At 61.0% G+C, this 56,310-nt stretch carries 52 protein-coding genes, 1 tRNA gene and 1 riboswitch (1 of these 54 only partly in view); of the genes, 21 read left to right on the forward strand and 32 right to left on the reverse strand.

The annotated features are described in order from the left end of the window. The 4 genes in view from OU694_RS08410 to OU694_RS08425 are tightly spaced (at most 11 nt apart) and all read left to right on the forward strand, a layout consistent with a single transcriptional unit that may run on beyond the window. On the forward strand, positions 1–301 hold the 3' end of the coding sequence (locus OU694_RS08410; protein ID WP_308910536.1) for a glycoside hydrolase family 172 protein. 782 nt of this gene lie to the left of the window's left edge; the window shows 301 of its 1,083 coding nt (coding positions 783–1,083); its start codon lies beyond the left edge, outside the window; its stop codon occupies positions 299–301. An 11-nt stretch (positions 302–312) separates the two neighbouring features. Continuing rightward, positions 313–1,821, forward strand: coding sequence for a hypothetical protein (locus OU694_RS08415; protein ID WP_308910537.1), 1,509 nt, complete (start codon positions 313–315; stop codon positions 1,819–1,821). Positions 1,822–1,825: 4 nt separating this feature from the next. Next, a complete protein-coding gene (locus OU694_RS08420; protein WP_308910538.1) occupies positions 1,826–3,331 on the forward strand; it encodes an FGGY-family carbohydrate kinase in 1,506 nt (501 codons plus the stop codon). Beyond that, entirely contained in the window at positions 3,331–4,251 is a 921-nt protein-coding gene (locus OU694_RS08425) for an alpha/beta hydrolase fold domain-containing protein (RefSeq protein ID WP_308910539.1), read from the forward strand. The genes OU694_RS08420 and OU694_RS08425 overlap by 1 nt, the downstream gene beginning before the upstream one ends. 396 nt (positions 4,252–4,647) lie before the next feature. Here OU694_RS08425 and OU694_RS08430 read toward each other — a convergent pair whose 3' ends face one another. The 5 genes from OU694_RS08430 to OU694_RS08450 all read right to left on the reverse strand — a co-directional run bounded on the left by OU694_RS08430 (position 4,648) and on the right by OU694_RS08450 (position 12,140). Then, on the reverse strand, positions 4,648–7,086 hold the full coding sequence (locus tag OU694_RS08430; protein WP_308910540.1) for a TonB-dependent receptor: 2,439 nt from the start codon (positions 7,084–7,086) through the stop codon (positions 4,648–4,650). A gap of 158 nt (positions 7,087–7,244) precedes the next feature. Beyond that, on the reverse strand, positions 7,245–8,234 hold the full coding sequence (locus OU694_RS08435) for a HupE/UreJ family protein (RefSeq protein ID WP_308910541.1): 990 nt from the start codon (positions 8,232–8,234) through the stop codon (positions 7,245–7,247). Next, positions 8,231–9,112 carry a peptidylprolyl isomerase gene (locus tag OU694_RS08440; protein ID WP_308910542.1) on the reverse strand — a complete coding sequence of 294 codons (882 nt, stop codon included), beginning with the start codon at positions 9,110–9,112 and terminating at the stop codon, positions 8,231–8,233. Before OU694_RS08440 ends, OU694_RS08435 begins: the two co-directional genes overlap by 4 nt. A gap of 9 nt (positions 9,113–9,121) precedes the next feature. After that, positions 9,122–10,966, reverse strand: a complete 1,845-nt coding sequence (locus OU694_RS08445) for a DUF3604 domain-containing protein (protein ID WP_308910543.1) — start codon at positions 10,964–10,966, stop codon at positions 9,122–9,124. A gap of 115 nt (positions 10,967–11,081) precedes the next feature. Continuing rightward, on the reverse strand, positions 11,082–12,140 hold the full coding sequence (locus OU694_RS08450; protein ID WP_308910544.1) for an AraC family transcriptional regulator: 1,059 nt from the start codon (positions 12,138–12,140) through the stop codon (positions 11,082–11,084). A 119-nt stretch (positions 12,141–12,259) separates the two neighbouring features. Between OU694_RS08450 and OU694_RS08455 the strand changes: the two genes are divergently transcribed. Genes OU694_RS08455 through OU694_RS08480 form a run of 6 tightly spaced genes read left to right on the forward strand, consistent with a single transcriptional unit; the run spans position 12,260 to position 17,548 of the window. Continuing rightward, the gene (locus tag OU694_RS08455; RefSeq protein WP_308910545.1) at positions 12,260–13,921 is read left to right on the forward strand and encodes a long-chain-fatty-acid--CoA ligase; all 1,662 of its coding nucleotides are present in this window, start codon (positions 12,260–12,262) and stop codon (positions 13,919–13,921) included. Next, positions 13,921–14,397: a 2,4'-dihydroxyacetophenone dioxygenase family protein gene (locus tag OU694_RS08460; RefSeq protein ID WP_373460282.1), complete on the forward strand. Its 477-nt coding sequence runs from the start codon at positions 13,921–13,923 to the stop codon at positions 14,395–14,397. The genes OU694_RS08455 and OU694_RS08460 overlap by 1 nt, the downstream gene beginning before the upstream one ends. A gap of 22 nt (positions 14,398–14,419) precedes the next feature. Further along, the gene (locus OU694_RS08465) at positions 14,420–15,274 is read left to right on the forward strand and encodes a phytanoyl-CoA dioxygenase family protein (protein WP_308910547.1); all 855 of its coding nucleotides are present in this window, start codon (positions 14,420–14,422) and stop codon (positions 15,272–15,274) included. Positions 15,275–15,285: 11 nt separating this feature from the next. After that, positions 15,286–16,095: an SDR family NAD(P)-dependent oxidoreductase gene (locus OU694_RS08470; RefSeq protein ID WP_308910548.1), complete on the forward strand. Its 810-nt coding sequence runs from the start codon at positions 15,286–15,288 to the stop codon at positions 16,093–16,095. Positions 16,096–16,113: 18 nt separating this feature from the next. Continuing rightward, positions 16,114–17,166, forward strand: coding sequence for a saccharopine dehydrogenase family protein (locus OU694_RS08475; protein ID WP_308910549.1), 1,053 nt, complete (start codon positions 16,114–16,116; stop codon positions 17,164–17,166). 10 nt (positions 17,167–17,176) lie between these two features. After that, entirely contained in the window at positions 17,177–17,548 is a 372-nt protein-coding gene (locus OU694_RS08480) for a hypothetical protein (protein ID WP_308910550.1), read from the forward strand. Positions 17,549–17,551: 3 nt separating this feature from the next. On the opposite strand, the gene OU694_RS08485 is transcribed toward OU694_RS08480, so the two are convergent. The 4 genes from OU694_RS08485 to OU694_RS08500 form a co-directional block, all read right to left on the reverse strand. Continuing rightward, positions 17,552–18,187 carry a hypothetical protein gene (locus OU694_RS08485; protein ID WP_308910551.1) on the reverse strand — a complete coding sequence of 212 codons (636 nt, stop codon included), beginning with the start codon at positions 18,185–18,187 and terminating at the stop codon, positions 17,552–17,554. A gap of 10 nt (positions 18,188–18,197) precedes the next feature. After that, positions 18,198–19,040 carry an alpha/beta fold hydrolase gene (locus OU694_RS08490; RefSeq protein WP_308910552.1) on the reverse strand — a complete coding sequence of 281 codons (843 nt, stop codon included), beginning with the start codon at positions 19,038–19,040 and terminating at the stop codon, positions 18,198–18,200. Beyond that, complete coding sequence (locus tag OU694_RS08495) at positions 19,003–20,151, reverse strand: zinc-binding dehydrogenase (protein WP_308910553.1); 1,149 nt, start codon at positions 20,149–20,151, stop codon at positions 19,003–19,005. The genes OU694_RS08490 and OU694_RS08495 overlap by 38 nt, the downstream gene beginning before the upstream one ends. 323 nt (positions 20,152–20,474) lie before the next feature. After that, positions 20,475–20,561: transfer RNA gene (locus OU694_RS08500), tRNA-Leu, on the reverse strand. Positions 20,562–20,727: 166 nt separating this feature from the next. Here OU694_RS08500 and purU point away from each other — a divergent pair. Beyond that, entirely contained in the window at positions 20,728–21,588 is an 861-nt protein-coding gene (gene purU, locus OU694_RS08505; RefSeq protein ID WP_308910554.1) for a formyltetrahydrofolate deformylase, read from the forward strand. Positions 21,589–21,633: 45 nt separating this feature from the next. Here purU and OU694_RS08510 read toward each other — a convergent pair whose 3' ends face one another. From OU694_RS08510 to OU694_RS08525, 4 genes are all read right to left on the reverse strand, one after another. Continuing rightward, a complete protein-coding gene (locus tag OU694_RS08510) occupies positions 21,634–22,221 on the reverse strand; it encodes a PAS domain-containing protein (RefSeq protein ID WP_308910555.1) in 588 nt (195 codons plus the stop codon). Positions 22,222–22,296: 75 nt separating this feature from the next. Then, on the reverse strand, positions 22,297–22,851 hold the full coding sequence (locus tag OU694_RS08515) for a PAS domain-containing protein (RefSeq protein ID WP_308910556.1): 555 nt from the start codon (positions 22,849–22,851) through the stop codon (positions 22,297–22,299). Between the two features lie 303 nt (positions 22,852–23,154). Continuing rightward, on the reverse strand, positions 23,155–23,904 hold the full coding sequence (locus OU694_RS08520) for a competence/damage-inducible protein A (protein ID WP_308910557.1): 750 nt from the start codon (positions 23,902–23,904) through the stop codon (positions 23,155–23,157). Between the two features lie 4 nt (positions 23,905–23,908). Next, positions 23,909–24,427, reverse strand: a complete 519-nt coding sequence (locus OU694_RS08525; RefSeq protein ID WP_308910558.1) for a GGDEF domain-containing protein — start codon at positions 24,425–24,427, stop codon at positions 23,909–23,911. A 148-nt stretch (positions 24,428–24,575) separates the two neighbouring features. On the opposite strand from OU694_RS08525, the gene OU694_RS08530 reads away from it, so the two are divergent. Then, the gene (locus OU694_RS08530) at positions 24,576–24,920 is read left to right on the forward strand and encodes a carboxymuconolactone decarboxylase family protein (RefSeq protein WP_308910559.1); all 345 of its coding nucleotides are present in this window, start codon (positions 24,576–24,578) and stop codon (positions 24,918–24,920) included. Between the two features lie 35 nt (positions 24,921–24,955). Here the strand turns inward: OU694_RS08530 and purB are convergent, their stop codons facing one another. Then, entirely contained in the window at positions 24,956–26,257 is a 1,302-nt protein-coding gene (gene purB / locus OU694_RS08535) for an adenylosuccinate lyase (protein WP_289503016.1), read from the reverse strand. 142 nt (positions 26,258–26,399) lie between these two features. On the opposite strand from purB, the gene OU694_RS08540 reads away from it, so the two are divergent. Continuing rightward, positions 26,400–27,683, forward strand: a complete 1,284-nt coding sequence (locus tag OU694_RS08540; RefSeq protein WP_308910560.1) for an amidohydrolase family protein — start codon at positions 26,400–26,402, stop codon at positions 27,681–27,683. Here the strand turns inward: OU694_RS08540 and OU694_RS08545 are convergent. The 4 genes from OU694_RS08545 to sfsA are packed head-to-tail and all read right to left on the reverse strand — an operon-like array spanning position 27,673 to position 30,404. Further along, a complete protein-coding gene (locus tag OU694_RS08545) occupies positions 27,673–28,125 on the reverse strand; it encodes an NUDIX domain-containing protein (protein WP_308910561.1) in 453 nt (150 codons plus the stop codon). The genes OU694_RS08540 and OU694_RS08545 overlap by 11 nt on opposite strands. Continuing rightward, the gene (gene radC, locus OU694_RS08550) at positions 28,125–28,826 is read right to left on the reverse strand and encodes a RadC family protein (RefSeq protein WP_308910562.1); all 702 of its coding nucleotides are present in this window, start codon (positions 28,824–28,826) and stop codon (positions 28,125–28,127) included. The genes OU694_RS08545 and radC overlap by 1 nt, the downstream gene beginning before the upstream one ends. A gap of 6 nt (positions 28,827–28,832) precedes the next feature. Beyond that, complete coding sequence (gene map / locus OU694_RS08555) at positions 28,833–29,657, reverse strand: type I methionyl aminopeptidase (RefSeq protein ID WP_308910563.1); 825 nt, start codon at positions 29,655–29,657, stop codon at positions 28,833–28,835. 15 nt (positions 29,658–29,672) lie between these two features. Further along, positions 29,673–30,404, reverse strand: a complete 732-nt coding sequence (gene sfsA / locus OU694_RS08560; RefSeq protein ID WP_373460283.1) for a DNA/RNA nuclease SfsA — start codon at positions 30,402–30,404, stop codon at positions 29,673–29,675. 232 nt (positions 30,405–30,636) lie between these two features. On the opposite strand from sfsA, the gene OU694_RS08565 reads away from it, so the two are divergent. After that, entirely contained in the window at positions 30,637–32,817 is a 2,181-nt protein-coding gene (locus tag OU694_RS08565) for a TonB-dependent receptor (protein ID WP_308910565.1), read from the forward strand. Between the two features lie 77 nt (positions 32,818–32,894). On the opposite strand, the gene OU694_RS08570 is transcribed toward OU694_RS08565, so the two are convergent. The 4 genes from OU694_RS08570 to pcaF all read right to left on the reverse strand — a co-directional run bounded on the left by OU694_RS08570 (position 32,895) and on the right by pcaF (position 37,300). Further along, complete coding sequence (locus OU694_RS08570; RefSeq protein WP_308910566.1) at positions 32,895–33,677, reverse strand: SDR family NAD(P)-dependent oxidoreductase; 783 nt, start codon at positions 33,675–33,677, stop codon at positions 32,895–32,897. Positions 33,678–33,696: 19 nt separating this feature from the next. Then, positions 33,697–34,893, reverse strand: a complete 1,197-nt coding sequence (locus tag OU694_RS08575; protein WP_308910567.1) for an acyl-CoA dehydrogenase — start codon at positions 34,891–34,893, stop codon at positions 33,697–33,699. 149 nt (positions 34,894–35,042) lie between these two features. Beyond that, the gene (locus tag OU694_RS08580; protein ID WP_308910568.1) at positions 35,043–36,014 is read right to left on the reverse strand and encodes a CorA family divalent cation transporter; all 972 of its coding nucleotides are present in this window, start codon (positions 36,012–36,014) and stop codon (positions 35,043–35,045) included. 80 nt (positions 36,015–36,094) lie between these two features. Further along, on the reverse strand, positions 36,095–37,300 hold the full coding sequence (gene pcaF / locus OU694_RS08585) for a 3-oxoadipyl-CoA thiolase (protein WP_308910569.1): 1,206 nt from the start codon (positions 37,298–37,300) through the stop codon (positions 36,095–36,097). A 151-nt stretch (positions 37,301–37,451) separates the two neighbouring features. Here pcaF and OU694_RS08590 point away from each other — a divergent pair, with 151 nt between their 5' ends. Then, a complete protein-coding gene (locus OU694_RS08590) occupies positions 37,452–37,898 on the forward strand; it encodes a MarR family winged helix-turn-helix transcriptional regulator (RefSeq protein ID WP_308910570.1) in 447 nt (148 codons plus the stop codon). Between the two features lie 53 nt (positions 37,899–37,951). On the opposite strand, the gene OU694_RS08595 is transcribed toward OU694_RS08590, so the two are convergent. Continuing rightward, positions 37,952–39,064 (reverse strand): acyl-CoA dehydrogenase family protein, encoded by a 1,113-nt coding sequence (locus OU694_RS08595; RefSeq protein WP_308910571.1) that lies wholly within the window; start codon positions 39,062–39,064, stop codon positions 37,952–37,954. A 17-nt stretch (positions 39,065–39,081) separates the two neighbouring features. Next, positions 39,082–40,278, reverse strand: coding sequence for an acyl-CoA dehydrogenase family protein (locus tag OU694_RS08600; protein ID WP_308910572.1), 1,197 nt, complete (start codon positions 40,276–40,278; stop codon positions 39,082–39,084). Between the two features lie 234 nt (positions 40,279–40,512). On the opposite strand from OU694_RS08600, the gene OU694_RS08605 reads away from it, so the two are divergent. Further along, positions 40,513–41,823, forward strand: coding sequence for an MFS transporter (locus OU694_RS08605; RefSeq protein ID WP_308910573.1), 1,311 nt, complete (start codon positions 40,513–40,515; stop codon positions 41,821–41,823). On the opposite strand, the gene OU694_RS08610 is transcribed toward OU694_RS08605, so the two are convergent. After that, positions 41,824–43,902: a 3-hydroxyacyl-CoA dehydrogenase NAD-binding domain-containing protein gene (locus OU694_RS08610; protein WP_373460284.1), complete on the reverse strand. Its 2,079-nt coding sequence runs from the start codon at positions 43,900–43,902 to the stop codon at positions 41,824–41,826. A gap of 70 nt (positions 43,903–43,972) precedes the next feature. Then, positions 43,973–45,238 (reverse strand): ATP-binding protein, encoded by a 1,266-nt coding sequence (locus OU694_RS08615; RefSeq protein WP_308910575.1) that lies wholly within the window; start codon positions 45,236–45,238, stop codon positions 43,973–43,975. A 210-nt stretch (positions 45,239–45,448) separates the two neighbouring features. Between OU694_RS08615 and OU694_RS08620 the strand changes: the two genes are divergently transcribed. Then, complete coding sequence (locus OU694_RS08620; protein WP_308910576.1) at positions 45,449–46,258, forward strand: thioesterase family protein; 810 nt, start codon at positions 45,449–45,451, stop codon at positions 46,256–46,258. Here the strand turns inward: OU694_RS08620 and OU694_RS08625 are convergent, their stop codons facing one another. From OU694_RS08625 to OU694_RS08645, 5 genes are all read right to left on the reverse strand, one after another. Next, positions 46,259–46,948: a fumarylacetoacetate hydrolase family protein gene (locus OU694_RS08625; RefSeq protein ID WP_308910577.1), complete on the reverse strand. Its 690-nt coding sequence runs from the start codon at positions 46,946–46,948 to the stop codon at positions 46,259–46,261. Positions 46,949–46,966: 18 nt separating this feature from the next. Further along, a complete protein-coding gene (locus tag OU694_RS08630; RefSeq protein WP_308910578.1) occupies positions 46,967–47,734 on the reverse strand; it encodes an ABC transporter ATP-binding protein in 768 nt (255 codons plus the stop codon). Further along, the gene (locus tag OU694_RS08635; protein WP_308910579.1) at positions 47,731–48,723 is read right to left on the reverse strand and encodes a FecCD family ABC transporter permease; all 993 of its coding nucleotides are present in this window, start codon (positions 48,721–48,723) and stop codon (positions 47,731–47,733) included. Before OU694_RS08635 ends, OU694_RS08630 begins: the two co-directional genes overlap by 4 nt. Beyond that, the gene (locus OU694_RS08640; RefSeq protein WP_308910580.1) at positions 48,720–49,556 is read right to left on the reverse strand and encodes an ABC transporter substrate-binding protein; all 837 of its coding nucleotides are present in this window, start codon (positions 49,554–49,556) and stop codon (positions 48,720–48,722) included. The genes OU694_RS08635 and OU694_RS08640 overlap by 4 nt, the downstream gene beginning before the upstream one ends. Positions 49,557–49,628: 72 nt before the next feature. Then, positions 49,629–49,771: riboswitch (cobalamin riboswitch) on the reverse strand. 73 nt (positions 49,772–49,844) lie between these two features. Then, positions 49,845–50,270, reverse strand: coding sequence for an organic hydroperoxide resistance protein (locus OU694_RS08645; protein WP_308910581.1), 426 nt, complete (start codon positions 50,268–50,270; stop codon positions 49,845–49,847). Between the two features lie 155 nt (positions 50,271–50,425). On the opposite strand from OU694_RS08645, the gene OU694_RS08650 reads away from it, so the two are divergent. The 4 genes from OU694_RS08650 (at position 50,426) to rsgA (ending at position 54,997) form a co-directional block, all read left to right on the forward strand. Further along, complete coding sequence (locus OU694_RS08650; RefSeq protein ID WP_308910582.1) at positions 50,426–50,884, forward strand: MarR family winged helix-turn-helix transcriptional regulator; 459 nt, start codon at positions 50,426–50,428, stop codon at positions 50,882–50,884. 134 nt (positions 50,885–51,018) lie between these two features. Then, a complete protein-coding gene (locus OU694_RS08655; protein WP_308910583.1) occupies positions 51,019–51,486 on the forward strand; it encodes a (2Fe-2S)-binding protein in 468 nt (155 codons plus the stop codon). A gap of 13 nt (positions 51,487–51,499) precedes the next feature. After that, on the forward strand, positions 51,500–53,698 hold the full coding sequence (locus tag OU694_RS08660) for a xanthine dehydrogenase family protein molybdopterin-binding subunit (protein ID WP_308910584.1): 2,199 nt from the start codon (positions 51,500–51,502) through the stop codon (positions 53,696–53,698). Between the two features lie 240 nt (positions 53,699–53,938). Next, the gene (rsgA, locus tag OU694_RS08665) at positions 53,939–54,997 is read left to right on the forward strand and encodes a ribosome small subunit-dependent GTPase A (RefSeq protein WP_308910585.1); all 1,059 of its coding nucleotides are present in this window, start codon (positions 53,939–53,941) and stop codon (positions 54,995–54,997) included. Between the two features lie 81 nt (positions 54,998–55,078). Here the strand turns inward: rsgA and OU694_RS08670 are convergent, their stop codons facing one another. Continuing rightward, positions 55,079–56,080, reverse strand: a complete 1,002-nt coding sequence (locus tag OU694_RS08670) for a hypothetical protein (RefSeq protein ID WP_308910586.1) — start codon at positions 56,078–56,080, stop codon at positions 55,079–55,081. Positions 56,081–56,310 lie beyond the last annotated feature (230 nt).

Consider the following 56,310-nt stretch of genomic DNA (forward strand, 5'->3'; position numbering starts at 1 on the left):
CAGTTGGCGCGAGAAGGACGACATGGCCGATACAGGGGCCGTGTCCATGTATCGCTGGCATTTCCCGGACCCTATCTACTGGCAATCCGACATCCGTCTGACCATCCAGCAGATGGGCCATTCACCAGGTGCCGGGGCCAACTCCATCGCCGAGTATCAGGCCGAGCTTTATGAGCGGCAGGACGACTGGAGTATCGCCACCTTCTGGTACGAAACGCTGCCAAGTGCGCCACTCCCGCCGCTACCGGATGTGGCCGCACGCCTTGCTGGTCTCGACACCCTTGCTTCTATTGACGCCTGAGGACATGCATCATGCCTGAAACCATCCATCTTTTCTGGCCCGGCGACTATCGCCCGCATCCTAACAATCTCGCCATGCCAATGATCGAAGCCACAACGGCACGCATGGAAGCAGCGCTTGACCGGCTGAACGTACGGCATACGCGCGTGCCTCATGTGCTCTCCAAGCCGAATGCAGCCATCACCCACCTTGGCCCCATTGATGCGCCAATGATCGGCATCTATTCCCACTGGGTCTATGGCCCCCACACGGTGGACGGTGTGGTCGGCAAGGACAGCCCCCTGCTCCTCGCCAGCAATTTCGATGGCACATGGCCGGGCCTTGTCGGCCTTCTCAATACCGCTGCCTGCCTTGAAATGGTTGACCGCAAAGCCAGCCGCATCTGGACCGATGCCGACGACTGGACCGCCGATGATCGTTTCATGAACCAGCTTGAGGAATGGGTAAAGACCGGTGCAATCGCGCATGACCGTTCTGCCATCCGGCCAGCCCCTGCGGTTTCGGCATCGGCAAGTGCAACGGCTGATGCCGTGCTCGCGGAGTTCAGGATGCGGCGGCCTCTTGCCCTCATGCTCGGCGACACATCGATGGGCATGACAAACGGCTATTTCGGCCCGCGCATGCTATCAAAGGTCGGCTTCTCCGAGCACAAGGTCGATCAGGCCTGGATCATCGAGCGGGGCAGGAAGGTCACCGATGAACGCATCGACGCTGCCTACAGGTTCGTCTGTGAGAAGGGCGTCACCTTCCATTATGGTGGTGACTTTACGCCTGATGCCACCAGGGAGCAGCTTCGCGACTATCTTGCCGTCCTCGACATGATCGAGGAGTTCGAAGCCGACTGTCTCGGCTGGCAGTATCAGCTTGGCCTGATCGGGTCGCGCCCACCGTCAGACTTCAATGAAGGTCTCTTCAATTCGACCTGCCGCCCGGAATCGAACGGCGACGTCATCACCACAGCGACGGAAGCTGATCAGGGCAACCTGTTGCCACAGGAAATGATGAAGCGACTGCTGAAGCGGAAAGGCCTGCATCAGGCGGTGTTCTTCCACGATATCCGCTGGGGGGCCGAACATGATGGTCAGTTCCTGTGGGTACTGCTCAACTCGGGATCTTCAGGCGCTTATGCCTTCAACCACAATCCCGACACGCTTGAAGGCGTTCACTCCTATCGTCAGCCTGCGGCCTATTTCCCGATCCCCGGTGGCACGTTCGCAGGTGTTTCCAAGGCAGGAGCCATCACATGGGCCCGCGCCTATGTGCAAGACGGCGAACTATGGATGGATATCGGCACCGGCCACGTAGTCGAACTCCCCGATGACGTCCGTGAAGTCTGGTGGCAGGGTACGACCCGCGAATGGCCCTTCATGGCAGCCGATCTTGGCATAGGCCGCGACACGCTGATGGCCCATTATATGAGCAATCATATCGCCGTCGCGTATGGCGACATTTTCGAAGAAATGGTGGCGCTTTCCCGGGCCATGAACTTCAAGGTCCGTATCCTGAAGGACGGGAACTGACGCCATGGCCGGTCCCTACTTCATCGGAATCGATGGCGGCACCGAAGGCATCCGTGCTGGCATTTTCGATGCCCGCGGGCGCCCCCTCGCGTTTGCGGCCACGCCCTACACAACCCGTTTCCCCGCGCCAGCCCATGCAGAACAGGACCCGGTCGACTGGTGGGCCGGGTGTGGCCAGTCGGTCCGCAAGGCAATGGCGGCGGCAGGCATCCCTGCGGATCAGGTAAAAGGCCTTGCCGTCGACACCACCAACTGCTCGGTCGTCTTGCTCGACACGGAAGGTGAGCCGGTAAGGCCGGCAATGATCTGGATGGATGTCCGCGCCTCCAAAGAAGCCGATGAGGTTGCAGCAAGTGGTGACAAGGCTCTTCGGGTGAACAGCGGTGGGCGCGGACCCGTTTCCGCCGAGTGGATGATTCCGAAGGCGCTATGGCTGAAACGGAACGAACCTGATGCCTTTGCCCGCGCCGCCTATGTCTGCGAATATCAGGACTATCTGAACCTCAAGCTGACCGGACGACTGGTTGCCAGCGTCTACAACGTGAGCGCACGATGGCATCATGACGTCACCAACGGCAGCCAACCAACCAGCCTGATCGACAGCCTCGGCATCGGTGAGCTAGCGACAAAGTGGCCCGGGGAAATCGTGCGCCTCGGAGAGGTGGTCGCCCCACTCAGTGCCGAAGCTGCCAACCATCTTGGCCTGAAGGCCGGCCTGCCAGTCTCGCAGGGCGGGGCGGACGCCGGCATCGGCATGATCGGCCTCGGGGTCATCCGGCCGGGCAGCCTTGCTTTCATCACCGGCTCGTCTCACCTGCATCTTGGCCTGTCTGAGAAGCCATTTGCCGGAGAAGGCATCTGGGGCACCTATGCAAATGCACTCCTGCCCGGCCTTCATCTGGTCGAGGGCGGGCAAGCCTCAACCGGATCCGCGATCAACTGGTTCAAACGCACCCTCGCAGCAGAGACAAGCTACAAAACACTTGATGAGGAAGCTGCTGCCGTTCCAGCAGGTGCAAACGGACTCACGGCGCTCGATCATTTTCAGGGCAATCGTACCCCTTTCACTGACCCGCATTCGCGCGGGGCCTTCGCTGGCCTCTCACTGGGGCACGGTCGAGGTCATCTGTTCCGGGCGCTTCTGGAAAGTGTGGCGATGGGTTCACGTCTCATCCTCGACACTTTCGAAAAGGGAGGATTTACGCTGAATGATATCGTCCTCGCCGGAGGAGTCACCAACTCGCCCCTCTGGCTGCAGATCCATGCTGACATCATCGGCAAGCCGATTGCGCTGACCGAAGTTCCCGACGCTCCGGCGCTCGGCAGCGCCATCCTTGCCGCCGTTGGCAGTGGCCATTATGCGAACATCACCGAAGCGGTTTCTGCCATGGTACGCCGGTCCCGCACCATTGAGCCGAATATGGCGGTTCACGGTGACTATGCCGAACCATATGCACGCTACAAGGCGCTTTACATTACACAGAAGGACTTTCGAAAGGCTGTCGCCTGATGCCCTCTGCTGCCGCCGAGGCCTGGATTGCCGCACTTCCTGCGTTCAGTGAACGCCCATTTCCGCCGGCTGCCGCAGACCTTGAGGCCTGGCAGGCATGGCAGGCGCGCGCTGAAAAGCAGGGACAGCTTCGGTCTGCGGCGGTAATCAAGGCGCTCGCAGCAACAAATGCGGTCACCGTCGAACCGATGGATGAAGCAGGAGCGGCGATCAGGATTATCCCGGCCATTCACGACATGAACGGCCTGCAGCTGGCTTTCCTGCATGGTGGCGGCTTTACGGCCTTTTCCGCCGCCTCGACCCTGTTTGCGGCAGCTCCTCTCGCCAGCCGCTTGGGCGTCGATGTCATTTCCATCGACTATCCCAAGGCGCCTTTCAGCACGTGTCTTGAGATTGTCGAGACGACATGCGCACGCCTCCTGCCGCATCTCAACAACAGGACCATCCTTGTCGGCGATTCCGCAGGCGGCGGGCTGGCGCTTGCCACGATACAGCGTCTGAAGACGCAGGGGAGCCAGCTTCCCGCTGCACTGATATTGTGGTCACCATGGGTCGATATGACGGCCAATGACCCTTCAGCGGATGATCCGGTCCTGCGCTACAAAGATGATCTCGAGATATGTGCTGCCTGTTACGCGGGCACATTGCCTCATGACGATCCGATTGCCTCGCCGCTGATGGGCACCTTCGGGCCGTGGCACCCGCCGACCCTCATACAGGCAGGTGAGCGGGAGATATTCCTGCCCTCTTTACGCCGCCTGATGACAAAAATGACCGCCGCTGGCGCCGATTGCAGTTTGCAGGTCACCGAAGGTCTTTTTCACTCCTTCGTTGCCCTCGCCCACGAACTCCCTGAAAGCGGAAAGGCCATCGCCAACATGCGCCGCTTCATTGACGATGTAATCAGATCACATGGCTGACGAGCCAAAAGCCCGCATATCAGCTTGCCATTTCCGCATGCCAACGCCAATCCCAGCGGCGATACGCGAAGACGCGCCCACGCGAAATTTTAAAATAATCAAATAAAATCAATGACTTAAAGTCATTGGTGCCCGCTGCCGGCACCAGAGTTATAATTATATCAACCAGTTACAAGACCTTGGCGCAAATTTGGCGCAGGGAAATTGGGTGCAGATGACGATGCAGTCCTCGTGCTGGAGTTGCTGGAACAATGATAGCGCCATAGATCCATCATATTTGCTCGATACTCTTCATTGTACCCTGCCTTCCAATATGAATAGTGCCAGCGTCAGGGAGCGACGCTGGCACCGGCTTTCGGCAGAAGTGATGCGCGATCGATCCTGCCGTGGGAGACGTCAGAACCGGAAGCGGGCCTCAAGGCCGATGGTGCGCCCTTCATTGGCCACACCCGACTGGGCACCGGTCAGAAGCGGCGTATCGACGATATAGCTGAGGGTGATCTTGTCGGTGAGGTTGCGGCCATAGATGGCCAATGACCATGTTTCATCGACCGACGCAATCGCGATACGGGCATTGATCTTGGCGTAAGCATCCTGCTTGCCGGCCTCGTCCAGATCGTCCACGAGATACGAGGTGCTACGGTAGTTCACGTCTGCATCAAGGGTCAGGTTAAGACTTTCCGTGATGTCCTTCGTGTAATTGGCTGCCACTACCCCGCTGAACTTGGGCGCGAAGGCATTAGTCCGGCCGGAAAGGTCCTGCTGGCAGACAACGCCCGGCGCAGTTGCGGCAATCTGGGCCGCCGTGCAGCCGGCTGTCGTAAAGTCCTTGAAGGTGAAGTCGAGCCATGCCCCGCTGACTGTCATCGTCAGGGCTTCGGTCGCCCGAAACTCGAAATCGGCCTCAAGACCCCGGATGCGCGAGTTGGCGGCATTCGACACCGAGAAAGTGGTGCCCTGGAAGCTCGTCACCTGCAGGTCGCTATAGTCGGTCTGGAACACTGTGGCATTCAGGCGACCGCGGCCATCCATCAGCGTGCTCTTCATGCCAACTTCATAGGTCCGGGCACGCTCGTCCTCGAACTCCCAGCCAACCGGTTGGCCGGTGACCGCATCGAAGGCCTGGTCATCGGAGGCGTTGAAGCCGCCCATCTTGTGGCCCTGTGCGAAACGTGCGAACAGCATCACGTCGTTGTTCACATCCCAGCTGATCGTAGCCGTCGGGTCGAAATGGTTCTCGGTCCGATGCCCGTCGATATCGTGGGTCACAGTCCCGAAGGCCTGCCGGAACACTGCAGCCAGCAGCGGGTTGGCGTCCGGCGTATCGATCGCGGCCGACGTGCTTGTCACATCGCTTGCCAGCCAGACCTGCTTGGCGGCGTCGCGGCTATTGTGGGTGTAGCGGCCGCCAACCGTCAGCCTGACGGCATCGTTCATGTTCCAGGTGAACTGGCCGAACGCTGCATAGGATTCGGTATCAAGCGTAAAGATCCGGTTCCGGCCAGCCACCACCATCGGATACAGGGCATAGAGCGGGCCGAGCTGGGCTGCAAAGACCGACGGAATGCCCAGCGCGATGTTCGAGAAGCCACCGATCGAGCTGTCCACCAGCACCTGACCATTATTGTCGAGGCCGGAATTCTCATAATAGCCGCCTACGAGATACTCGACGGTCTCGCCAACCGGTGAAGCGTAGCGCAGTTCCTGGCTGAATTGGTCGAAATCGTCCTCGTCATACTGCGACAGCAGATTGATCGGCAGGAAGTCTGTGTCCTGTTCGTCCGACGATTTATAGGTCGAATAGCCGGTCACCGAAGTGATTTCCCCGCCGCTGGCGAGGTTATAGTCAAGGGTGGCCGCAAAATCGTCGAGCGTCGTGGTGGTGCTCTCTGCCTTCGCGCGGCCGAACAGGTTGATGCTTGTGTAGGCATGTGTCTTGTCGGTATCGGTCGCCATTCCCGGCGCCACGAAGTTGGCGGCGGCAAAAGCCAGCGCATCGAGCGGCGCCTTCGGATCATCGATCAGCGTGAACAGCGACGGCACGATGGGCGACCCGGCCGTCGTGAAATGCGAGTGCGTATATTTCAGGTTTGCCTTGAAATTGTCGCTGGGCGTCCAGACAAGCGTACCCCGCACCGTGGCGTCTTCCGGCTGGATGGCGTCGGTATCGGTCGGCACGTTGGTCACAAAGCCATCGGCATCGGCGTAACGCGCAGCGACCCTGAGGGCAGCCGTATCACCAAGCGGTACGGTGGCAGCACCAGAAACATCGATCAGTTCGGATGAAGGTTCGTATTTCGCAGCAACAAAGCCGTTGAAATCGTCACCAGCGCCCGGCGAAACCGTGGTCACGTTCAGGGCGCCTGCGATGGTGTTCTTACCGAAGAGCGCGCCTTGCGGCCCGCGCAGCACCTCGATCCGTTCGATATCAAGGAAGGGCATGCGATACTGGCGACCGCGCGCCATGCCGATACCATCGATGAAGAGGCCAACCGACTGGTCAAAGGCCCGGTTGACGCCTGAACTGATGCCGCGGATCGCGATTGGCGTGTGGTTCACCGCGCGGCTGATATGAACCCCGGGCATCGTTTCCGACAGGTCCTGGAAATCTGAAATGCCAGCCTTTTCGATCTTGTCGCCCATCGCGGCAGAAATCGAGACAGGTACATCCTGCAGGCTTTCTGCCCGCTTCTGGGCGGTTACTACGATTTCCTCAAGCGCGAAGATATCCTCGTCCTGTGCTGCAACACTGCCGGCCATAGCGATGAGTGCAACGCTCGAAACAGCCGTGCGCAACAATGAACGGTGCGAAAAGACAGATACAAACTCGGACATGAAAGACCCTCCCGGACTGGTTGACACGATATGGGGAAGGGCCCCCCGCCCTTTTCCCCAAGCCTTCGTGAAGGAGAGTAATCCTGCTCGCGCCCCCTCACTTGACACTAGGGGACACTGTTTTGTCACTTCGAGACATTTGGCGGGAGCCTGCCTTGTCAGGCGAAGCCGGAGAGGCGATCAAAGAACCAATAGGCTGCAAGAATGCCGATGGCATAGGCCATGACACGGGCACCGGAAAAGGTCAGCGCCGTGCGCGCATGGGTCAACCGTTTGAAAATCGAAGCACCAGCCGCAAGCAGCAGGATGAAAAGAAGCTGCCCGGCCTCGACCCCGACATTGAAGAACAGAAGCCCGGTGACAAGATGGGCTGGTGGCAGGCCAATCTCGGCAAGCACCGCGGCAAAACCGAAACCATGCAGGAGCCCGAAGGAAACCGAAACAGCCACCGGATAGCGCCGGGCAAGCGAACGTTCGTCAGGAAGCGCCAGTTCGCGCGCCAGAAACAGGATCGACAGGGCAATCGCCGCTTCTGTCGGCGGTACCGCCACGCGCACGAGATCAAGGGCTGCAAGGGCGAGCGTCACCGAATGGGAGAGCGTGAAGCCTGTGACGGTGACAAGGATGCGCCTCCAGCCGCCCGCTAGCACCATCAGACCGGCAACAAACAGCAGGTGATCGAGCCCCAGCCAGATATGCTCCATACCCAGCCTGAAATAATCGGCAGCCACCGCGCTCGCCTCCGGCCGCACGGGCACAGTCCAACTGTTTTTTTCCGGCGGCAGCAGCTCGATGAGCCGGGCACCGTCTGCCCGTTCAATCTGGATAAGCGTCGAGAGGCTGGGATTGGCAAGTGGGTATCGGACCTCTATAGCTGCACCCTCCATACCATTCGCGCATAGTAACAGCATAACCCCTTCGGCCTTGACGGGTGCTCTGGATGGCGCCTGATCCGCAAGGTGACAACCCGTCACCATCAGATAGGGCTGGTTCCGCGCCCACACTGTTTCCGGTACTGCAAGCGCGAAAGTAAACTTGCCCGGCGCCGCTTCGATAAAGGTTGCGGACAGCGGCCGGGCATCATGCGCCGATGCCGCAAAGCCCATAAGCGATGCGGCGAGAAACGCGAGAAGACCAAGGCCTCTCATTCAGCAGGACTCGTGCCGAGGTCGAGGCGGATTTCATAGCTCTCCCTGAGCTTGTCGAGCGCCTTCCGCTCGTTGGCGCGGCGAGCCTCGTCCTCATAATCGGCCTTCACATGCGCCTCCACCTCCTTGAACGAGGGAATGCGGGGCTCGGTGCGGGATGAAACGAACACCAGATGATAACCAAGGGATGAGCGTAATGGCCCCTGCCACACGCCGGCATCCGGGTCGATAGTGAAGAGCGACGTCATCATTTCGCTTCCGAAATGATCGGCGACAAAATCCGGCGTGCGCTCTACATAATTGGTGAGCCATGGAAAACGGTCGCCTGCCCCGGTCGCAGCCTCGAACCCGGCACGGCGGCCATTGAGCAAGGTAAGGGTTTCCTTCGCTGCCGCTTGTGCCGCCTCGTCGCCTCGCGCTTCTACATCGAAGAAGACATGGGCAAAGGTGATGGAGCCGGGCACAGCGTAGCGGGCGGCGTTTGCCGCATGGTAGGCCGCCAGTGCGGCTTCCGACGGCACGGCCTCGGTCACATCCTCGATCAGGAAACGCTGCTTCTGGATCAGGCGCTGGCGGATCACATAGTCGCCATTCTCCAGCCCTAGCCCCTTGGCGGTGCGATAGAGGATTTCCTCGTCAACATAGTCGTCAGCAAGCTTCTGACGAAACGCCGGTGACAGGGCGTCATACTGCAGGGCGAAGGTTTCGGGATCGAAGATCTTGGCCCTGTATTCCATGAAGGCGATGAGCGCCTCCCGGTCAGCAATGATCACACCGGGTTCCTCGCCCTTCTCAGGCGCCACCGTCGCATACAGGCCATAGAGAAGCCCTCCGGCCAGAAGAAAATGCAGTAGCGGTTCCCTCAGTAATTTCCCCATGTCGCGGCCTCAGGGCGTGTACCAGACGGGCGACGAATAGGCCCGTTCCTGGATCGTCGCTGGATGACCGGACGTTTCCGGCGGCACATTGAGCGCAATCGTGTCGTAAAGCGTGTGCCGCGGCGTCGGAATTTCGATCACCCGAACATAATAGAATGCGCGGGTTTCCGGATCGAACTCCGGATCGGACCAGACAGCGGCAAATTCGGTGGCGCCGATCCTGTTGTCATAACGCGCTGTGGCCATATCGACCGTGTTGCCAACCGGCGGCAATTTGCCGTCAGCACCCTTTTTACGCCCGTCGGACCAAGCCACATCGAAAACCTTCTCATGCGCTTTGCCGTCCTTGCCGAGCCAGCCCTTGATAACTTGCAGACGGTCCAGATTGGCGCCGCGCGGATCCTTCACGGCCTGCAGCAACAGCGTGACGGGCTTGCCCTTCGGCGCGGCCGTCAGGTCACCGCCCATCGGTACGCCTTTCTTGTAGCCCGTAGCCGCAAGATTGCGGGCGCGGGCATCAGCGGCGCGGAAATCGAAGCCGGCAAACATCCGCAGCGCGATGCGCGTACCGGTCGTGGCATAAACTTCCTTGCGCTTGAAGGCTGCGGCGATGGCCTCGCGACTGTTCTCGCTCGCCCATACAGCCGCAAGCCCGGAGGCCGACATATCCCAGCCCGTCAGGAAATTCTGGCCGGCGAAGGGGTTACCCTTGCGGCTCGTGATACTGTCGATCACCGCCTTGCCCTGGAAATTGTCTTCGTCAGCAGTGGAAAGACCGGTATGCGCATCGGTGGAGCCCACCATGCCGAGCTTGTAGGGGTTAACCCCCACCACCGCTTCGATCTCCATCCCCCGGCCAAGGGCTGATCGCAGATAGTCGCCCGGCAGGTTCGTGGCCGGAATGCCATTGGCGCCGCGGGTATCCAGAAGGAATTTGAAATATTCAAAATCGGCGAATTCATCCGTCGGCGACAGGTCGGGGTGGGTTTCACTGTCGCCCTTGATTTGCGTGACTTCCGCCACCGGCTCCCATTTCGCACGGGTGCGGGCATATTCAGCCGTGATCGGGCGGCCCTCACTATCCACACTATCGAACATCAGCCCTTTGGAAATGTTCGAATTGTGAGGAATGGCGATGAAGTCCGCCCCTGTCGCCGCTTTGGTGGCCTCGAGCCAGGCCCACAGCGCTTCCGGCTTCACACTGTCGATAGCACTGAAGGGCACAAATTTGCGTGCGGTGTCCGCGTCGGACGAGGTGAAGACGACCCGGTGCAGGTTGGCACCATCGGGCGTGGAGGACCATTCCCAGCCCGAGAAAGCCGTGAATGTGCCGGGCTCATTATGTGCCTCAGCAGCATCCACCACTTCAAGCCAGCTGCCCTTGCGCATTTCCGCGCTGGCAAGGGCTCCGACGACTTCGCGCTCGCCCTTGTTCATGGCGGCCACGATTTCGCGGAAGGCTTCCTGGTGGCGTCCCTCCTGCATCATTTGTGAAAGATGCTGGCCCGCCTCGGTTCCGGTCAGACGTTCATCGCCGTGTATCAGCCCTTTGGGCACGTCCTGCAGTTCGGCGTGGTCAGCAACGACCAGAAAATCGAGCGGGCGGTCAAGCTGTACCCGTGCACCAGAACCCGGATGCACCACGGGCAGCCCCTTGGCGAACCGATAGGCCACGTCAGGCGTGGCGTTGATATTGCCGAAGAGAAACGCATCGAATGAACGGGACGTGTGCAGGTGGGTATCCCCCCACAAAAGCTGCGTTTCCCCATCATCGGCGGACGACATGCCAGCGCTGCCCGTAATCATGGTGGCCATCATCAGGGTGCGCAGCAACGCTCTGCGTTTCATGCTCATCGGACTATCCCTCCATCGGTTTGTCCGGCCCTCCCGGCCGGCCCCTCAAACGTCAGGCTACCAGCCACAACTACACGCCATTTGACATTTTGTGCCACACACCTGACTTTTGGGGTCACCCTTCTCCAAGAAGCTCGGCCCGCTTGTCGCGCGGCGCCATTCCGTAATGCCGCTTGCAGGCGCGCGAAAAGGCGCTGAGGTCACTATAACCTGCCATGCCGGCGATTTCGGAAAGGCTCATGTCCGGGCGTTGCATCAATTGCTCCACCAGTTCAAACCGCACGTCGTTGAGGAGGCTTTCGAAAGTCACCCCGATTTCAGCAAGGTTGCGATGGAGTGTGCGGCGGCTGATGCCATAAACCTGCGCCACATGGGCGATGTTCGCATTGCCGAACGGCAGGAGCGTACGGATAAGGCGACGCACCTGGTTGCTCCAATCCGGCGCCGTCAGCTGACTGCGCTGTTCAAGAAATTCGCTCACGATCTGCCGATAGTGCGCTTTCGCTGTCCCGAGAGGCTGGTTGAGCCACCGTGCATTGAAAAAAAGCGAAGACCGGGACTGGCCAAAATAGACCGGTGTTCCGAAGTAGCGAAGATAGGGCCGGGTGTCGTCCGGCTTGGCACAGGCAAAATGCACTTCGATCGGTGTCCAGTCCGGACCGCAAAGCGACCGGACGATCTTGGCCCCGAGCGTCAGCGCCAGTATGGCGCCATGCCGGATCTCGGCGGGGTCGAGCACCCACAGCGAATATTCCAGTTCCGCCACACCATTTTCTTCATAAATCTCGATATCAGCCCCGAGATTATGGATATGCAGATGGCTTCTCAAAGCCTGCAGGGCATCGCCGAGCGTTGCGCATTCCTGCATCATCAACAACAGGACGCCAAGTGATGCCGGGTCCTGCCGCTCACCCAGCAACAGGCTGAAATGCGCGCAACCAGTTTCTTCCGCTGCTTCACGCATCAGTATCTCTGCAAGGGCTAGCGGGATCATGCTTTCCGGGTTGGCCAGCACGTCAACGCTCAGCCCGTGCCGGGCAAGGATCATTTCAGGTGATTTCCCGAGGTCGCGCAGAAGCTCGACATATCCCGATATGGCGGCCGCGCGCGCCAACCCACCCGAGGCACGGATGTCCTTGTGCGATGGCGCCGGACCCGACAGCAGCTGGCCCATGACGATTTCCCCTTCCCTAGTGGCCCCTAGTGCAAATCGTATGTCACGAAATGTCAAGTCTTATCGAGGCAACGAGAGATAGGCTCCGTTTGGGGAAAAGGTATGGAGAAGGAGTGGACATGATTCTGAGCGATCAATCGCCAGTACGCGGCCTGATGCAGCATTGGCCCCTGACGGTGACCCGGATCATCGATCATGCAGTGCGGGAGCACGGCAGTCGCGCGGTGGCTACGCGGCCTGTTGAAGGGGATGTTCGCCGCACGAGCTACGCCCGTATCGGCGCCCTCGCCCGTCGGATCGCCGAACGTCTGGTCGCGGCCGATATCCGGCCCGGCGACCGTGTCGGAACGCTCGCATCCAACACCGATATCCATATCGCACTCTGGTACGGCATCATGGGTGCGGGCGCCGTCTGCCATACGATCAATCCGCGTCTGTTTGACGAACAGATCGCCTACATCGCCAATCACGCGGAAGACCGCATCCTGTTCATCGACACAAGCTTCATCCCGCTTGTCGCACGCCTCCGCCCGCAGCTTCAGAGTGTGGAAGCCGTTGTCGTCATTGATGCCGAGGCGAGCGAAAACGGCTTCATCGCCCTTGATGACTGGCTGATGGGGACCGACACCAAGTTCGGCTGGGTCGAAGTTGGCGAGGAAGCGGCAGCCGGGCTTTGCTACACATCCGGCACCACGGGGCACCCGAAAGGTGTGCTCTACTCCCATCGCTCTACTGTTCTCCACGCGATGATGGCCAATTTCGGCGATTGCTTCGGCCTCAAGGCGAGCGACGTGGTGCTGCCTGTCGTGCCCATGTATCACGCCAATGCCTGGGGGCTGACCTTCGCAGCCCCGATGGCGGGCGCCAGTCTTGTAATGCCCGGCCCGCATCTTGATGCCCCGAGCCTGTACCGCCTGATGCGGGATGAAGGCGTCACTTTCTCGGCCGGAGTGCCGACCGTGTGGCTTGGCCTTCTGAACTATATGGAAGCCAAGGGGCTCAGCCTGCCCGACCTGAAACGTGTCGCTGTCGGCGGTTCCGCCGTTCCCCGTGTGATGATCGAAAAATTTGAACGCGATCATGGCATCCGCCTCCTGCATCTTTGGGGCATGACGGAACTGTCACCGCTTGGCACGGCCTCTGCCCCGCGCACCGAGGAAACGGGTCTCGCTGATGCTGATACGATCCGCCTGAAACTCAAGCAGGGCCGTGTCCCCTTCGGCGTTGAAATGCGCATCGTGGATGATGCCGGCGCCGAAATGCCGCGCAATGGCACCGCCTCCGGCAACCTTGTCGTACGCGGCCCCGCAGTGGCCCGCGCCTATTTCCGTCGCGAGGACGAACGCCCGCTGGATGGGGGCGGATGGTTCCCGACCGGCGACGTCGCCACCATCGATGAAGCCGGCTTCATGCAGATCACCGACCGCGCCAAGGATGTCATCAAGTCCGGCGGCGAATGGATCAGTTCAATCGACATCGAGAATATCGCTGTCGGGCATCCCGATGTCGCCGAAGCGGCGGTAATCGGCGTGCCGCACCCCAAGTGGGACGAACGCCCGCTCCTCGCCATAGTCCCGAGAAACGACAAGGCGCCAACCGCCGACGACATGACCCGCTGGCTGACCGGAAAGATCGCCCGCTGGTGGATGCCGGATGAGGTCATCGTCCTTGAAAGACTGCCTCACACGGCCACGGGCAAGCTCAATAAGGTGGCACTGCGCGCCATCATTCGTGACCTGCGCGACAGCGCTGAAACCCATCAGGAAAGGAAAGAGCCATGATGAAATTCGAAACCATCGATACCGGCGTGATCGACCCGGAAACCCTGCCTTGGACACCCTATGTGCCCTATAGCCCCGAAGTGCTGATCAAGCTCCTCAAGGCTGACCCGGTGCGCGGCGAATTCATTTCCTTCCTGAAGGCGCCGGTGGATATGGAGCTGCCGAAGCACCATCACTCGGGCACAGTGATCGTCTATACGGTCAAGGGCGCATGGAAATACAAGGAACATGACTGGGTGGCCACTCCCGGCAGTGTCGTGTTTGAAACCGCGGCCTCGAGCCACACCCCGATTGGCGTGAGCGGCTACGGCGACGAAATCATCACCTTCAACATCAATGTCGGCGACCTCATTTACTGCGACGCGAACGACACGATGCTCGCCAAGGAAAACTGGCGCACGGCCGTCGCCCGCTATCTCGACTATTGCAAGGAACACAATCTGACGCCCGTCGATGTGACGAGCTTCGACGGCTGAGCCGCCTGGGGAGGGGAAGAATATGAGTAATATACTGCTCCGCGCCGTTACGGCGGAAGAGAAGGCCCTTTTCAAACAGGACGGTGTTGTCTGCCTGCGCCAGATCATCGCCCCGGAATGGGTGGATGCCGCCCGTGACGGGATCGAGGAATTGCGCACGGCACCCGGCCCCTATGCGAGCATCGTCGATAAGGGCGAGCTTCTCCTGTATGTCGACCAGATGCCTTCCGTGTTCAACGAGAAGCTCCGCCGCGTTGCCCTGGAATCGGGCACTGCCGCCATTGCGCGCGCCCTGCACGACGATGTCGAAATGCGATGGGTGTTTGACCAGATCTTCTACAAGGGTAAGGGCATCGTCGCCGAAACGCCGTGGCACCAGGACACGCCCTACGGCTGCTTCGATGGCATGGGTCTTATCCGTGTCTGGATGCCGGTAGACCATGTCCCGCGCGAAACGACGATCGAGGTGGTGCGGGGCTCGCACTTGTGGAACGTCGAATACGGCACCACGGAAGCCACCGTTTTCGAGGAAAACAAGGACCACACGAAAAACTCGGGCTTCGACTATACGGCACGGGCGACGGAAGTGAACCCGCCAGTTCCGAACATCGAGGCCAGTCGTGGCTCGTTCGATATCATCGGCCATGCAGTGGAACCCGGTGACGTCGTCGTCTTCAACTATCATGTCCTGCACCACGCGGCGGCAGGTGAAAACAGGGCAGATGCCCGTCGTGCCTTCGCCGTGATCTATGGCGACGACAAGGTCTCCTTCCGCAAGCGCCCCAACATGGTGCCGAGCGTGCTGGAGCATTTCGGCAAGGCCTGGAAAGAAGGGCAGCGCTTCAGCGACTTCCCCGACATTTTCCCGGTTGCATGAGGCGCGCCCGCATGACCTTTGAAAACAAACTTGCCGTGGTCACCGGGGCCGCGTCCGGCATCGGTCGGGCCCTCGCCATTGACCTTGCGTGGCGGGGTGCGCGCCTTGCCTTGGCGGACATCAACGAAGCTGGGCTCAGGAAGACCTGCAACCTGATGCCACAGGACGCTGTGGTGAAACACTATCGGCTCGACGTTACCTCGGCAGACGCAGTGGCTGCGTTCGCCGAGAAGGTGACCGCCGACCAGGGCCCCGCGGATTATCTTTTCAACAATGCTGGGGCCACCATATTCGGCACGTGGGAGCATCTGTCGCTTGACGAGATCCGCTGGCAGGTCGATGTCAACCTCTGGAGCGTCATCTATGGCGTCAAGGCTTTCCTGCCGGGCATGCTCGCGCGGGGGGAAGGCTGCATAGTCAATGTTTCCAGCATCTTCGGCCTCATCGGCTTTGCCACGCAAGGGCCTTACTGCGTTTCCAAGTTTGGCGTGCGCGCCATTACGGAAAGTCTTTGGGCAGAACTTGCAGGCACCGGGGTCCGAGCTGTTTCCGTACATCCCGGCGGTATCCGCACAGGGATAGACCGGGGAGCACGGGTTTCCGCAGTGAATGGCCCGCTCGAGGCAGCCATGACCAGCATGACGAAAAAGCTGCTGGTGACACCGCCTGAAGTGTGCGCCCGCCAGATTCTGGACGGCGTTGCCAAGGGGCGCAACCGCATCCTCACGGGCTCGCGCGCGCGCACCATTCACTGGCTCTCTCGACTTTTCCCCAATTCCTATCCGAAGATACTCACGCGGCTGGGCATATCGCCCAGATAGGAAACAGGGGGGAGAAAGATGAAGTCCTGGCTGATCTATGGCGCCACCGGATATTCCGGCAGGCTGATCGCGGAAACTGCCGCCAAGGCCGGCATGAAGCCTGTACTTGCCGGGCGCAGTGCGTCCGTCGAGGCAATCGCATCGGGCCTCGGCCTTGAAGCTCGGATTTTCGATCTCGCCGACACGGCCGCCACACTCAAGGCGCTTTCCGGCATTCATCTGGTGCTTAATTGTGCCGGTCCGTTTTCTGCAACCGCCGCCCCGATGATAGATGCCTGCCTCCAGGTGAAGGCGCACTATCTGGATATTACGGGCGAGATTGCGGTCTTCGAGCATGCCCGCAGCCGCGATGCTGACGCTCGAAGCGCCGGGGTCATACTCTGCCCCGGCGTGGGCTTTGATGTTATCCCGACGGATTGTGTTGCCGCCGCGCTCAAGGCTGCCCTGCCCGATGCGACCGATCTTGCGCTCGGGTTCGACACGGCAAGCGGCCTGAGCCCTGGCACCACGAAAACGATGATCGAAGGCTTGCCCGACGGGGGCAAGGCCCGCCGGGCGGGCAAGATCCTCACCGTCCCGTCGGCAGCCTTCCGCCGCGTGATCGACTTCGGCTACGGCGCCAAATACGCCATGTCGATCCCGTGGGGCGATGTGTCGACCGCCTTCCATACGACCGGCATTTCGAACATCACGACCTTCATTGCAAACCCGAAGCCGATAGCCCTGATGATGCGGGCGACAAGCGGCCTTGCACGACTGTTCGGGCGACCCGGCATTCAGCGCTGGCTCAAGGGGCTGGTTGACCGCCATGTGAAAGGGCCGGACGAAGAAGCCCGCAAAAAGCTCCGCACAGCCGTCTGGGGTGAAGCGCGGAATGCAGCCGGCGAAATACGCACTGCCCGGATCGAGACAGCGAACGGCTATCAGCTCACCATCGACGGCGCGCTTGCCATGGCAGGCCGAGTGATCGCCGAAACGCCGCAACGCGCCGGATACCAAACACCTGCTGGGCTTTATGGCCCCCGCCTTGTCGAAAGCCTGCCAGGGTCCGGCAGAATCATTCTCAGCTAGGGAGAAAACCATGTCGAACCCGCAGGCCAGGCTTCTTTTCGGCTCCGGCGCGCTCTTCAATTTCGCTGCAGGGCTGCCCTTCCTTGTCAATGGAGAGCTGGCCGGACGACTCCTCGGCATGGCGCCAGCGCCCACCTACGGCGTTTTCGAGCGCTTTGTCGGCTTCGCCATCGTGCTGTTCGGCTGGATGTATTTCATGATCGCCCGCGACCCGGTGACTTACCGGCCCTATATCCTTGCCGGCATTGTCGGCAAGCTTGGCACCGTCATCATCGCCTGGGCAGCCCTTCTGGAAGGGCTCACCAACCTGCCTTTCCCGATGCTGGTGCTTGGCGATCTCGTCTATGCCATCCTCTTCTGGCGTTATCTCAGGACTCACTGACGTTCAAAGGGCATGCAGCCACGCGATCGCAAAGAAGGCAATAAGGGCGAGGCCGGTGCCGAGCGTGCGGAAGTCCGGCACCACGATATCGCGTTTCAACGGCACCAGATCGACATGCATCGAAAGAAGCTTGTAAGGCGCAAGCGGCTTGTAGGCCGGGTCTGTGACAAGCTTCAGGAAATGACGGCGGCTCGGGTAATGCATCACAATCACCCGGTCGTACCGCCCTGCCGCAGGCTCCGTACCCATCACATTGGCTTCCCCTGCCGAACCCGCGAATACAGCGAAACAACCTCGCTTCAGGGCAATCGGCATGACATGCTTTTCATAATGGGCATTGGCCTTCGCGGGCGTTTCGGCAATGACGGGATCAATGCCCTCGCCCGGCGTGACCGCATCATGAAAGCGCAGCAGGTTGAGCATATAAATATCGCGCCCGTCATCTGCCGCCATGAAATGGTCGAGCTGCTTCAGAAAGTCAGCCTTCGCGACCGGATCGACGTCCGGCACCACTCTTTCTGCAAGTGCACGAAACCGCATGATCTCGTCTTCTTTCAACGGGCGGCGCGGCTCCTGCTGGCGGTGGATCAGGACTATGACAAGGGCAGTGGCAGCAGCGAGGATCAGGTAAAAGCTCATCGGCTGGGTCCTATGCGAGATATTTGATCAGCAAAGCATTGACGGCCTCGGGCGCGTCAAGCTGAAGCCAGTGATTGGCGCCTTCGATCCGGTCGAAGGTGAAGCCTGCATCCGTATAGTCGGCTGTCGCACGCATCTGGCCTTCGGTCAGGAAGCGATCTCCTGTCGAATAGATGCCGTGAACAGGCACCGTGGCACGCAGCCATTTGCGGGGCAGGATCAGGCCAAGGTTCGCCCGGTAGTAGTTGATTCCGGCAAGCAGGCGCCCCGGGCGGGATAGCGTTGCCCGCCAAGCCGGCATCTCTTCCGGGCAGGCTGTCAGCATGCGGAAGAACTTCCAGTTGAACGCCTTCATGAGCGCAGCAGCCACCGGCCCGAGCTGCAGGAACAGGATATACCAGCCCTTCAGTTTCTGCCCGAGACCAGCCCCTGCATAAGCAGCTGGATGACCGACAGACATGGCGACCAGTCGGTCCACCCGCTCAGGATGGGCGAGCGCGAGCGCCCACGCCTGCACCGCGCCCCAGTCGTGGCCGACCAGCCGTACCTTGGCAATGCGGAAGTGATCGAGAATGGTAACCAGATCAGCAGTCAGGCGATCCAGCCCGTATGCGGCAACCCCGCGTGGCATGTCGCTTTCGCCGCAGCCGCGCGTGTCGGGCACGATCACCCGGTAGCCAGCTGCAACCAGCGCCGGCACCTGATACCGCCACACATGACCGGTATCAGGAAAGCCATGCACAAGCAGAACATCTGGCCCTTCGCCCGCCACATGTACGCTCAGATGCAGGTCACCGACCGGAACCCTGACGACCTCAGCCCGCATGGCCGGGGTCCACAAGAATCTTGGCATGTTTCTCCGGGTCCTTCAGCGCGTCAAACGCGCCGGCGACGCCGTCAAGTCCCACCGTACCGGTGACGAGCGGTGAAGGATCGAGCCGACCAACGGCGATCATATGGAGCACGTCACGGAATTCGACCGGCGAATAGCCGAGCACAAAGCGGAGGTCGATTTCCTTGTGGATGCCCATCGAAGGCTCGATCGTGTCGCTTTGCATGCAGACTCCGACCACAATGATCCGCGAGAAGAGAGGCGCACCCTCGATGATCGAATTCAACACGCCCGGCACGCCGACGCATTCGAAGATCACCGGCCGCTTGGGTGCGGCGCCCAATGCTTCAGCGATCCGCCAGACATGCCACCATGGCAATGGCAGCTTGCCGAGCACTTCTCGCGTGTCGAATGCAAGCTCGAACAGGCCCTGCAATTCGCCGACAAACCCGTAGGAACGCCAGTCCGCATAGGGGGATCCTTGCGCAGGATCGATCACGATATCGGCGCCGCAGGCCTCGGCCAATTTGCGCCGGCCGGGCGAGAAATCGCTGGCGATGACCGTCTTCACACCGCGCGCCTTGAGGCCGCATATCACGGCGAGCCCGATGGGGCCGCAACCGACGACAATCGCCACATCCTTCGCCTTGATCTCCGAACGGCGAATGGCGTGCCAGCCTACCGCCATCGGTTCGGTCAGCGCCGCCAGATCGGCAGAAAGGCCGTTCGGCACAGGGAACGCCAGCGAGGCGTCAACACATAAGCGTTCGGCATAGGCACCGTTCGTGCGCGGCGAAAAACCAATCATGTCAATTTCTGCCCCGTGCCGCATCACCGGCATGGCGACGACCCGTGTACCGGCACGAAAACCGCGCGATACGCCACCCCCGGCTTCCAGCACCTCACCGCAGAATTCATGACCGAACACGACCCGGTCATCCGGTCGCATGAAATTGTTGTAGCCTGCCCGCCGCACCAGATCTGCCCAGTGACCGCAATCCTGCCGCGCGTGCAGATCGGACCCGCAAATGCCGCAGCGCTCGACCCGGAGCAGAAGTTGCCCCTGCTGTGGCACAGGATCGGCCATGGTCTCGACCGTCAATTTCCCGTTCTGGCAAACAACCGCCTTCATACCCACTCTCCCCATCAGGCAGGGTCTGAGGATAATCGCTGCAGCACCGAAAGCATTTGCCATTTGGGGTCACGCTTTTGACTGGCGGGGACAGGTTGGCCCAGAAGCGCGTTATGATGTAAAGAGCGCCAAGGCCTTATCGAAATGCTCGCGTCATGTCCGGCGGCCCGACCTCAACAGGTTCCTGCCTCGTCCTCTATGTAGAAACTACCTGTTTCTGGACCAAGCTGATACTATCGATCCGGAAGGCGCCAGACATGCTCGAGTCTTCGAGTTTGTAAAAACTCAAAAATTATCAAATAAAATCAATAACTTAAAGTCATTGGTGCCCGCTGCCGGAATCGAACCGGCACGATGTTGCCATCGAGAGATTTTAAGTCTCTTGCGTCTACCAGTTTCGCCAAGCGGGCCCGTGGGTGGCAGATCGGTATCTCGCGTTATAGGGGCGGGATGCGCTTGCCGCAAACGTCAATTTATCTAAACCGCTGCCTGCACTTCTTTTGGGTTGCCTTGAGCCCCGTGCGAGGCCAAACTCGGCGCGATTTTCGAAGCCTTTTCAAGAAAGAAGCCCTCCCCGTGACCCGCGCCTATATCCTCACCCTTTCCTGCCCCGACCAGCCCGGCCTCGTGGCCGAGATTTCAGGCGTGCTGGCAGAGTGCGGTTGCACCATCACATCAAGCCACCAGTTTGGTGACGAGATTTCGGGCCGCTTCTTCATGCGCATAGCCTTCGCACCCCTCAAGGACGAGGTGACGGAAGATGGCCTGCGCGCCACCATCGCGCCGCACGCCGAAAAGTTCGGCATGGACTGGGCGTTGCATGACGCGAAAAAGCCGGCACGGGTGCTGATCCTCGTGTCGCGGTTCGATCACTGCCTGATGGATCTCCTCTATCGTCGCAAGCGGGGCGACCTTTTTATGGATGTGCCGGCCGTGGTGTCGAACCATATGGATGCCTACCAGCTGACGGCGAGCTATAATGTGCCGTTCATCCATATGCCCGTGACGAAGGAAACGAAGGCCGCGCAGGAGGAGAAGCTTCTGGCGCTGGTGGAGGACGAGAAGATCGACCTCATCGTCCTTGCCCGTTACATGCAGGTGCTGTCGGATGACACCTGCCGCAAGCTGGCCGGCCGGGTGATCAATATCCACCACAGCTTCCTGCCGAGCTTCAAGGGCGCCAAGCCCTATCATCAGGCCTACGACAAGGGCGTGAAGATCATCGGCGCCACCGCGCATTATGTGACGGCGGACCTCGATGAAGGCCCGATCATCGAACAGAATGTGGCGCGCGTCAGCCATTCGCTGACGCCCGATGATCTCGTCTCGGTCGGCCGCGACGTCGAGCGGGTCACGCTCGCCGAAGCCGTGAAGCTGCACCTGCAGCACCGCGTGCTCCTGAATGGCAAACGCACGGTGATTTTCCGCGATCAGTAAGGTGTGCGGCGAGGTCATTGCCTCGCCCGCCTTGGCCCACAAGCCTCAGGGCATGAACGTGCGGCGCGTCTGTCGGGTGATGTCCCGGATTTCGCACAGCATGAAGCGCGGCTCACCGCTGCCATCCAGGAAGGGCAGGAACAGGGCTTCCACATAAACCGCCGAACCATCGCGGATAAAAAGCGGGCCGGCCACGCGCATCGGCTTTGCCTTTTCCACCACATAATTATGGATGATGGTCGATTCCCGGATGCGGTTCGGGTATGGCCCGTCCGCCATCGTGCCGCCGCTTGCTTCCCAGCCGTAAAGCTCGGCCAATGCCGAGCCGAACACACGGATATAATAGTTTTCCGCCCCCAGGCTGCGCGGGTCGGTGATATCGCCGCCCTGGATTTCCATCCACATCAGATGCAGCAGATGATCCTTCAGCCTGGCCGGGCTCATGGCTGTGCGCGGCGGCAAACCGCCTGCTTCCGCACAGGCTTCTTCATACTGCGCCAGCAATTTCAGAAGGCTTGGATGCTCCAGCCCGATCTGCATCGCATCCACATCCATTCGGATCTGGTCGTCATCGGCAATCTCGGGCTTGTCGTTGATACGCGCCCGTTCCTCGCCATAAGCTCTTTCAGTCATGCAATCCTTGTTCCCCATCGGCCACAGCGCGGCCCGTTCCCCTGCGGGCAGCGATAACCAACGGCGTCTCTCTCGTCAATGTGTTACGTCGTGGGCTTCGCCCAACAGGAAGCGCGGACGACCTTCGTCGTCAGCAAAGGGCATCAAGAGCGCCTCCAGATACATGGGCATGGTGTCACGCACCAGGAACGGTCCCTTCACCCGGATCACATCGCGCATCTCGGCCGCGACCTTGACGCCAAGCACGGCAAGTTCCTTCGATTTTTCAAACGGGGCATCGGCAAGTGACCTGCCGGTCATTTCCATGCCAACCATTTCCGCGAGCTGCGACCCGAAAACCCGGAAGCGCAGATCGCCGGGCCGGATGCTTTCCGGCTTCGACAGATCGTCGGTCAGGATTTCCATCCAGAAAATATAGGGCAAGTGTGCCTTCATCGCGGCCGGGCGCATGGCGGACCTGTGCGGCATGCCGCCCTGTTCTCCCTGCAATGCCCGATAATGCGCGAGAATCGCCTGTAGCGAGGAATGACGTGGTGACACCGGCCGGGTTTCCAGCACGTTGCGGAACCACAGAAGCGCATTCTGCTCGTCAATGTCGGATAACCGCGCGCGCTCTGCTTCGTAAGCCATCAAATCCATACCAATGCCTCAAAACAATTAGGACCGGTTGCCCGCCCTGTCCTTCACTGCCTGATGCCGGCGCCTTGTGGCTGTCTCAGCTGACAAGAATGCTATGGGCCGTTCTCCGGCTCAGCAAGCCGGATTTATCGTTAACGTGTGACAATCTGACATTCGCTTTGGGTTAAATGACTTACGAGATCAAAAGTCAGCGCCGCTGACACAAGGCAAGCTCGAGTCCTGCCCCCCAGGCATCAGGATCTGAAGATGAAAGAGATTCGCAGTCGCCTATAACGTCGGTTTAGGCAACCGGGGTCAGGCGGTGACTTCCTCGAACCGCAGCCCTTGCCCCTCGCAGTAAGAGATGAGGGCCGCGATCACCGCGTCGATCTGCACCGCATCCGGCCCACGTGCCACAATCTGGGCACCGCCACCGGTGTTTGAGAAGAAGGGATAGCTGCCGATCGACACCGCCGGATGGGCCTCCTGGATGCGCGACAGGGGATCGGCAAGCGCGCTTTCCGCCGTGAAGATCGTCACCGTGCGGCTGATGATCTTGTGGCCGCCCTTCAGGCGCGGGCGGATGCCTTCGAGCATCGCCTGCATGATCAGCGGCACACCGGCCATCACGAACACATTGCCAATCTGGAAGCCCGGCGCGATGGAGACGGGATTGTCGATGAGCGTGGCGCCTTCCGGCACGCGGGTCATGCGCTGGCGGGCTTCGGTGAATTTCTCGGCGCCGTAATGGGCAAGCAACCGGGCATAGGCCTCAGGATGCTTGATCACCGGCAGGCCGAAGGCCGCTGCCACACTTTCTGCCGTGATATCGTCGTGCGTCGGCCCGATGCCGCCCGTGGTGAAGACATAGTCGAACCGGGCCCGCAGCGCATTCACCGCCGCCACGATATCTGCCGTCACATCGGAAACGACCCGCACCTCGCCAAGCTGGATGCCGATCTCGTTCAGCCACTTGGCAAGATAGGCAAGATTGCTGTCCTGCGTGCGGCCGGAAAGGATTTCATCCCCGATGATGACAAGGGCGGCAAGGACCTGCTGGCTCATATATTCATTCCGTTACAACCATTTCAATCTGATGCTTGCCGGGGCCCATATGGCGGGCATCTGTTGCCAGTTCATGCGCGTGGGCAAGCCTGTCTTCAACACTGCCCTCCCTCGACACGCTGACCCCGGCATTGAGCACGGCGCGCACCACGCCGTTCGGTGTGCTCACCTCCGCCGCTTCAAGGCGCGTCATCAGGTGGGCAAAATAGGTATTCACGAAGCTCGGGTCCATATCCGTCATCAGAAGGGCGAAGGCGCCGTCCGATACCCGTGCTACCACGTCGCTCGCCCTCGTGTGAAGGGCAAGGATCGAGGCGACGGCGCGCACCAGCGTATCGGCCGCCTCGTCGCCTTCCGTTGCCCTGACGGCTTTCAGGTTCGCGATCTCGATCCGCGCGAACACCGCCTGGCGTGCGCGGCGCTGCAGATTTGCGAACATCACTTCAGCCAGATCCTCGAACGACAACATATTCCTGAGCCCGGTCAGACTATCCCGAACCATCGTATCCCTGCCTACCGACATAAACCCCTGCCCCTTCTGGCTTCCGGCCCCTGCGACAGGATTCCCGCAAGGCAACAGCCGCGCAAGAGATTTCCTGCGACATTTCGTCAATTGCGATCAATCGTGCGGCATGGTCTGATGTCGGCAGGATCAAACAGGAGAAACGGCAATGACCAAAGCCTACAAGGACATCACCGGCGACATCCTCACCTATATGAAGGAAATCCGGAAGGAGACCCCCGCCCTTTCCGAAGCTTTCATGGCCATGAACACCGCCGCCTTCGGTGACGGCGAGGTCGAAAAGAAAACCAAGGAAATGATTGCGCTGGCCATCGGCGTGGCCACCCACTGCGATGGCTGCATCGGCTTCCATGCCAAGGCGCTTGTCAAGCTTGGCGCCAGCCGCAAGGAAGTGGCCGAAGTGCTGGGCGTGGCCGTCCAGATGGGCGGCGGACCTGCCATGATGTATGCGGCAGATGCCCTGAGGGCCTATGACGAATTTGCGGCGGGCTGATCACCGGCCCACCGCAATCCGGAATATCTAGCGGATCACGCGCCGAAGACGCGGCGGAAGATCGTGTCCACATGCTTGGTGTGATAGTCCATGTTGAAAAGCTCCTCGAGCTCGGCAACAGGGACTTTCGCGGTGACGGTTTCGTCTTCCTTCAGAAGATCAAGAAGGTGGACGGCACCTTTCGATTCCCAGACTTTCATGGCGTTGCGCTGCACGAGGCGGTAGCTGTCCTCGCGGCTCACACCGGCTTGCGTCAGTGCGAGCAGCACGCGCTGGCTGTTCGGCAGGCCGCCGAGCTTGTTCATGTTATCGAGCATGTTTTCGGGATAGACGACGAGGTTGTCCATCACGTTCGTCAGACGCGCCAGCGAGAAATCGAGGGCGACGGTGGCGTCGGGGCCGATGTTGCGCTCGACGGACGAGTGGCTGATATCGCGCTCGTGCCAGAGCGCGACGTTTTCCATCGCCGGGATGGCGAAGGCGCGGATGAGGCGGGCTTGGCCCGTCAGGTTTTCAGTGAGGATCGGGTTGCGTTTGTGCGGCATGGCCGACGAGCCCTTCTGGCCGGCCGAGAAATATTCCTCGGCTTCCAGAACCTCGGTGCGCTGCAGATGACGCACTTCTACCGACAGCCGCTCGATGCACGAAGCCACAACCGCGAGTGTGGCGAAATACATGGCATGGCGGTCACGCGGGATCACCTGCGTCGACACCGGCTCGGGCTTCAGGCCAAGCGCCTCGGCCACATGCTCTTCCACGCGCGGATCAATGTTGGCGAAGGTGCCGACAGCGCCCGAGATCGCACAGGTCGCGACTTCCTCGCGGGCGTTGATCATACGGGTGCGGCAACGATCGAACTCGGCATAGGCCTGCGCGAGCTTGAGGCCGAAGGTCACGGGCTCGGCATGAATGCCGTGGCTGCGGCCGATGCAGATCGTGTCCTTGTGCTCGTATGCACGGCGCTTCAGCACAACGAGAAGCTTGTCGAGGTCTTCGATGATAAGGTCAGCGGCGCGAACGAGCTGAATATTGAAGCAGGTGTCGAGCACGTCCGACGAGGTCATGCCCTGATGCACGAAGCGGGCTTCGTCGCCCACATGTTCGGCAAGGTTCGTGAGAAAAGCGATCACGTCGTGCTTCACTTCGCGCTCGATCTCGTCGATGCGGTCGATTTCCCACGCACCGCGCTCCCACACGGCCTTGGCAGCAGAAGCGGGAATGACACCGAGCTTCGCCTGCGCGTCGCACGCATGGGCCTCGATCTCGAACCAGATACGGAAGCGGGCCTCCGGTTCCCAGATTGCAGCCATTTGCGGGCGGGTATAGCGCGGGATCATCGGCGGGCTCCTTCACAGATTTCAGGCGGGGAAAGCGTTTCGCCGCGTGCGATACCAGAAACCGGGCCATTCGGCAAGGCTGCCGCTTGACAGGCGCGCCCTGCGGTCCGAGCATGCCGCCTGCAGATTTAAGGAGACATCGATGCGCCGTTCATTGCTTGCCGCCCTTCTCGCCTTCTCGAGCATCGCCCAGGCTGACGATTATCTGATCGAAAAGGCGAATGTGCTGATCTCCCCCATCGAGGCCGCACCCGAGGGCACCAAGGTGCTCATCAAAAACGACAGGATCGTCGCTGTAGGCCCCAACATTGCCGTTCCTGCTGGCGTCCGCCGGATCGATGGCAGCGGCAAATGGCTGATGCCGGGGCTGACGGAGATGCATGCCCACCTGCCGCGCGGCGGTGCGGAAGAAACCGAAACGCAGGAAACGCTGTTCCTGTATCTCGCCGGCGGCGTCACCACGGTACGTGGCATGCTCGGCGCCCCCGAACAGTTCAATGTACGCGACGCCATCAAGCGCGGCGATATTGCCGGCCCTACCTTCTATCTCGCAGCCCCGAGCCTGAACGGTGACAGCGTACGCAGCGCTGATGAAGGCCGCGAAAAGGTGGCAGCCTATGCCGACGAGGGCTGGGACCTTCTGAAAATCCATCCGGGGCTCAGCCTTGCCGAATATCAGGCGGTCGCCGAGGCGGCGAAAGAGAAAGGCATCCGTCTTGGCGGCCATGTGCCACAGGATGTGGGTATCCTGAACGCGCTGGCGGCCGGGCAGTCCTCCATTGACCATATGGACGGTTATATCTTCTGGCTCGGCGGGCAAGACCACGTGCTGACCGACGATGAACTCGCAGAGGCCGTGAAGGTGACGCTACAATCCGGCACCGTGATTGTGCCGACGCAGGCGCTGTTCAACCTCTTGCGCTCCGGCGGTGACAAGGAAGCCCTGCTGGCACGCCCCGAAAACCGCTATATGCGACCCGATCTAGTGAAAGCATGGGGCGCGACCGTTGACCAGATCGCGCTTGCCGCCAACGCCCAGATCGCCCCGAACCGCGACCGGCTCCTCAAGGCCTTTGCGGACGGCGGGGTGAAGATCGCGCTTGGCTCCGATGCGCCGCAAATCTTCTCTGTCCCCGGCTTTTCGATCGTGCGGGAGATTGAGGCCATGCGACATGCGGGCATGACAGATGCGCAAATTCTGGAAGCAGCACTTACCGTGCCTGCCGCCTATTTCAAGGATCAGGATTGCTTCGGCGTGGTGAAAGCAACCTGCCGGGCTGACCTCATCCTTGTGGACGTCGACCCGCGCAGCGACGCCATGGCGATGACCCGGCTTTCGGGCGTGATGGCAGCCGGGCGCTGGTACAGCCGCGAACGGATCGACAGCGAACTCGCCCTCATCGCCGAGCGCCACGCTAGCGAGTAAGCGCTTCCAGCACCGCCCGGCATTGGCCCAAGCTGAATTGCAGATTCATGGCTTCATGGATATGCACGAAGCCACCCCATTCATGCTCGTCGGAAAGCTGGATTTTCGCCTTGGCCGACTTGTTTTCGAAATCGCTCCTGAAAACGATGAAAAGCCGGTTGCCGTTCACATGGTGCGTCTTCACCCATGAGGTCACCATCTCGATGGGGCCGAGCTTGAGGCCGGTTTCTTCCATAACCTCGCGGCACAGGGCTTCCTCGATCGTTTCCCCCGCATCCACCTTGCCGCCGGGCAGGTCGTGGGCCCCACCGGTTTTCTTCAAGACCAGCACCCGCCGGTCGGAAGACACGATCACCGCCTTCACGGTGACCGGCAGGCGCGCTGCCATCAGATGCGGGAAGCGTCGGCCCAGCTGGCGAACCACAAGCGACTTCAGCACCATCAGATCAGCCCCTCGGACTTGAAGCTGGTGTGACCTTTTAGGCCAATGATCAGGTGATCATGCACCGCGATGCCAAGCTTGCTGCAGGCATCCGACACTTCCTTCGTCATGGCGATATCGGCACGCGAAGGCGTCGTGTCGCCCGACGGGTGATTGTGGACAAGGATCAGCGCGGATGCGCCAAGCTCCAGCGCCCGCCGCACCACCTCGCGCGGGTAGACCGGCGTCTGGTCCACGGTGCCCTCGCCTTGCACCTCGTCCGCGACGAGCACATTCTTGCGGTCAAGGAACAGCACGCGGAAACGTTCCCGCGTGTCATCGGCCATATCGAGCCGCAGATAATCGAGAAGCGCCTGCCAGTTTGACAGCACCGGTCGGGCTGTCACCTGTTCCTTCGCCATATGAAGGGCCGCCGCCTTCACAGTCAGGAGCGTCGCGGCCATTGCATCGGAAAGGCCCGCCGCACGCAAGGCACCAGCATCAGCGGCAAGCAGGCGACCGAGCGAGCCGAAACGGGTGATCAGGCCTTTCGCCATCGGCTTCACATCGCGGCGCGGGATTGCCAGAAACAGCAGAAGTTCAAGGAGTTCATAGTCAGCTACCCCGTCCGGACCTGCCTTCAGGAACCGCTCGCGCAGGCGCTGGCGGTGCCCGGCGGTATGATCCTTGACAGGCGTTTCGGGGAAGAGCTGATCCGTCATGAAACCTCAGAGCGCATAGGGCGGCTGAAACAGCCCTTTCGGGGAAAGCGTGAAAATTTCGTAGCCATCCTCGGTGACGGCAAGCGTGTGTTCAAACTGGGCCGACAGGCTCTTGTCACGCGTCACTGCCGTCCAGCCATCGTTCAGCACCTTGCAGTCCGGTCGGCCGGCGTTCACCATCGGCTCGATCGTGAAGAACATGCCGGGCTTCAGTTCCGGCCCCTGTCCCGGCTTGCCATAATGCACAACGCTGGGCTCATCATGGAAAACCCGGCCGATGCCGTGGCCGCAGAAATCACGAACGACCGAGAAACGGTTGGCTTCCACATGAGACTGGATCGCATGGCCGATATCGCCGAGCGTGGCGCCGGGCTTCACAGCCTCGATGCCTTTCCACATGGCCTCGAAGGTCACCTTCACCAGCCGTTCGGCCAGCACCTTGGGCTTGCCGACGAAATACATGCGGCTGGTGTCGCCGTACCAGCCATCAAGGATCACAGTGATATCGATATTCACGATATCGCCGTCCTTCAGGATCTTCTCGCCCGGAATGCCGTGGCAGATCACATGGTTGACCGACGTACAGATGGATTTCGGGAAGCCCTTGTAATTCAGGGGCGCCGGGATGGCGTTATGCTCGATGATGAAATCATGGCAAAGCTGATTGAGCGTCTCGGTCGTCACGCCCGGCACCACATGCGGCGTGATGAAATCCAGTACCTCGGCCGCCAGCTTGCCTGCCGCGCGCATGCCCGGGAAGGCATCGGGGCCATGGAGCTTGATGGCGCCGGTGCGGGATTCAGGGCTTTCGATGGCGTCGATATAGGTCATGGCGTGTCTTTACTTTCAACCGGCGGCGGGGGCCTCGAGCCCTTCTGCCTGCAAATATAGGGGAAGTGCGCCACCAAGCGCAATCGCATCGGGCGATAGATGGCAGGCCCGGACAAGGATTTCAACGCCGGCGTGATGCGCCTCGCTGAGCGCCGCTGCATATTTGGGGTCGATTTCCCACGCCGGACGGAAAGCCGAGCAGTCGCCCCGCTGCACCAGAAACAGCATCACGGCGCGCTCGCCCGCGGCCGCAACCGCCATCAGTTCGTGCAGGTGTTTGGTGCCGCGTGCGGTGACCGAGTCCGGGAACCGGGCTTCATCGCCTACGCGCAGCGATACATTCTTGATCTCGACATAGGCAGGCGGGCGGCCTTCGCCTTCCAGAAGAAGGTCGATCCGGCTCGCTTCGCCATAGGGCACCTCGCGCCGGATATTGTCGTATCCTGCAAGCTCAGGAATCAGCCCTGCCCCGATGGCCATTTCCGCCAGCCGGTTCGGATGCGCTGTATTGATGCCAACCAGATAGCCGTCCACCTCGATCATCTCCCACCGCCAGGCGAGCTTCGCCTTCGGGTTTTTGTTCGGTGAAAGATAGACCTTTGAGCCCGACTTGTTGCAGCCGAGCATCGATCCCGGATTGGCGCAGTGGGCAACCACCATCTCGCCGTCCGGCATCTCGATATCGGCCAGAAAGCGCTTGTAACGCCGCACAAGGCGGGCTTCCAGAAGGGGCGGATCGAAGCGGATCATGCGCGGGAGCCTAAAAAGGCCGGGCAAGCGATGCAAGGGGATAGTTGCCAAACAGCAACATAGGCCGAAAACCGTATGGGTTGCCGGGCGCTGTCGATCATTTTTCTATCGCGGATAGCGCAGGACTGTGACATTTCGGTTACGGATTTCGAGAAACCAGAGTCCGCATCGTCCGCCCGCACCCATCTGAGGCAGGATGATGACCTTAACCCTTCAGTGGAGGAAACCCATGCAATCCAACTGGCTGAAACGCGCCGGCATCCTTTCGCTTGGCACGTCGCTCACCGCCATTGCCTCGACTGCGGCTCTCGCTGCAGACGAAGCTGCCGGCTTTGAAGAGATCGTCGTAACGGCGCAAAAACGCGAACAATCGATCCAGGATGTTCCGATCTCGATCTCGACCCTCAGCGGCGAAAAAGTCAGCCAATTCTCGGAAGGCGGCGCTGACATCAAGTTCCTGGCCGCACGCATTCCGGGCGTAAACGCCGAATCGTCCAACGGCCGTGTGGCTCCGCGCTTCTATATCCGCGGCCTCGGCAACTCCGACTTCGACCTTGCTGCCTCGCAGCCGGTTTCGATCGTCATGGACGATGTCGTGATGGAAAACGTGGTCCTGAAAAGCTTCCCGCTTTTCGATATCGAGCGCGTTGAAGTCCTTCGCGGGCCGCAGGGCACCCTCTTCGGTCGCAACACTCCCGCCGGCATCATCAAATTCGACACCGTGAAGCCGAGCCAGGAAACTGAAGGCTATGTGAAAGCAAGCGTCGGCACGCTTGGCACCGGCGTCTTCGAAGGCGCCGTCGGCGGTGCACTTTCGGACGTTCTGTCGGCTCGCGTTTCGGCGCTTTGGACCCGTCAGGACGACTGGATCGACAACGGCTTCACCGGTGAAGACAGTGCAATGGGCGGCATGGACGACATGGCCGGCCGTATCCAGCTGCTCTATACCCCGAACGAAAGCATCCGCGCCCTGTTCAACCTGCATGGCCGCACCTATGACGGCACCGCAGCGCTGTTCCGCGACCATATCTTCAAGCCGGGCACCAACGACCTGAACGACAATTTCGATTGGAACACGGTCTATTACAACGACACCCACAACAACCCGCAAGAGTATGATTCGTGGGGCAGCTCGTTCAACCTGGCGATCGATCTGAACGACACCTACACGATCACCTCGATCACCGCCTACGAAACCGCTGACGGCCGCAGCCTCGGCGACATCGACGGCGGTAACGGCCCGGCTGCTTCGACCACGCAGGACGCCATCGATGACCTCGAGCAGGTCACCGAAGAACTGCGCATTTCCGGTCAGGCCACCGAGAAGCTGTTCGTGCAGGCTGGTCTCTACTATTTCGACAGCGACTTCACGATCATCACCTCGCCCTTCTTCATCCCCTCGTCTTCGGTTCGTCACACGAACGAAACCTGGGCTCTGTTCGGCCAGGCTGCCTATGACGTGAGCGAAGCCACGACCGTTACCGTCGGCGCCCGCTACACCGAAGATGACAAGACCCTGCACGGCGAGTTTGCCCTCGGCACCGTGTTCGACACCGACCTTTCGGGTGAGAAATTCACCTGGGACGTTGCTGTGAACCACACCGTGAACGATGACCTCAGCGTCTTCGCCAAGGTTGCGACCGGCTTCCGCGCCCCGACCATTCAGGGCCGTGACATCGCCTTCTTCGGCGTGCCGACCGTTGCCAAGGAAGAGACCGTAATCTCCTACGAAGCCGGCTTCAAAGCCACGCTTCTTGATGGTCTGATGCGCTGGAACGGTGCCGCTTACTACTGGGACGTTGATGGCCTGCAAGTGACCGCCGTTGGTGGCGCTGGCAACAACATCTCGCTCCTCAACGCCGAGAAAGTTATCGGCTACGGCGTCGAGACCGATCTTGAAGTGATCCTCAGCGACAACCTGACGCTGACCGGCGGCTTCGCCTGGACCCCGACGAAGATTAAAGACGACAATCTTCTCATCGGCGTTTGCACGGGCTGCCTGACGATCACCGATCCGATCGTGACCACCGCAGCCGGCACTGCTGCCCGCGTTGACGGCAACCCGCTCCCGAACGCGTCGAAATATACGCTGAACGTGGCGCTGGACTATGCCCAGCCGCTGGACAACGGCCGTGAAGTCTTCTTCTCGACCGATTGGGCCTTCCAGGGGAAAACTAACTTCTTCCTCTTCGAAGCTGCTGAAGCTTACACCAAGAACACCTTTGAAGGTGGCTTCCGTGCTGGCCTGCGCTGGAACGACGGTCAGCATGAAGTGGCTATCTTCGGCCGCAACATCACCAACGAAGCCAACGTCAAGGGCATCGTGGCCTTCAACGCCGGCGCTGACATCCAGTCGGCCTTCGTTGGTGAGCCCCGCGTTGTCGGCGTAGCCTTCACCTCGAAGTTCTAAGCGACAGACTATTGAACAAATGAAAAGCCCGGGCGGAAACGCCCGGGCTTTTTGCTTTTTATCGAAGAACTAAGAAATCAGACGAGACGGATCGAATGGCCACCATCCACCGGCAGGGCCACGCCGGTCACGTAGCTCGCCCCGTCGCCCGCCAGCATCAGGAAGGGCGCACGCAGCTCGGAAAGCTCGCCGTGACGCTTCGGCGGCGACTTCTGCACCATCGCCTTGCCAATATCGCTTTCAAGATAGGTGTCGTTGATTTCCGTCTTGAAATAACCGGGACAGATGGCGTTGACGCGGATACCGAAACGGAACAGCTCGGTCGCCAGCGCTTTGGTCATCTGCACCACCGCCGCTTTCGAGGTCGCATAGGCGAACTGCTGCGGTGCCACGCCAAGGCCGAGGATCGAGGCGGTGTTGATGATCGAGCCGCCGGTTTTGGCTTCCACCATCCGGCGCGCCCCTTCCCGGGCCACGCGCCACGCACCCTTGAGATTCGTGTTCATCACGAAATCCCAATCTTCCTCGTCATGTTCCAGCGCCCATTTGGGGCAGGCCACTCCGGCATTGTTGGCCACAATGGTGACCGTGCCGAAAGCTTCCTCGGCGGCATCGAAGGCGGCAGCCACGCTTTTGCCGTCCGTCACATCCATCGCAACAGCGAGCGTCTTGTGGCCGGTTTCAGCGGCGATCTTGTCAGCGAGCGCCTGGATGCGTTCGGTACGGCGCGCTGCCAGCACCACATGGGCACCGGCAAGCGCCGCCGTATGGGCAAGCTCGGCGCCGATCCCCGACGACGCGCCGGAAACCAGCACCGTCTTGCCTTGCAAGCTGAAGAGTCCGTCCAGAAGCGTCGTCATAGGGACCAGTCCTTTCTTGTCAGTTACTGAAGGCGGGGATGCCGGTGATGGCACGGCCAAGGATCAGCGCATGCACATCATGGGTGCCTTCATAGGTATTCACGGCTTCAAGGTTCATCGCATGGCGGATGACATGGAATTCATCCGATACGCCGTTGCCGCCGTGCATGTCGCGGGAAATACGGGCGATCTCCAGTGCCTTGCCGCAGTTGTTGCGCTTGATCAGCGAAATCATTTCAGGTGCGAAACGATCTTCATCGATCAGGCGGCCGACGCGCAACGCAGCCTGCAGGCCAAGCGCGATATCGGTTTCCATCTGGGCGAGTTTCAGCTGCGGGATCTGGTTTGCAGCGAGCGGACGGCCGAACTGCTTGCGGTCCAGCTGATACTGGCGGGCAGCGGCGAAGCAATATTCAGCAGCACCCATCGCACCCCAGGCAATGCCGAAACGGGCACGGTTGAGGCAACCGAAGGGCCCGCCAAGGCCATCAGCGTTCGGCAGCAGGTTCTCTTCCGGCACGAACACATTGTCCATGACGATTTCGCCGGTGACCGAAGCGCGCAGAGAGAATTTGCCTTCGATCTTCGGGGTCGACAGGCCTTCCATGCCGCGCTCGAGGATGAAGCCCTTGATACGGCCATCAAGCTTGGCCCACACAACCATCACATCGGCGATCGGGCTGTTGGTGATCCACATCTTGTTGCCGGTCAGCTTGTAACCGCCATCGACGACGACAGCGCGGCTGGCCATGCCACCGGCGTCCGAGCCATGGTCGGGCTCAGTGAGACCGAAGCAGCCGACGAGCTCGCCCGACGCCATCTTCGGCAGATATTTCATGCGCTGCTCTTCCGAGCCGTAAGCATAGATCGGGAACATGGCGAGCGAGCTTTGCACCGACATGGCGCTACGGTAGCCGCTGTCCACCCGTTCGATCTCGCGCGCGACAAGGCCGTAAGACACATAATTGGTACCGGCGCAGCCGTATTTTTCGGGGATCGTCATGCCAAGGAGGCCAAGCTCGCCCAGTTCGCGGATGATTTCGCGGTCGAACTTCTCATGGCGGTTGGCTTCAAGGATACCCGGCATCAGGCGGTCCTGCGCATAGCCACGGGCCGTATCGCGGATCATCCGCTCTTCTTCGGTCAGCTGGCCATCGAGATCAAAGGGGTCTTCCCAATTGAAGGGCACGATCCCCTTCTTGTAATTCATCGACATGGTTTCATTCTCTTTGGGGCGCCGGGCCGGGGATGGCCATGCATGCGCCGGGACAAGTCATTCTGGAAGCGCGACGATAGCCTGCCCTATTTGGCCGGACAACACCCAATCGGAAACTGCCCGGATAGCGAACAGGCATCGGGCACAAGCTAGAACCAACCGGCCTTCCTGAGCCACACAACTAGCGCCACCCCGCACGCCATCAGGCCACCGGTCACCCACCAGAAGGCGAAGCCGTCTTCTGCCCCCGGCATACCGCCGACATTGATGCCCAGAAGCCCGGTCACGAAGCTCAGCGGCAGGAAAATCGCCGCGACCACGGAAAGCCGGTACATGTTGCGGTTCAGTTCGTCCTGAGTTGCTGCCATCAGGGCTTCACGCTGGATCTGCAACCGTTCGCCAAGGGCTTCAAGCTCATCCAGCATCCGGGCAATGCGTTCGCCTGCCTCGCTGAAACCCAGTCGGTTGGTGTGGTTGAGCCACGGGAAGCCTTCGGCCACCAGTTCATCGATCGCCAGCCGCATGGCACCGAGATGCCGGCGATAATGCAGGCCAAGGCGGCGCAGGCGCGCGATCAGTTCGCGGATTTCCTCGCCTTCTGCTTCCTCGTCGATCAGGTCTTCAAGGTCGTTGGCATCGCTCTGGAGACCCGCAATCATCAGAGAGATGCTCTCGGTCGCCGACAGGCAAAGGGCAGCCAGCAGATCCCCCGCCTTCTTGGGGCCGCGGCCAAGCTCCAGCCGTTCCTGCACCCGGCGCACCGCCTTGATCGGCACCCGTTCGTAGGTCAGCACGCTTTTGCCATCGGTCCAGACGCGCAGCGAGACGACCTCGCCGGGTTCGGCGCCGGGGTTGAGGTTTGGCACCTTCAGGATCAGCAGCGCTTCATCGCCCAGGGCTTCGAAACGGGCGCGGGTTTCCTTTGATCGCATGGGCTCAAGGAGCGCGGATTCGAGTGTGTGCGCGGCACGCGGCTCTGCCTCGCCCTGCGGTTCCCAGTTCAGGCTGCCATGTTCCCAGAGCGCGCCTTCCCCCACCTCGCACGGCTGCGCGGTGGCGCCGCCCTTGCCATCCAAAGCCAGGCGGAAAAGCAGCGTCGCTTCGCCCGAGACCATATCCATGCGGCTCCTCCCTTTCCGGACCGACAGGCTGCAAGCCTGCCCCAAGCGGGCGAAAGGTGCAATGGCGATGGGATGTTATCTCAGACGCGCTCGATGAGCAGCGCGATCCCCTGCCCCACCCCGATGCACATGGTGGCAATACCGTAGCGCCCGCCGCGCCGCTCGAGTTCGCGGGTCAGCGTCAGCGCGAGGCGTGCGCCGCTCATGCCCAGCGGGTGGCCGAGCGCGATGGCACCACCGTTCGGGTTCACATGATCCGCATCGTCCGGCAGGCCAAGCCCGCGGGTAACAGCAAGACCCTGCGCCGCGAAGGCCTCGTTCAGTTCGATCACATCGATATCGCCGATCTTGAGGCCCGTACGAGCCAACAACCGCTCGGTGGCGGGGAGCGGCCCGATCCCCATCAGGCGCGGTGCCACACCGATTGTGGTGCCCGCCACAATGCGGGCGCGCGGGGTGAGGCCGTGGCGTTTGGCTGCCTCGTCGGAGGCGACCACGAGCGCTGCGGCCCCATCGTTGACGCCCGAGGCATTGCCCGCCGTTACCGTGCCGCCCTCGCGGAAGGGGGTCGGCAATTTGGCGAGGCTTTCAAGTGTCGTATCCGCACGGGGATGTTCGTCCGCTTCCAGTGTGCGCACTTCCTTGCGCGAAACACGGACTTCCACGGGCATGATCTCACCCTTGAAGAACCCGTCCGCTGCCGCCTTGGCTGCACGCTGCTGCGAGCGCAGCGCGAAGGCATCCTGATCGGCGCGAGCAATATTGTAGGCCTCGGCTACATTCTCGGCAGTCTCTGGCATAGAGTCGGTGCCGAAACGCTTATCCATCAACGGGTTGACAAAGCGCCAGCCGATGGTCGTGTCATAAATCCGCGCGTCGCGGGAATAGGCACTTTCAGCCTTTGGCATCACGAAGGGTGCGCGCGACATGCTTTCCACCCCGCCCGCAAGGATGAGGTCAGCGTCGCCCGCCTTGATGGCACGCCCGGCCATCGCCACGGCATCAAGCCCCGATCCGCACAGGCGGTTGACCGTCACGCCGCCGACACTTTCCGGGAGGCCAGCGAGGAGAGATGCCATCCGGGCCACGTTCCGGTTGTCCTCGCCCGCCTGGTTGGCACAGCCGAGGATCACGTCGTCGATCAGCGATGGATCAAGCGACGGATGCCGCCTCACGAGCTCGGCGAGCGGCAGGGCAGCCAGGTCATCAGCCCTCACGGGCGCCAGCGCGCCGCCGAAGCGGCCAATCGGGGTGCGGATGCCATCGCAGATCCAGGCATTAGCCATCGGAAGTCTCCTCTCCTGTTGCCCTGATTTATCGGGCCTTCGGCGCCTCAGCGCAACGCTTTCGCACAAAGCTTCGCATTGCGCACAGTAATTTCAGGCACACGCGTTTCCCTGCATGACAAGCACGAAAAGGTCGTTATAAGCTATTGAAATGACCGATGTTGACCGCCGCCTGCGCATTGCTGTCCGCTCCTTTGTGGACATTTACCGCGAAATCGAACGGGCCGCCCGTGTAGGGCGGATGACGATCCCGCAGTACAAGCTTTTGCTGTACTTGCGCGCCGGCCCGCAGCGCGCTGGTGAACTGGCCGCCCTTGCCGCCGTCAAGAAGCCGACAATCACCCCGATTGTAGCAACCCTTGAAGACCGTGGCTGGGTAGCGCGCGAGGCAGACCCCGATGACCGCCGCTCAAGCCGCCTGATGATGACGGACGAAGGACGCGTCGCCATGAATGCCTTCGAAAGCGAACTGGCCGAGGTGCTGGACACGCTCCTGCCGGAAGGCAGCAAGGAACATTTCTACGAGATGTTCGATATCCTCAACACCGCGCTTTATTCGAGCGTCGAGGAGCGGCTGCGCTATTTCGAATTCGAATAGCCAACAAAAAAGGCGGCCCCGAAGGACCGCCTTTCGCCCGAGATCAAACCCGATCAGAAGCTGAGTTTTTCATACCGCGCCAGATGATGGTCGATGGAGCCGAAAAGCCCCTCAAGGATCGTTGCGCGCTTGAAATAATGGCCAACCGCCAGTTCATCCGTCATGCCCATGCCGCCATGGATCTGGATGGCATTCTCGCCGACGAATTTGCAGGCACGCCCGACCTTGGCTTTGGCAAGCGACACCGCAGCTGCACGGGCTTTAGCATCCTCGCCGAGCTTCAGGGTCGCCATCAGGGTCATTGAAACGGCCTGCTCGACTTCCATGAACATGTCGACCATGCGGTGCTGCAGCACCTGGAAATCGGCAATCGCACGGCCGAACTGCTTGCGTTCCTTGGCATATTGCATCGTCTGCGCATGCAGCTGGTGCAGGCAGCCGACCGCTTCGGCGCAGGCCGCAACGGTCGCTTCATCCACCACAAGCTCGATGTCGGCAAGGCCGTCTTCGGCGGTGAGGCGCGCATCTGCACCAACCGACACGCCATCGAACTGCACTTCGGCCGCCATACCACCATCAACGGTGGGGTAGGACCGCATGCTGATGCCGTCAGCCCCGGCTTCCACAAGGAAGGCGGCGACACCCGTCGCGGTTTTCGCTGTCACCACAAAATGCGTGGCCCAAGGGGCGCCGGCGACGACCGATTTCTGGCCGCTGATCGTGTAGCCACTGCCCGAGGCTTTGGCTTCGGTTTTCACAGCCGAGAGATCATACCGGCCGGTCGGCTCGGCATAGGCAAAGGCGACGATGGCCTCGCCCGAGATGATCTTTTCGATCATGCCTTCGGCCGCCGGGCTTTTCGACCGTTTCAGGAAGCCACCCGCCACCACAACGGTGGAAAGATAGGGCTCCACGGCCAGCGCCTTGCCGAACTCTTCCATGATCAGCATGTTTTCAAGCGCGCCGCCGCCAAGGCCGCCCTGCTCTTCCGAGAAGGCGGCACCAAGGATGCCAAGCTCTTCGGCAAGTGCGGTCCATACAGCCGGATCGCGACCGGCGTCAGAGCCGGTCATCTTGCGGCGGGCTTCGAAATCATAGGCATCGGCGAAATAGCGCGACAGGGTGTTCCTGAGAAGGGTCTGTTCTTCGGTATATTCGAAATTCATGGTTCTTCTTCCGTCCCTTAGAGCCCGAGGACCATCTTGGCGATGATGTTGCGCTGGATCTCGTTCGATCCGCCATAAATGCTGGTTTTGCGCATGTTGAAATAGCGGGGTGCCGCCTGATGCGCATAATCCGGCCCGATCGGATAGATATTGTCGCCGTCCTCCGGGAAGCCACGGAAGTAAGGCGCGCCGTAATGGCCGACAGCCTCGAGCACCAGTTCGGTGATGCGCTGCTGCACTTCGGTGCCCTTGATCTTCAGGAGGCTCGATTCCGGCCCCGGCCCCTTGCCGGCCTGTTCGTTCGCGAGAACGCGCAGCTCGGTATATTCAAGGGCGGTGAGGTCCATTTCCAGTTCGGCAATCTTGCGGCGGAAGAAGGGATCCTCGATGAGCGGGCGGTCGTTTGCCTGCTCGGTCTTGGCGATCTGCTTCAGCTTCTCGATACCGCGCTTGGAGCGCGCCACACCGGCGATCCCGGTACGTTCGTGCGCCAGCAGGAACTTGGCGCAGGTCCAGCCCTTGTTTTCGTGGAAGATGCGGTTTTCGACCGGCACTTTCACATTATCAAGGAAGACCTCGTTCACTTCATGCTCGCCGCCGAGCGTAATGATCGGCCGCACGGTGATGCCCGGCGACTTCATGTCGATCAGCAGGAAGGAGATGCCCTCCTGCATCTTGGCGTCCGGATCCGTCCGCACAAGGAAGAAGCCCCAGTCGGCATGCTGGGCAAGCGTCGTCCAGGTTTTCTGTCCATTGACGATATAATGGTCACCCTGACGCTCGGCCTTGGTGCGAAGCGATGCGAGGTCCGACCCGGCACCCGGCTCCGAATAGCCCTGACACCACCAGTCTTCGCCCGAAAGGATGCGCGGCAGGAAGCGCGCCTTCTGCTCCGGCGTGCCGAAGGTATAGATCACGGGCCCGACCATGTTGATGCCGAAAGGCAGGATCATCATCGTATCGGCCTTCGCGCATTCTTCGGCGAAGATATAACGCTCGACCGTCGACCAGCCGGGGCCGCCATATTCTTTCGGCCAGCCCGGCGCCACCCAGCCCTTTTTGGCAAGGATGCGATGCCAGGCCAGATAATCCTCTTTGCCGAGCTCTTCGCTGTCGGCCATTTTGGATTTCAGGTCTTCGGGATAATTTTCCGCGATGAAGGCACGGACCTCTTCCCGGAACGCGATCTGCTCCGGCGTGAAATCGAGATTCATGATCGTCCTCTCCCCATGGTGCGCCTCGGGCCAGCCGCCACACACCATCTCAATTAGTTAGTGATCCTAACCAGATTGCCACACTCGGCGCGCACGGGCAATCCCGCATCAAACCGAACGGTCTTAAAATTGGCCTTGGCCCCATATCCCCATCCGTGCCAGTGTGATAGCCGGGCCGGGCGGCGTCAAGAACCGACCGACCGGCCAGTCAGATGCTCAGGGAGGCAGCATCCAGTGCCTGAAAAAAGCCCGACATTCCGGCGCGATTTCGCGCTTCTTTTCACTGTGCTTCTCGTGGTCGCGGCAGGGAACACAGCGCTGCAGTCCGTCTTACCCTCTATCGGGCGCCTGTTACATATCTCGGATGTGCTGATCGCCATCATCTTTTCCTTCTCCGCCCTTCTCTGGACCGTCGCTGCCCCCTTCTGGGCACGCCAGTCGGACCTCCGTGGCCGCAAGCGGCTGGTGCTGATCGGGCTTGGCGGCTATGTGGTTTCGATGACAGCCTGCGGCCTCGCGATCTTCGCGGGCATCGAAGGCTGGCTGCCGGCCCTTGCCGTTTTCCTGTTCTTCACCGTGGCGCGCGGTCTTTTCGGCCTATTCGGTTCGGCCTCCAACCCGGCGGCGCAAGCCTATGTGGCGGCGCGTACCTCGAAGGCTGAACGCACACAGGCGCTGGCCACACTCGGGTCCGCCTTCGGGCTGGGCACCGTGCTTGGCCCCGCCATGGCGCCCTTCCTGATCCTGCCGGTTGTCGGGCTTTCCGGCCCCATCTTTTCCTTCGCCGTGATCGCGCTTGTCACTGCCATCACCATCCTGAAGCTGCTGCCGAACGACACGGTCGTCCTGAAGGCCGGGGATGGCGGCGCGGCAGCGAGCCTGCCGAGCATCGGTGGCGGACCGACCGGCGCTTCTGCAGTGGCGGCGGACAAAGGTGCGAAGCACCGCCTTTCATGGCGGGACGAGCGCGTCATGCCCTTGATGATTTTCGGCTTCATGATGGGCAGCATGCAGGCGCTGACCGGCCAGACGCTCGGCTTTCTGATCATCGACCGCACGGGCCTTGGCCCCACTGAAGCCGCCCACCAGATCGGCATCGCGCTGATGGCGGGCGCTGTGGCCACGCTCTTTGCGCAGTGGGGCCTGATCCGCATGTTCCATATGACACCGCGCCAGCTGATGCGCTGGGGCGCGGCCATGGCCTTTGCGGGTACGCTTATCACCGCGCTGACGCCCGATTTTTACGGGATCGTTGTCGCCTTCGCGCTGACCTGCATGGGCTACGGTTTCGCGCGGCCGGGCTTCACGGCGGGTGCCTCGCTCGCGGTCGGAGAAGCCGACCAGGGGGCGGTTGCCGGCGCGGTGACGGCGGTGAACGGCTCCACCTTCATCCTTGCCCCGGCCATCGGCATCGGGCTTTACCAGATTGCCCAGCCCCTGCCCTTCCTTGCCGCCGCTGCCTGCCTTGCGGCCCTGTATGTCTATGCCTACAGGAACCGCGTGCTGGCGCAGGATTATGACGACGGCAAGGAGGAAGCCGCCTGATCAGGCAGCGCTGAAGCCCTTGCCTTCCTTCACGAGTCTTTCAAGGAGGGCCGACGGCTTGAAATCCTCGCCCATTGTGGTCTCGAACTCCTGCATGCGTTTCAGCACCTTGTCGAGGCCCACGAGTTCGCCCCAGAACATCGGGCCGCCGCGATAGACCGGCCAGCCGTAGCCGTTGATCCAGACGATATCGATGTCGGACGCTCGGTAGGCCTTGCCTTCCTCCAAAATCTTGGCGCCTTCATTGACCATGGGATACAGGCAGCGCTCGAGGATTTCCTCATCGCTGATGCTGCGGCGCTTGATGCCGGCCTTGGCGGAAAGGTCGAGGATGATCTTTTCCGTCACCGGGCTTGGGCTGCCGACGCGCTTCTCGTCATAATCATAGAAGCCTGCACCGGTTTTCTGGCCACGCCGGTCCATCTCGCACAGAAGGTCGCGGACGGTTTCACCCTTCGAGGTTTCCTTCGACCAGCCGATATCGAGACCGGCGAGATCGCCCATCTGGAACGGCCCCATCGGCATGCCGAAATCATAAAGCACACGGTCCACATCCCACGGCATCGCACCCTCGAGGATCAGCTTCTGTGCCTCGCGCTGGCGGGCTGCGAGCATGCGGTTACCGATGAAGCCGTGGCAGACGCCTGCCACCACACCGACCTTGCCAATGCGGCGGGCGAGATCGAGCGCCGTGACAAGCACATCAGGTGCCGTTTTCTCGGCCCGCACAATCTCCAGCAGCCGCATCACATTGGCGGGCGAGAAGAAATGGAGCCCCAGCACATCGCCCGGCCGTTTGGTGACCGAAGCGATCTCGTCCACATCCAGATAGGATGTGTTGGTGGCAAGGATCGCGCCGGGCTTGGCAAGCGCATCAAGCTTGGTGAAGACCTCCTTCTTGATGTCCATATTTTCAAACACTGCCTCAATGATGAGGTCGGCATCCGCCACCGACGTGAGTTCAAGGCTGCCGGTGAGACACCCCATGCGCTTTTCCACATCGTCCGCGCTGATACGGCCCTTGGCGGCGGTGTTTTCGTAATTCTTGCGAATGACGCCGAGCCCGCGCTGCAGCGCCTCGTCTTTCATTTCGATGATGGTGACCGGGATACCGACGTTCGCGAAATTCATCGCGATACCACCCCCCATGGTGCCTGCCCCGATGATGGCAACCTTGCCGATGCTGCGCGGCTTCACGTCAGCTTCAAGACCCGGGATCTTCGCGGCTTCGCGTTCCGAGAAGAAGACATACCGCTGGGCGGCCGACTGGCTGCCGGTCATCAGCTTCATGAAAGCATCGCGCTCGAACTTCATGCCCTCGTCGAACGGCAGGTTCACCGCGGCCTCGATACATTTGATATTGGCCTCGGGCGCCTCGAAGCCCCGGAACTTGCGGGCGTTCGCCTTGCGGAAGTCGTCAAAAAGACCGGGATTGGCACGGGCTTCGGCGAGCTTCTCGTCCATATCGCGGATCCGGCGGAGCGGCTTGCCTTCCGACACGGCCTTGCGCGCAAAGGCGATGGCCGCGGCTTCAAGCCCGCCCTCTTCCGCCAACTCGTCGACCAGCCCCATTGCGTGCGCCTTTTTCGCAGGCACATGGTCGCCGCCTGTGACCATCTTGAGGGCTGCGTCTGCCCCCACAAGGCGCGGCAGGCGCTGCGTGCCGCCGGCGCCAGGCAGAAGGCCAAGCTTCACTTCGGGCAAACCGCATTTGGCCGAAGGCACCGCCACCCGCCAATGACAGGCGAGCGCGACCTCAAGCCCGCCCCCGAGCGCGGTACCATGGATCGCCGCCACAACCGGTTTGCCGGCATTCTCGATCGCTTCTTCCACGTCGTGGAGGCTCGGCCCCTGCATCGGCTTGCCGAACTCGCGAATATCGGCACCAGCGATGAAAGTGCGGCCATCGCAGGCCAGCACAATGGCCGCGATATCACTGTTGGCGCTCGCCGCCTCGAATGCAGCCTTCAGCCCCGCGCGCACATCGGCAGACAGGGCATTCACCGGCGGATTATCGACCCGCACAACGGCCAGATCGTCCGCGGTTTCAAGCCTCACAGTACCGCTGAATTTGGTCACAAGCATGCTCACCTCCCTTGATCAGATGATTTCGCGGGGGATTGTAAGGGAGGCTAACCAAATTGACGATTCAATTTTCCGAAACGGCAGCCTCGGCCATGTCCGGCTGGCGCACGGGCAGGCCGACAGTCACGGTTGTGCCCTCCCCTTCGGCGGAATCGAGCCATACGGTGCCATTGTGGCGGCGGGCGATCTCGCGCACGATGGCGAGGCCAACGCCGTGCCCACCGGCAGTATCGGACCTGTCCCCACGCTGGAACATTTCGAACACATTGGGCAGCTTGTCGGCCGCGATGCCACGCCCGGTATCCGTCACATGGACGCTGATCCAGTCGCGGTCGCCTTTCGCCTGGATGTCGATGCGACCATGATCGGTATATTTCACCGCGTTCGACAGGATGTTTTCAAAGAGGCGCCACAGGAGCAGCTTGTCTCCAATTATCGTCAGCTTGCCTTCAGTCTTCAGATTGATGGCCAGCCCCTTGCGCCGGGCATCCAGCTCCAGTTCGTTGGCGATACTGCTGAACATTTCGTCCAGATCGAACTCGCTGAGCTCCAGCGCGATGGCGCCGGACTTCAGCCGCTGCACTTCCACAATCTGCCGCACCAGCGCGCTCAGCCGTTGGCCCGCGTCGCGGATGTCGCGCACATAGTCAAGATTGCGCCCGCCAAGCTTGTCGCCATGCACTTTCATTTCCAGCATTTCGGAAAAGCCGATGATCGCATTGAGCGGCGTCTTGAAATCGTGGCTGACATTGGCAAGCATCGCGTCGCGCGCTTCGATTTCGGCCTGCAGCTGTTCATTGAGGGCAGCGTGATCCAGCATCAGCTGTTCAAGCCGGGCCGTGCGGGCCTTCACGCGCTCCTCCAGTTCGTTGATCAACTGGTCCCGGTCGGCCTCTGCCTTTTCCTTCTCCCGGATCCCGGCCAGCAATTCCTCGTTCAGCTTCGCCATGCCGGCAACCGAAGGTACACCTGCGATATGCCGCTTGTTGGCAAGAAGGAACACCGCCGTGCCGAGCGAAACCGCAGCCGTCGCCGCCTTTAGCACGCCCTGCAGGGCATAGACCGGCTGCCACATGGTGATAATACCAAACACGTGGGTGATGCCGCAAAGGAGGATGAAAGCCGCAAAGAGCACCGCGACGGGCGCCGGCAGCAGGTCCGGCCGTTCACGGCGCACCATCAGTAGCACAAAAGGGATGATGAAATAGGCAAGCGCAATCGCAGCATCGGAGCCGACATGCAGATGGATGATCCTGTCATCCCAGATCAGGCAATAGCCATGGGGAGCAAAACCCGCATCCCCCACGAGCCACTCGTAGAGACTAGACATGACACGACCCCCAGTCGCCCGATACTGCTACGGTACGGCGGCATGAGCCTGGCACCCGCCACGAACCGCAGATCATATAGCAAAAGGCGAGAAAAACAACCAAGGCACCACCTTTCCTATCCGCTTGTATGATGGACGAATGCTTGACCGCCCCTTATAGTTCGTGCACCTAACCAAATATGGACCGACAGCGAGAAACGGCGACGCAACATGAGTGACCTGATTCCCCTGAGTGATGTGATCAACGGCCTTGCCCCGGCAGGCGATGGCTTCAGCCTGACAATCCCCCCCGGCTGGGGCCAAGGGCGCTCGGCCTTCGGCGGCCTGACGGGCGCTCTTGCCGTCAATGCCATGCGGCAAAAGCTCGGTGCGGATGAACGGCCACTGCGTTCGCTCCTCGTTTCTTTCGTTGCTCCCGTCCTACTTGGCGAAAAGGCCGATATTGAGGCAAACATGTTGCGGGCCGGCAAGTCGGTCATTCAGGCCGAATCCCGGCTGATATCGGGCGGCAGTGTCGCAGCCGTCGCACAGGCCGCCTTTGGCCACGCCCGCCCCACCAAAAGTTCGGCGCCGCTTGCTGCCTTCACGCCCGAGCCGCGCGACAGTGTGCCCGCGGCCCCTTTCGTGAAAGGCCTGTTCCCTGATTTTCTCGAGAATTTTGAAATCCGCTGGACCGGCGGCGGCATCCCGTCAAGCGGCAGCAATTCCACCCGCATCGGCATGTGGGTGCGCTTCCGCAAGCCGGTGGACCAGACACTGGCCACCGAACGGCTGATCGCCATCGCCGACATGCCGCCGCCTGCCATGCTGTCGCATTACCGCGAGCGCAAGACCGCCAGCTCGCTCACCTGGTCGCTCGATTTCCTCGTCGACCCGCGCGAGGTGACTGGCGAATGGTTCTATCTGGACTTTTCACTCGATGCCGCTGACGGCGGCTACTGCCAGCAAACCGGCCGCATCTTCACAGAAGACGGCCGGCTTGTGATGATCGGGCATCAGGTGATGGTCTATTTCGAATAGTCAGGCGATGCCGTGGCGAAGGGTGCCGACGCCGTCGATTCCCCCTTCGATGATCGCACCCTTCGTGACCGCCCCTACCCCCGCTGGTGTACCTGTGAAGATCAGGTCACCGGGAGCAAGCGTCACAAAACGCGAAAGCTCGGCAATGATGGCAGGCACGGACCAGATCATCTGGCTGAGATCGGCGTCCTGCTTTACCGCGCCGTCCACCGAAAGCCAGATCCGTCCAGCGGCCGGGTGACCGATCTTTTCAGCAGGCGCCAGCGTGCCGATAGGAGCCGACTGGTCGAACCCCTTGGCCATATCCCAAGGCGAGCCGCTTTTCTTCGCCGCCCCCTGCAGGTCACGCCGGGTCAGGTCGTTGCCGACGGCATAACCGAACACATGCGACAGCGCGTCCGCCTCGGCGAGGTTGGCACCGCCTGACTTCAGCGCAACAACAAGCTCGATCTCGAAATGCAGGTCAGCCGTCATCGGTGGATAGGCGGCATCGGCACCATCGGTGACCAGCGCGTCAGCAGGTTTCGAGAAGAAGGTCGGCGGCACCGATTTGGGATCGCCGCCCATTTCGCGCACATGGTCGGCATAATTACGGCCGACGCAATAGATGCGGTGCACCGGGAAGCGGTCATCCGTTCCGTCAACGGGGACGGATGCAATGGCGGGCGCAGGGATCACGAGATCGGGCATGGAACAGGCTCCACAAGGTCAGCGGGACAAGGATACGGGGGTAACTGCCCCCGCCTCGCCCCGGCTTACCCTGACGCCATAGACCTTGGCAAGCAGCGTATCGGTGAGCACATCGGCAGGTGTACCTTCCGCCACCTTGCGGCCGCCATCCAGCACGATGAGGCGGTCGCAATAACGCGCGGCGAGCGACAGGTCGTGCATCACCACAACGACCGCCTTGCCGCCGGTTGCCACCTCTTTCAGCACATTCATCACGCTCAGCTGGTGGGCAGGGTCAAGCGCGGCCACCGGCTCGTCAGCGAGCAGCAGCGGTGCGTCCGCCGCTAGTGCCCGGGCCAGCAGCACGCGGGCACGTTCGCCGCCGGAAAGTTCGGTCGCCGGGCGGTCTCGCAAGCCTGCGATATCGGCAAGCCTCATGGCCCGCTCAATCGCCTCCCGGTCGACTTCGCTTTGCCGCGCAAATATCGGCCGTGCGCCGCGCCCGAGGGCGACAAGGGCTTCCACCGAAAGCGGCCAATGGACCGTCGGACTTTGCGGCAGATAGGCAATGCGCCCTGCCAGTCGGTGAGCGGGCAAGCTGGATACATCCTCCCCCATCAGGGTAAGCGTACCGGTCGTGAGCGGCAGGAACCGCAATAGCGCGCGCAACAGGCTCGTCTTGCCGGCACCGTTGGGGCCGATAAGGCCAACAAGCTCCCCAGCCGAAACGGTCATATCCACGCCGTCCACCACCCAGCGATTGCCGAGGCTGACGGTCAGGCCTTTCGCTTCCAGTATCAGGCTCATCGCATCTGCCGCCGTGTCTTGAGGATAAGGGCGAGGAAGAAGGGTACGCCCAGAAGGGCGGTGAGCACGCCGAGCTTCAGTTCCTGTTCGGTCGGTATCACCCGGAGGAGCGCATCGGCAAGCGTCACCAGCAGCGCGCCGCCTAGCGCAGACGGCAGCAACAACCGCGCCGGATCGTGCCCTACAAAGGGGCGGATCATATGGGGCACCATCAGGCCGACGAAGCCGATGGTGCCGGCGATGGCCACCGACGCGCCAACCGCGAGTGCGCTGCCGACGATCACCAGAAACCGCACCCGGCGCAGGTTGACCCCCGCGCTTTCCGCTACATCATCGTCAAGGGTGAGGTGCGCCAGCGACGGCCCCGCCATCATCAGCAGCACCCAGCCCGGCAGCATGAAGGGAAGCGCCAACAGGATATCGGCCTCCGACCGGTTGGCGAGCGAGCCCAACAACCACATCACGATGTTGCCGAGCGAGAAAGGATTGGGCGACAGGTTCATGGCAAGCGAGGTAAGCGCCCCGGCAAGGTGCGAAAGCGCGATGCCGACAAGGATCAGCGTCAGCGCACTCGGGTCCCGCCGGGCGAACACATAAAGAAGCGACGTGGACAGAAGTGCCCCGACGAGCGCAAAGCCCGGTACCGCATAGGCGCTGACAGCACTGAGCCCGTAATAAAGCGCTATGACGGCCCCGAGGCTAGCACTGGCGCTGACGCCGATCACGCCGGGGTCCGCGAGCGGGTTTTTGAGCAGCCCCTGCAGGGCCGCGCCGGCAAGGCCGAGCGACGCGCCGACCATCAGCCCCGCCACAAGACGCGGCAAGCGGATTTCCCGCACGATGAGGGCAGCCTTGTCACTTTCAGGATTGCCAACGAGGCCGGTCAGTACGTCACCGAGGCCGAGGCTGGTGCTGCCGACTGCCAGCGCCAACAGGCAGGCAAGGACAAGAAGTGCGACAAGCACAAGATTGACCCGTCCACCGATCATCGGGAGCCCCCTTCCGCGCGTTGCAAGGGATAGGCAGTCTCGGCGATCTGCTCGGCAGCTTCCACTGCGAACCAGGCACCGCAGGAAAGATAGCGCGACGGGATCATCACCACGGGCCGCGTCGCCAGAAGGTCACGAAACAGGCTGTGCCGGGCGATGGACCAGTGATCGATATAATTGCGATCCAGATCGAAGAAACCGCCGACGATCAGGTCCGGCGGGTCAGTCACCAGCGCTTCAAGGTCGATCGGATACCAGCCGGCGCGGCCACCTTCCGCCGCCATATTGACCACGCCGCCCGCCCGCATCAATTCGTCCACGAAGGTGCCCGCACCGGTCGTCACGCCGCCGGGTGTTACATAAAGCGCGCGGAGGGTTGGTCTTCCTTCGGCGCGCGCCTTCAACTCACTGCGCGCGGCATCGAACGCCGCTTTCAGCGCAGCGGCCTTTTCCGACCGACCGAGCGCTTCGCCCACCGCAAGCAGGGCCTCGCCCGCCGCATCAAGGCTGTCTGCATAGGGGATATCCACACCGCGCATACCAAACTTGCCAAGATACCGGGTGGCCTCGAACCCGCCGCCCCAGGCGCGAACGACGATGCTGGCGTCGGTTGTCAGTACGTCCTCGCTCACAGGCCGCACCGTCGGCAGCCCTGCCGCTGCGCCCGCATAATAGCTGTAGGCGGTGCCTGCGGCTGGCGACAGCGCCGTGATCTGGTGCCGGGGCGTCAGCGCCAGCACATATTGGTCCGCGCAATAATCAAGGGACAGCACGCCGTCTGCGACCGCAGCGGTGCTGAACAAAAGCGACAATAGGGGCACGAAGCGCCGCATGAAACCGATCCGTCCGTTATCCGGATGTCGTCGCGGCTGCTGGCCACGTCCTTCAGCTGATCCCGGCCGAAGACCCATGACGACGTGGCGGCAGGTTCCTGACTTCGCCGCTGGCTTGCGGCTCACAGTTGCGGGCACAGTGCCGGCTTTGGGGATGTCTCCGCACCGGCTTCCCTTTTAACCCCGCATGCGGGGCACCACCGTCATCGGTTTTACGGCACGGACAGGCAAAATGGCAAGGCCAATGAAAGCCTTGCCATTTTTAGGTAGCCGGAGGGTCGCCGGGCCTTATGCGACGGTCAGCTGGACGTCGATATTGCCGCGCGTGGCGTTCGAATAGGGGCAAACCTGATGCGCTTTCGCGACCAGATCTTCTGCCACGTCGCGCTCCAGTCCCGGCAGCGCCACTTCAAGGGCAACCGTAAGGCCGAAACCACCTTCCGAGCGCGGGCCGATGCCGACCGTTGCCGTGACACTCGTCTCCGCCGGGACCTTGATCTTCGCGGGGCCAGCCACAGCTTTCATCGCACCGATAAAGCAAGCCGCATAGCCCGAAGCAAAAAGCTGCTCGGGGTTGGCACCTTCGCCGCCCGCGCCGCCAAGTTCCTTCGGCGTGGAGAGCTTGACACTGAACGATCCGTCAAGCGTGCCCGACTGGCCATCACGACCGCCCGTGGCACGAGCCTTGGTTTCATAAAGCACTTTTACAGACATGGTTTCTTCCTTTCAGGTTCGGGTTCGCTGTCAATTAAATTATCAAACGATTTGATCGTGTACGATATATAAGCTCTTCCAGCACCCATGTCAATCGCTTGTAAATATATCGCGTGCGATTTATATTGACGGCAGATTTCCCTAGGAGAAATGCGATGCACGGCACCGAAACCGATATCCCGGATGATATTGCGCTCAATGACATGATCTGCTTCGCCGTCTATTCGGCAGGGCACGCCTTCAACCGCGTCTACAAGCCGCTGCTTGACCGGCTGGGCCTCACCTACCCGCAGTTCCTGACCATGATAGCGCTCTGGAACGAAGACGACCAGACGGTCGGCAGCCTCGGCACCAAACTGTCGCTTGAAAGCTCCACCCTCACCCCGCTCCTGAAGCGGCTCGAGGGCATGGGCCATATCGAACGCCACCGCGACAAGGCAGATGAACGCCAGGTACTGGTCAAGCTGACGAGCCAAGGCCGTTCCCTGAAGGGCAAGGCGGAGGATATCCCCGGCTGTATCATCGCTGCCACCGGCATGCCGGTGGGTGACCTGATCCGCCTGCAGCGCGAGATCATGACGCTGCGCCGCTCGCTCGAGCAATATGCCGCCTAAGCCTTGGTTGAAGGCTTGAACCTTGGTTAGAAAAACGGGACGAAGCGTTTTGCCGCTGCGATGAGCCGCCGCGACCAAGCCGCCCGATCGCGCTACACTGTTCCCGCTTCCATACAAGCATAGGGGGATTCGGGATGACGCGTGTTTCTCTTACCATCAATGGCAAGCCGCACCAGTTTGACGGTGATGGCGAGATGCCGCTTCTGTGGCACTTGCGCGAAGACGCCGGCCTCAAGGGCACCAAATTTGGCTGCGGGATCGGCGCCTGCGGTGCCTGCACCGTCCATATCGACGGCGCGGCGGTGCGCAGCTGCAGCGTATCGATGAACACGCTTGAAGGCGCCGACATCGTCACTATCGAGGGGCTTGCGGATGGCGCGCGGCTGCATGCCGTGCAGGAAGCCTGGATCGCCGAGGATGTGGCCCAGTGCGGCTATTGCCAGGCCGGCCAGATCATGGCCGCTGCCGCCTTCCTGAAGGATTATCCGGACCCGACCGACGAGGATATCGCCGAAAACATCACCAACCTTTGCCGCTGCGGCACCTATGTCCGCATTCGCAAGGCGATCAAGCGCGCTGCGCAGTCGCTGCAAACAGCGTGACGGGAGACAGGCCGTGAACACTCATATCTCTCGCCGCTCATTCCTGAAATCTGCCGCTGCAACAGGCGCGCTTGTTATCGCCGTTGGCGCCAGTCCGCGCCTTCTCTCAGCTGCAGAGCTGAATAGCGAGCGCCTGCCCGCGCTCCTCTGGCTGGACAAGAACGGCAATGTCATCCTTGGCGTGCCAGTGCCCGACATGGGGCAAGGTACCCACACGCTGGCCGCCCAGATCATCGCAGGCGAGATGGACATCGACCTTTCCAATGTCCGGGTGGAGCTAATGGATTTCGTCGGTAAAACCAATGAAAAGGGCATAGCTGCCTTCGGGCACCTGCATCAGGGCGCTGGCGGCAGCATGACAGCCATGCTCCAGTGGGACCCGCTGCGCCAAACCGCCGCCTACACCCGCTCCCTGCTGGTTGAGGCGGCAGCAAAACGATGGAACGCCGATGCGGGTAGCCTTTCCACACGGGACGGCGCCGTCGTCAATCCGGCGAGCGGCACGACTATCGGCTACGGCGACCTCGTCAAGGATATTGGCGACGGTGCGGCCCCGGCCAAATGGGAAGACGTGCCACTGAAACCCCTCGCGGCAAACAAAGTGGTTGGCAAAGACCAGCCCAATCTGGTTGCCCCCGATATTGTCACCGGCAAACCGATCTTCGGCATCGACCAGGAAGTGCCGGGCATGCTGAACGCCGTAATCCGGCGCTGCCCGCATGTGAAAGGCGACCTTGTCCGATTTGACGCCAGCAAGGCGGAAAAGATGCCGGGTGTGCGCGCCGTCATTCCCCTGCCCCGGCTGCCCGAAGACAAGGCTGAGCGTCGCTTCATCGCGGCGAGCGTCGCCGTGCTTGCAGATACCCTGTGGCAAGCGCGCAAGGCGGCCGATGCCCTCGAAATCGAGTGGGACGGTAAATATGGCGTCGAGACCGACAGCAAGCTGCTTCAAGAGAAAGCCATATCCTTGCTGGACGGTGCGGAAATGACCGAGACCGTCGCGCAAGGCGATGTGGAAGCAGCCCTCAAAGGGGCCGCAAAAACGATCGAGGCTACCTACAGCTATCCCCACTGGGCCCATGCCTGTATGGAACCCCAGAACTGTATCGTCGACATTCGGCCGGATAGTGCGGAAATCTGGGTCGGCAACCAGTTCATGGATGAGGCCATCAATGCCGTTGTCTATGCCTGTGACCTGAAGGCCGAGGCCATAACGGCTCACTTTTACCGGCTGGGTACGGCGTTCGGGCGCAAGGCCGAGCATGACTTCCTGAGAGAGGCCTGCCTCCTGTCCAAGCAGGTCGGAAAACCGGTGAAGGTTACCTGGTTCCGCGAAGATGAAATGGAACAGGATTATTATAATCCCATGGGCGCCTATCGCTTGCGCGGCGGCGTGGATGGAAAGGGGCGCCCCGTTGCCATGCATATGCGCGGCACCTCGGATGCCCGTGCAGCCCTTTATGCCACACAGGAAATTCCCTTCGGGCTTATCCCAAATTACAAAGGCGAGTGGCAGCAGTTGCCATCCGACGTCTCGAACGGCGCCTGGCGCGGCCCCGGCAGCAACACGCGCGCCTGGGTGACGCAAGCCTTCCTCAATGAACTTGCCCATGCGGGCGGGCGCGATCCGCTCGATTTCCTGCTGGATCTTTTCAGCAGCCAGTCGAAGGTGGAGATGAAAAACTGGCCGAACCTGACGCTTGGCCTGAGCCGCTACGTGACAGCATTAAAGACCGTCGAAAAAGCTTCGGGCTATCGCACCCCCCTGCCCAGGGGGCGCGGTCGCGGGGTCGCCATCTTCACCACACACCACAGCCTTTGCGCCCATGTGGTGGAGGTGGAGATGAAAGGCGAAACGGACTTCCGCGTCATCAAGGTGACAAGCGCCATCGACTGCGGCCTTGCCGTCAATCCGCTTGGTGTGAGGGCACAAGTGGAAAGTGGCATTGTCGACGGCCTGTGTGCTGCCAAATACGGGAATATGGTGTTCGAACGCGGCGTGCCTGTGACCAACAATTTCGACACGTACCGGAAGCTCAGGATGGATGAGGCGCCGCTGGAGATCGACGTGCATATCCTCGATTTCGGCGACACGAGCCCGCGTGGCACTGGCGAAACCTCTCTACCGCCTTTCATCCCGGCTCTCACCAACGCCATTTTCGCAGCTTCCGGCAAGCGTATCCGCAAGCTGCCGATCATGGAGGCCTTGTAAGACATCCATGGATTGCCTAACCTGAAGGCCAGACACCAACCAACCGCGAAGGAGACATTTTGTGACGAAGGCTGTTTACGACAAGGTCGGCGAGGCCCGGTGATGCGTCCCGCCCCGCATGGGGCGGTGAGGCTCATTGGCCTTCAAGGCCGACCCGGCGACCGGAAAACTTATGGATTCCGCGCCTTTTGTCGTACTTGTCGATTCCGCTGAGGAATCATACAGCCGGAGATATCCGAAATGACTTCACGGTTCCTTAGTCTGGCCGAACTTGGCTGGACGCCGTATTTTGCTTCTCAGTTCACTCCATCCGCCTCGCCCGACGAGCGCGCGGTCAGGGTAATGGCGGTCCATCGCGGCCATGTCACCATTGCCGGGGAAGATATCGATACGACCATTCCGTCACATTTGCCCGGCGCCACCGGCGAGGAAGACCGGCCGACCGTTGGCGACTGGCTTATCATCGACCGCACCAGCCTTCGCCCGACCCGGCTTCTCAACCGGGCCAGCCTCTTTAAGCGGCGGGCGGCGGGCACGGGCCGCGACCTTCAGCTGATTGCTGCCAATGTTGATACCTTGTTCGTGGTCACTTCCTGCAATCGGGACTTCAATCTCGCACGGCTGGAACGCTATCTCGTTCTGGCACGCGAGGCTGGCGTCATGCCGGTGGTCGTTCTGACGAAAGCCGACCTCGCTGATGATGTTGCCGACTATGCGAAAGCGGCTCGCCGGCTGCTTTCGGGCCTCGTCGTCGAAACCCTCGACGCACGCGACCCCGATGCGGCTGCGGCTCTTGCTGCATGGTGCGGTAAAGGCCAGACAGTCGCCCTCCTTGGCTCTTCAGGGGTCGGCAAATCTACGCTCGTCAATTCGTTGTCCGGCGTCGGCGCCCTGACCGGCGCTGTGCGCAAGGGCGATACCAAGGGGCGGCATACCACCACGGGACGGTCCCTGCATCGGCTGGAACAGGGCGGATGGCTCCTCGACACCCCCGGCATGCGCGAGCTGCAACTTGCCGATGTCCAGGAAGGGCTGGATGAAGTCTTCAGCGACATCGCCGCCCTGGCAAATGAGTGCCGTTTTTCAGATTGCGCCCATGACAGCGAACCAGGCTGTGCAATCAAGGAGGCACTGGCAAACGGCCACCTTGAGCCAGAACGGTTGGCCCGCTGGCTGAAGCTCGCAGCAGAAGATGCCCACAATCGCGCCTCGCTTGCCGAACGCCGGTCGCGCGAACGCGCCTTCAGCAAGATGGCGCGGTCCGTGATAAGGGGCAAAAACACCCGAACGCAGCGCTAGATGCTCCAAATTGTGCGCCGAAGGGACAAATCAGCCCCTTCGGCCGCGAATTTCAATGCCGGTCCTTCCAAGCTGACGCGGTCAGTGGTCATGTTCTGCTTCAGGCATCCAGACTTGGCGCCAACGTAGATCGATCACGAATTCCCGCTTGGCCAGCACATCGGCACCAAGGACCATAACGGAGCCGTTCACAACGTCCGAATACTCCGCTCGTGCGAGCGGCGCCACTGCAACCTCGAGCCCGTCCAGATTCCATTCGCCAACGCGGAAACCATCAAGCCGAGTGGTCTGGTAGTTGCGCGTGAAAGAAATGATGCCGGTCGCAACGGAATCGGACATCCGGGCCGAGGCGAGAATGAACCCGTCGCTACCATAGAAGCGCTGCGGGAACAGCTTCCGGGCCACCTCCTGGCTCAGGATTGAATGGGACGTCGAAGGATCCAGCACTACCAGCAGCTTCTGGCCGCGATATTCCACCGGGAGCACAAGCCCGCCACGCTTGCTTCTATATCCTTCAATGAAGGTCCAGTCGTCGCGCGACACAGGAAAAGCGTTTGCATAGAAGCGGATCAGTCGCTCGGATGGCAGATAGTGCAGCAAGCCACCCGCGAAAATATCCAGGCCGATCACGCCGTCACTGGAGGTGTTTCCTTCGAAAAGCCCGACCGACAGGTCGGTCCGATCAAGGCTGCCAATTCGCAGGCCGTTCAGACGGATACGCCGCAAATTGGTAATGCCGTCCGCATAGAGATACCCCTGATAGCCAGAAACGGCCTGCAGCATACCCGGCTGGTGGGTCACGTTGCGTATGACAACCGGGCGTTCTGGAAGTGTATCAAGATCTGCAGACTTGAGCTCTTTCTCCTCCTTGAACGCGGTTGCCTTCGCGGTGTCCCTGGAAAGCACCACACCGCCCGAGGCCCCTTCGAAAAGAAACTGCCGTTCCTCGCCATTCTCCAGTGTCACGGGCAGCAGGATACGACCTTGTTCATCGTAGGATACCGGAATTTCAACACCGTCATCGGCAGCTAACGAACCGCTGCTGCCCGCTGCGAACACCAGTGCGCAGATGATCTTAAGCATGCAAATTCCCCCCCGGCCCGCCCGAAACATCACCATAGATTGCACTCATGGTGCCATGGGTAGACAGGATCGGCCAGAAAAAAGGGGCACGGCTACCGAATAGCAAAAAGCCGCCGGATCACTTGGATCACGGCGGCTTTTTGCTCTTATGAAGATGTTCCTCGCTATTTTGTAGATCTGGCGGCGACCTACTCTTCCGCAGCTTGAGCTGAAGTACCATTGGCACGAGG

Origin of the sequence: Pseudokordiimonas caeni (assembly GCF_026719705.1) — a bacterium.
GTDB lineage: Bacteria > Pseudomonadota > Alphaproteobacteria > Sphingomonadales > Kordiimonadaceae > Gimibacter > Gimibacter caeni.

Excerpts from the sequence above, each read along its gene's own strand:
- map (WP_308910563.1), bottom strand. The coding sequence starts at position 29,657 with ATGACCTATATCGACGCCATCGAAAGCCCTGAATCCCGCACCGGCGCC.
- OU694_RS08600 (WP_308910572.1), bottom strand. The coding sequence starts at position 40,278 with ATGAATCTCGATTTCACGCCGGAGCAGATCGCGTTCCGGGAAGAGGTC.
- pcaF (WP_308910569.1), bottom strand. The coding sequence starts at position 37,300 with ATGGCTAATGCCTGGATCTGCGATGGCATCCGCACCCCGATTGGCCGC.
- OU694_RS08435 (WP_308910541.1), bottom strand. The coding sequence starts at position 8,234 with ATGAGAGGCCTTGGTCTTCTCGCGTTTCTCGCCGCATCGCTTATGGGC.
- OU694_RS08470 (WP_308910548.1), top strand. The coding sequence starts at position 15,286 with ATGACCTTTGAAAACAAACTTGCCGTGGTCACCGGGGCCGCGTCCGGC.
- OU694_RS08580 (WP_308910568.1), bottom strand. The coding sequence starts at position 36,014 with ATGGATATGGTCTCGGGCGAAGCGACGCTGCTTTTCCGCCTGGCTTTG.
- OU694_RS08640 (WP_308910580.1), bottom strand. The coding sequence starts at position 49,556 with ATGCGGCGCTTCGTGCCCCTATTGTCGCTTTTGTTCAGCACCGCTGCG.
- OU694_RS08570 (WP_308910566.1), bottom strand. The coding sequence starts at position 33,677 with ATGACGACGCTTCTGGACGGACTCTTCAGCTTGCAAGGCAAGACGGTG.
- OU694_RS08495 (WP_308910553.1), bottom strand. The coding sequence starts at position 20,151 with ATGAAGGCGGTTGTTTGCCAGAACGGGAAATTGACGGTCGAGACCATG.
- OU694_RS08480 (WP_308910550.1), top strand. The coding sequence starts at position 17,177 with ATGTCGAACCCGCAGGCCAGGCTTCTTTTCGGCTCCGGCGCGCTCTTC.
- OU694_RS08490 (WP_308910552.1), bottom strand. The coding sequence starts at position 19,040 with ATGCCAAGATTCTTGTGGACCCCGGCCATGCGGGCTGAGGTCGTCAGG.
- OU694_RS08615 (WP_308910575.1), bottom strand. The coding sequence starts at position 45,238 with ATGTCTAGTCTCTACGAGTGGCTCGTGGGGGATGCGGGTTTTGCTCCC.
- OU694_RS08565 (WP_308910565.1), top strand. The coding sequence starts at position 30,637 with ATGCAATCCAACTGGCTGAAACGCGCCGGCATCCTTTCGCTTGGCACG.
- OU694_RS08595 (WP_308910571.1), bottom strand. The coding sequence starts at position 39,064 with ATGAATTTCGAATATACCGAAGAACAGACCCTTCTCAGGAACACCCTG.
- OU694_RS08510 (WP_308910555.1), bottom strand. The coding sequence starts at position 22,221 with ATGACTGAAAGAGCTTATGGCGAGGAACGGGCGCGTATCAACGACAAG.
- OU694_RS08440 (WP_308910542.1), bottom strand. The coding sequence starts at position 9,112 with ATGGGGAAATTACTGAGGGAACCGCTACTGCATTTTCTTCTGGCCGGA.
- OU694_RS08635 (WP_308910579.1), bottom strand. The coding sequence starts at position 48,723 with ATGATCGGTGGACGGGTCAATCTTGTGCTTGTCGCACTTCTTGTCCTT.
- OU694_RS08425 (WP_308910539.1), top strand. The coding sequence starts at position 3,331 with ATGCCCTCTGCTGCCGCCGAGGCCTGGATTGCCGCACTTCCTGCGTTC.
- OU694_RS08445 (WP_308910543.1), bottom strand. The coding sequence starts at position 10,966 with ATGAGCATGAAACGCAGAGCGTTGCTGCGCACCCTGATGATGGCCACC.
- OU694_RS08670 (WP_308910586.1), bottom strand. The coding sequence starts at position 56,080 with ATGCTTAAGATCATCTGCGCACTGGTGTTCGCAGCGGGCAGCAGCGGT.
- OU694_RS08620 (WP_308910576.1), top strand. The coding sequence starts at position 45,449 with ATGAGTGACCTGATTCCCCTGAGTGATGTGATCAACGGCCTTGCCCCG.
- OU694_RS08465 (WP_308910547.1), top strand. The coding sequence starts at position 14,420 with ATGAGTAATATACTGCTCCGCGCCGTTACGGCGGAAGAGAAGGCCCTT.
- OU694_RS08590 (WP_308910570.1), top strand. The coding sequence starts at position 37,452 with ATGACCGATGTTGACCGCCGCCTGCGCATTGCTGTCCGCTCCTTTGTG.
- OU694_RS08420 (WP_308910538.1), top strand. The coding sequence starts at position 1,826 with ATGGCCGGTCCCTACTTCATCGGAATCGATGGCGGCACCGAAGGCATC.
- OU694_RS08475 (WP_308910549.1), top strand. The coding sequence starts at position 16,114 with ATGAAGTCCTGGCTGATCTATGGCGCCACCGGATATTCCGGCAGGCTG.
- OU694_RS08520 (WP_308910557.1), bottom strand. The coding sequence starts at position 23,904 with ATGAGCCAGCAGGTCCTTGCCGCCCTTGTCATCATCGGGGATGAAATC.
- OU694_RS08530 (WP_308910559.1), top strand. The coding sequence starts at position 24,576 with ATGACCAAAGCCTACAAGGACATCACCGGCGACATCCTCACCTATATG.
- OU694_RS08545 (WP_308910561.1), bottom strand. The coding sequence starts at position 28,125 with ATGGTGCTGAAGTCGCTTGTGGTTCGCCAGCTGGGCCGACGCTTCCCG.
- OU694_RS08630 (WP_308910578.1), bottom strand. The coding sequence starts at position 47,734 with ATGAGCCTGATACTGGAAGCGAAAGGCCTGACCGTCAGCCTCGGCAAT.
- OU694_RS08650 (WP_308910582.1), top strand. The coding sequence starts at position 50,426 with ATGCACGGCACCGAAACCGATATCCCGGATGATATTGCGCTCAATGAC.
- OU694_RS08415 (WP_308910537.1), top strand. The coding sequence starts at position 313 with ATGCCTGAAACCATCCATCTTTTCTGGCCCGGCGACTATCGCCCGCAT.
- purB (WP_289503016.1), bottom strand. The coding sequence starts at position 26,257 with ATGATCCCGCGCTATACCCGCCCGCAAATGGCTGCAATCTGGGAACCG.
- OU694_RS08655 (WP_308910583.1), top strand. The coding sequence starts at position 51,019 with ATGACGCGTGTTTCTCTTACCATCAATGGCAAGCCGCACCAGTTTGAC.
- OU694_RS08455 (WP_308910545.1), top strand. The coding sequence starts at position 12,260 with ATGATTCTGAGCGATCAATCGCCAGTACGCGGCCTGATGCAGCATTGG.
- OU694_RS08625 (WP_308910577.1), bottom strand. The coding sequence starts at position 46,948 with ATGCCCGATCTCGTGATCCCTGCGCCCGCCATTGCATCCGTCCCCGTT.
- OU694_RS08485 (WP_308910551.1), bottom strand. The coding sequence starts at position 18,187 with ATGAGCTTTTACCTGATCCTCGCTGCTGCCACTGCCCTTGTCATAGTC.
- radC (WP_308910562.1), bottom strand. The coding sequence starts at position 28,826 with ATGACGGATCAGCTCTTCCCCGAAACGCCTGTCAAGGATCATACCGCC.
- OU694_RS08515 (WP_308910556.1), bottom strand. The coding sequence starts at position 22,851 with ATGGCTTACGAAGCAGAGCGCGCGCGGTTATCCGACATTGACGAGCAG.
- rsgA (WP_308910585.1), top strand. The coding sequence starts at position 53,939 with ATGACTTCACGGTTCCTTAGTCTGGCCGAACTTGGCTGGACGCCGTAT.
- OU694_RS08575 (WP_308910567.1), bottom strand. The coding sequence starts at position 34,893 with ATGTCGATGAATTACAAGAAGGGGATCGTGCCCTTCAATTGGGAAGAC.
- OU694_RS08450 (WP_308910544.1), bottom strand. The coding sequence starts at position 12,140 with ATGGGCCAGCTGCTGTCGGGTCCGGCGCCATCGCACAAGGACATCCGT.
- OU694_RS08430 (WP_308910540.1), bottom strand. The coding sequence starts at position 7,086 with ATGTCCGAGTTTGTATCTGTCTTTTCGCACCGTTCATTGTTGCGCACG.
- OU694_RS08540 (WP_308910560.1), top strand. The coding sequence starts at position 26,400 with ATGCGCCGTTCATTGCTTGCCGCCCTTCTCGCCTTCTCGAGCATCGCC.
- OU694_RS08525 (WP_308910558.1), bottom strand. The coding sequence starts at position 24,427 with ATGTCGGTAGGCAGGGATACGATGGTTCGGGATAGTCTGACCGGGCTC.
- OU694_RS08460 (WP_373460282.1), top strand. The coding sequence starts at position 13,921 with ATGAAATTCGAAACCATCGATACCGGCGTGATCGACCCGGAAACCCTG.
- OU694_RS08645 (WP_308910581.1), bottom strand. The coding sequence starts at position 50,270 with ATGTCTGTAAAAGTGCTTTATGAAACCAAGGCTCGTGCCACGGGCGGT.